Annotated in this window: 54 protein-coding genes, 1 tRNA gene and 2 riboswitches (2 of these 57 cut by a window edge); of the genes, 41 read left to right on the top strand and 14 right to left on the bottom strand. The window is 66.4% G+C overall.

The window, feature by feature from the left end:
• Together ACR65K_RS14095 and ACR65K_RS14090 are read right to left on the bottom strand one after the other, a co-directional pair.
• Positions 1-300 carry the 5' portion of a response regulator transcription factor gene (locus ACR65K_RS14095; RefSeq protein WP_056331118.1) on the bottom strand. The gene continues 411 nt to the left of window position 1, outside the view, so only the first 300 of its 711 coding nucleotides appear in the window; the start codon lies at positions 298-300; the stop codon falls past the left edge of the window.
• A 73-nt stretch (positions 301-373) separates the two neighbouring features.
• The gene (locus tag ACR65K_RS14090) at positions 374-874 is read right to left on the bottom strand and encodes a DUF427 domain-containing protein (RefSeq protein WP_056331121.1); all 501 of its coding nucleotides are present in this window, start codon (positions 872-874) and stop codon (positions 374-376) included.
• 252 nt (positions 875-1126) lie between these two features.
• Between ACR65K_RS14090 and ACR65K_RS14085 the strand changes: the two genes are divergently transcribed.
• Entirely contained in the window at positions 1127-1384 is a 258-nt protein-coding gene (locus tag ACR65K_RS14085; protein ID WP_056331124.1) for a hypothetical protein, read from the top strand.
• A gap of 5 nt (positions 1385-1389) precedes the next feature.
• A complete protein-coding gene (locus ACR65K_RS14080; RefSeq protein ID WP_440153490.1) occupies positions 1390-2259 on the top strand; it encodes an FHA domain-containing protein in 870 nt (289 codons plus the stop codon).
• Between the two features lie 16 nt (positions 2260-2275).
• Here the strand turns inward: ACR65K_RS14080 and ACR65K_RS14075 are convergent, their stop codons facing one another.
• Genes ACR65K_RS14075 through ACR65K_RS14065 form a run of 3 tightly spaced genes read right to left on the bottom strand, consistent with a single transcriptional unit; the run spans position 2276 to position 6649 of the window.
• Positions 2276-3922 carry a DNA repair helicase XPB gene (locus tag ACR65K_RS14075; protein WP_440153488.1) on the bottom strand — a complete coding sequence of 549 codons (1647 nt, stop codon included), beginning with the start codon at positions 3920-3922 and terminating at the stop codon, positions 2276-2278.
• 11 nt (positions 3923-3933) lie between these two features.
• A complete protein-coding gene (locus ACR65K_RS14070) occupies positions 3934-6405 on the bottom strand; it encodes a helicase-associated domain-containing protein (protein ID WP_440153487.1) in 2472 nt (823 codons plus the stop codon).
• A 10-nt stretch (positions 6406-6415) separates the two neighbouring features.
• On the bottom strand, positions 6416-6649 hold the full coding sequence (locus ACR65K_RS14065; RefSeq protein WP_440153486.1) for a hypothetical protein: 234 nt from the start codon (positions 6647-6649) through the stop codon (positions 6416-6418).
• 239 nt (positions 6650-6888) lie between these two features.
• Between ACR65K_RS14065 and ACR65K_RS14060 the strand changes: the two genes are divergently transcribed.
• Both ACR65K_RS14060 and ACR65K_RS14055 read left to right on the top strand, forming a co-directional pair.
• A complete protein-coding gene (locus ACR65K_RS14060; RefSeq protein WP_018762148.1) occupies positions 6889-7272 on the top strand; it encodes a cold-shock protein in 384 nt (127 codons plus the stop codon).
• Positions 7273-7278: 6 nt separating this feature from the next.
• Entirely contained in the window at positions 7279-7830 is a 552-nt protein-coding gene (locus ACR65K_RS14055; protein ID WP_440153484.1) for a DUF3027 domain-containing protein, read from the top strand.
• Positions 7831-7892: 62 nt separating this feature from the next.
• Here the strand turns inward: ACR65K_RS14055 and serC are convergent, their stop codons facing one another.
• Complete coding sequence (gene serC, locus ACR65K_RS14050; protein WP_440153483.1) at positions 7893-9023, bottom strand: phosphoserine transaminase; 1131 nt, start codon at positions 9021-9023, stop codon at positions 7893-7895.
• Positions 9024-9316: 293 nt separating this feature from the next.
• Here serC and ACR65K_RS14045 point away from each other — a divergent pair, with 293 nt between their 5' ends.
• The 10 genes from ACR65K_RS14045 to ACR65K_RS14000 all read left to right on the top strand — a co-directional run bounded on the left by ACR65K_RS14045 (position 9317) and on the right by ACR65K_RS14000 (position 20745).
• The gene (locus ACR65K_RS14045) at positions 9317-10012 is read left to right on the top strand and encodes an iron-dependent transcriptional repressor DtxR (protein ID WP_440153482.1); all 696 of its coding nucleotides are present in this window, start codon (positions 9317-9319) and stop codon (positions 10010-10012) included.
• Between the two features lie 146 nt (positions 10013-10158).
• Positions 10159-10370: riboswitch (cyclic di-AMP (ydaO/yuaA leader) on the top strand.
• Between the two features lie 12 nt (positions 10371-10382).
• Positions 10383-11204, top strand: a complete 822-nt coding sequence (locus ACR65K_RS14040) for a M23 family metallopeptidase (protein ID WP_440153512.1) — start codon at positions 10383-10385, stop codon at positions 11202-11204.
• Positions 11205-11332: 128 nt separating this feature from the next.
• Positions 11333-11513: riboswitch (cyclic di-AMP (ydaO/yuaA leader) on the top strand.
• A 70-nt stretch (positions 11514-11583) separates the two neighbouring features.
• Positions 11584-12270 carry a C40 family peptidase gene (locus ACR65K_RS14035; protein ID WP_056331144.1) on the top strand — a complete coding sequence of 229 codons (687 nt, stop codon included), beginning with the start codon at positions 11584-11586 and terminating at the stop codon, positions 12268-12270.
• A gap of 163 nt (positions 12271-12433) precedes the next feature.
• Complete coding sequence (locus ACR65K_RS14030) at positions 12434-13207, top strand: NlpC/P60 family protein (protein ID WP_440153481.1); 774 nt, start codon at positions 12434-12436, stop codon at positions 13205-13207.
• A gap of 267 nt (positions 13208-13474) precedes the next feature.
• Positions 13475-13975 carry an HNH endonuclease gene (locus ACR65K_RS14025; RefSeq protein ID WP_440153479.1) on the top strand — a complete coding sequence of 167 codons (501 nt, stop codon included), beginning with the start codon at positions 13475-13477 and terminating at the stop codon, positions 13973-13975.
• 122 nt (positions 13976-14097) lie between these two features.
• On the top strand, positions 14098-14817 hold the full coding sequence (mobA, locus tag ACR65K_RS14020; RefSeq protein WP_440153478.1) for a molybdenum cofactor guanylyltransferase: 720 nt from the start codon (positions 14098-14100) through the stop codon (positions 14815-14817).
• Entirely contained in the window at positions 14814-15110 is a 297-nt protein-coding gene (locus ACR65K_RS14015; RefSeq protein ID WP_056331155.1) for a DUF6457 domain-containing protein, read from the top strand. Before mobA ends, ACR65K_RS14015 begins: the two co-directional genes overlap by 4 nt.
• On the top strand, positions 15107-16660 hold the full coding sequence (locus ACR65K_RS14010; RefSeq protein WP_440153476.1) for a molybdopterin molybdotransferase MoeA: 1554 nt from the start codon (positions 15107-15109) through the stop codon (positions 16658-16660). Before ACR65K_RS14015 ends, ACR65K_RS14010 begins: the two co-directional genes overlap by 4 nt.
• Before the next feature lie 50 nt (positions 16661-16710).
• Entirely contained in the window at positions 16711-17589 is an 879-nt protein-coding gene (gene fdhD, locus ACR65K_RS14005; RefSeq protein ID WP_440153474.1) for a formate dehydrogenase accessory sulfurtransferase FdhD, read from the top strand.
• 123 nt (positions 17590-17712) lie between these two features.
• The gene (locus ACR65K_RS14000; RefSeq protein ID WP_440153472.1) at positions 17713-20745 is read left to right on the top strand and encodes an alpha-mannosidase; all 3033 of its coding nucleotides are present in this window, start codon (positions 17713-17715) and stop codon (positions 20743-20745) included.
• Positions 20746-20956: 211 nt separating this feature from the next.
• Here ACR65K_RS14000 and ACR65K_RS13995 read toward each other — a convergent pair whose 3' ends face one another.
• Entirely contained in the window at positions 20957-21694 is a 738-nt protein-coding gene (locus ACR65K_RS13995) for a hypothetical protein (RefSeq protein WP_440153471.1), read from the bottom strand.
• Complete coding sequence (locus ACR65K_RS13990) at positions 21691-22422, bottom strand: hypothetical protein (protein ID WP_440153470.1); 732 nt, start codon at positions 22420-22422, stop codon at positions 21691-21693. The genes ACR65K_RS13995 and ACR65K_RS13990 overlap by 4 nt, the downstream gene beginning before the upstream one ends.
• Positions 22423-22672: 250 nt before the next feature.
• On the opposite strand from ACR65K_RS13990, the gene ACR65K_RS13985 reads away from it, so the two are divergent.
• A complete protein-coding gene (locus ACR65K_RS13985) occupies positions 22673-24334 on the top strand; it encodes an ABC-F family ATP-binding cassette domain-containing protein (RefSeq protein ID WP_440153469.1) in 1662 nt (553 codons plus the stop codon).
• 2 nt (positions 24335-24336) lie between these two features.
• On the top strand, positions 24337-26250 hold the full coding sequence (locus ACR65K_RS13980) for an ABC transporter ATP-binding protein (RefSeq protein ID WP_440153467.1): 1914 nt from the start codon (positions 24337-24339) through the stop codon (positions 26248-26250).
• On the opposite strand, the gene ACR65K_RS13975 is transcribed toward ACR65K_RS13980, so the two are convergent.
• The 3 genes from ACR65K_RS13975 to ACR65K_RS13965 form a co-directional block, all read right to left on the bottom strand.
• Positions 26247-26696, bottom strand: a complete 450-nt coding sequence (locus ACR65K_RS13975; RefSeq protein WP_440153466.1) for an NUDIX hydrolase — start codon at positions 26694-26696, stop codon at positions 26247-26249. The two genes, ACR65K_RS13980 and ACR65K_RS13975, sit on opposite strands and share 4 nt — an antisense overlap.
• Positions 26693-27172: a DUF6314 family protein gene (locus tag ACR65K_RS13970; protein ID WP_440153464.1), complete on the bottom strand. Its 480-nt coding sequence runs from the start codon at positions 27170-27172 to the stop codon at positions 26693-26695. Before ACR65K_RS13970 ends, ACR65K_RS13975 begins: the two co-directional genes overlap by 4 nt.
• Position 27173: 1 nt before the next feature.
• Positions 27174-27246, bottom strand: a tRNA-Arg gene (locus ACR65K_RS13965).
• A gap of 83 nt (positions 27247-27329) precedes the next feature.
• Here ACR65K_RS13965 and ACR65K_RS13960 point away from each other — a divergent pair.
• Positions 27330-28097 (top strand): DUF998 domain-containing protein, encoded by a 768-nt coding sequence (locus tag ACR65K_RS13960; protein WP_440153462.1) that lies wholly within the window; start codon positions 27330-27332, stop codon positions 28095-28097.
• Here ACR65K_RS13960 and ACR65K_RS13955 read toward each other — a convergent pair.
• Complete coding sequence (locus ACR65K_RS13955; RefSeq protein ID WP_440153461.1) at positions 28094-28720, bottom strand: hypothetical protein; 627 nt, start codon at positions 28718-28720, stop codon at positions 28094-28096. The two genes, ACR65K_RS13960 and ACR65K_RS13955, sit on opposite strands and share 4 nt — an antisense overlap.
• A 32-nt stretch (positions 28721-28752) precedes the next feature.
• Here ACR65K_RS13955 and ACR65K_RS13950 point away from each other — a divergent pair, with 32 nt between their 5' ends.
• From ACR65K_RS13950 to ACR65K_RS13875, 16 genes are all read left to right on the top strand, one after another.
• On the top strand, positions 28753-29583 hold the full coding sequence (locus ACR65K_RS13950; protein ID WP_440153460.1) for an inositol monophosphatase family protein: 831 nt from the start codon (positions 28753-28755) through the stop codon (positions 29581-29583).
• 83 nt (positions 29584-29666) lie between these two features.
• Entirely contained in the window at positions 29667-32213 is a 2547-nt protein-coding gene (gene pcrA, locus ACR65K_RS13945) for a DNA helicase PcrA (RefSeq protein WP_440153510.1), read from the top strand.
• A gap of 19 nt (positions 32214-32232) precedes the next feature.
• Positions 32233-32949 (top strand): hypothetical protein, encoded by a 717-nt coding sequence (locus tag ACR65K_RS13940; RefSeq protein ID WP_440153459.1) that lies wholly within the window; start codon positions 32233-32235, stop codon positions 32947-32949.
• Between the two features lie 224 nt (positions 32950-33173).
• Positions 33174-34343 carry an ADP-forming succinate--CoA ligase subunit beta gene (gene sucC / locus ACR65K_RS13935; protein WP_440153457.1) on the top strand — a complete coding sequence of 390 codons (1170 nt, stop codon included), beginning with the start codon at positions 33174-33176 and terminating at the stop codon, positions 34341-34343.
• Between the two features lie 11 nt (positions 34344-34354).
• Entirely contained in the window at positions 34355-35257 is a 903-nt protein-coding gene (gene sucD, locus ACR65K_RS13930; RefSeq protein WP_440153455.1) for a succinate--CoA ligase subunit alpha, read from the top strand.
• A 194-nt stretch (positions 35258-35451) separates the two neighbouring features.
• Positions 35452-36183 (top strand): FadR/GntR family transcriptional regulator, encoded by a 732-nt coding sequence (locus ACR65K_RS13925; protein ID WP_440153454.1) that lies wholly within the window; start codon positions 35452-35454, stop codon positions 36181-36183.
• A gap of 221 nt (positions 36184-36404) precedes the next feature.
• Entirely contained in the window at positions 36405-37754 is a 1350-nt protein-coding gene (locus ACR65K_RS13920) for an MFS transporter (protein WP_440153452.1), read from the top strand.
• Between the two features lie 9 nt (positions 37755-37763).
• The gene (locus ACR65K_RS13915) at positions 37764-38540 is read left to right on the top strand and encodes an SDR family NAD(P)-dependent oxidoreductase (protein WP_056331206.1); all 777 of its coding nucleotides are present in this window, start codon (positions 37764-37766) and stop codon (positions 38538-38540) included.
• Between the two features lie 113 nt (positions 38541-38653).
• Positions 38654-39343 (top strand): GntR family transcriptional regulator, encoded by a 690-nt coding sequence (locus ACR65K_RS13910; protein ID WP_440153451.1) that lies wholly within the window; start codon positions 38654-38656, stop codon positions 39341-39343.
• Positions 39344-39476: 133 nt separating this feature from the next.
• Complete coding sequence (locus tag ACR65K_RS13905) at positions 39477-40475, top strand: sugar phosphate isomerase/epimerase family protein (RefSeq protein ID WP_440153449.1); 999 nt, start codon at positions 39477-39479, stop codon at positions 40473-40475.
• 44 nt (positions 40476-40519) lie between these two features.
• Entirely contained in the window at positions 40520-42241 is a 1722-nt protein-coding gene (locus ACR65K_RS13900) for a dihydroxyacetone kinase family protein (protein WP_440153448.1), read from the top strand.
• Between the two features lie 9 nt (positions 42242-42250).
• Positions 42251-42745: a ribose-5-phosphate isomerase gene (locus ACR65K_RS13895; RefSeq protein WP_440153446.1), complete on the top strand. Its 495-nt coding sequence runs from the start codon at positions 42251-42253 to the stop codon at positions 42743-42745.
• Complete coding sequence (locus ACR65K_RS13890; RefSeq protein WP_440153445.1) at positions 42742-43695, top strand: 3-hydroxyacyl-CoA dehydrogenase family protein; 954 nt, start codon at positions 42742-42744, stop codon at positions 43693-43695. The genes ACR65K_RS13895 and ACR65K_RS13890 overlap by 4 nt, the downstream gene beginning before the upstream one ends.
• 32 nt (positions 43696-43727) lie before the next feature.
• A complete protein-coding gene (locus ACR65K_RS13885) occupies positions 43728-44495 on the top strand; it encodes an SDR family NAD(P)-dependent oxidoreductase (RefSeq protein ID WP_056331223.1) in 768 nt (255 codons plus the stop codon).
• A 90-nt stretch (positions 44496-44585) separates the two neighbouring features.
• A complete protein-coding gene (locus ACR65K_RS13880) occupies positions 44586-45932 on the top strand; it encodes an MFS transporter (RefSeq protein WP_056331228.1) in 1347 nt (448 codons plus the stop codon).
• A gap of 24 nt (positions 45933-45956) precedes the next feature.
• Positions 45957-46763: a triose-phosphate isomerase family protein gene (locus tag ACR65K_RS13875; protein WP_440153443.1), complete on the top strand. Its 807-nt coding sequence runs from the start codon at positions 45957-45959 to the stop codon at positions 46761-46763.
• Here ACR65K_RS13875 and ACR65K_RS13870 read toward each other — a convergent pair.
• Both ACR65K_RS13870 and ACR65K_RS13865 read right to left on the bottom strand, forming a co-directional pair.
• Positions 46721-47203: an SRPBCC family protein gene (locus ACR65K_RS13870; protein ID WP_440153441.1), complete on the bottom strand. Its 483-nt coding sequence runs from the start codon at positions 47201-47203 to the stop codon at positions 46721-46723. The two genes, ACR65K_RS13875 and ACR65K_RS13870, sit on opposite strands and share 43 nt — an antisense overlap.
• Positions 47203-47562 (bottom strand): ArsR/SmtB family transcription factor, encoded by a 360-nt coding sequence (locus ACR65K_RS13865; RefSeq protein WP_056331239.1) that lies wholly within the window; start codon positions 47560-47562, stop codon positions 47203-47205. Before ACR65K_RS13865 ends, ACR65K_RS13870 begins: the two co-directional genes overlap by 1 nt.
• A 153-nt stretch (positions 47563-47715) precedes the next feature.
• On the opposite strand from ACR65K_RS13865, the gene ACR65K_RS13860 reads away from it, so the two are divergent.
• The 8 genes from ACR65K_RS13860 to ACR65K_RS13825 all read left to right on the top strand — a co-directional run.
• Positions 47716-48120 (top strand): tautomerase family protein, encoded by a 405-nt coding sequence (locus ACR65K_RS13860; RefSeq protein ID WP_056331242.1) that lies wholly within the window; start codon positions 47716-47718, stop codon positions 48118-48120.
• A 188-nt stretch (positions 48121-48308) separates the two neighbouring features.
• A complete protein-coding gene (gene iolC / locus ACR65K_RS13855; RefSeq protein ID WP_440153440.1) occupies positions 48309-49313 on the top strand; it encodes a 5-dehydro-2-deoxygluconokinase in 1005 nt (334 codons plus the stop codon).
• Positions 49310-50248, top strand: a complete 939-nt coding sequence (locus ACR65K_RS13850; protein ID WP_440153438.1) for a Cgl0159 family (beta/alpha)8-fold protein — start codon at positions 49310-49312, stop codon at positions 50246-50248. The genes iolC and ACR65K_RS13850 overlap by 4 nt, the downstream gene beginning before the upstream one ends.
• 29 nt (positions 50249-50277) lie before the next feature.
• A complete protein-coding gene (gene iolD / locus ACR65K_RS13845) occupies positions 50278-52230 on the top strand; it encodes a 3D-(3,5/4)-trihydroxycyclohexane-1,2-dione acylhydrolase (decyclizing) (RefSeq protein WP_440153508.1) in 1953 nt (650 codons plus the stop codon).
• 41 nt (positions 52231-52271) lie between these two features.
• Entirely contained in the window at positions 52272-53783 is a 1512-nt protein-coding gene (locus tag ACR65K_RS13840) for a CoA-acylating methylmalonate-semialdehyde dehydrogenase (protein WP_056331255.1), read from the top strand.
• Between the two features lie 142 nt (positions 53784-53925).
• The gene (locus ACR65K_RS13835; protein ID WP_440153436.1) at positions 53926-54837 is read left to right on the top strand and encodes a sugar phosphate isomerase/epimerase family protein; all 912 of its coding nucleotides are present in this window, start codon (positions 53926-53928) and stop codon (positions 54835-54837) included.
• Between the two features lie 28 nt (positions 54838-54865).
• A complete protein-coding gene (locus tag ACR65K_RS13830) occupies positions 54866-55879 on the top strand; it encodes a Gfo/Idh/MocA family protein (protein ID WP_440153434.1) in 1014 nt (337 codons plus the stop codon).
• 74 nt (positions 55880-55953) lie between these two features.
• A protein-coding gene (locus tag ACR65K_RS13825; RefSeq protein WP_440153433.1) for a sugar phosphate isomerase/epimerase family protein crosses the window boundary here: on the top strand, positions 55954-56261 show its 5' end (the start). It continues 568 nt past the right edge of the window; the window shows 308 of its 876 coding nt (coding positions 1-308); it begins with the start codon at positions 55954-55956; its stop codon lies beyond the right edge, outside the window.

Raw genomic sequence — 56261 nt, 5'->3', positions numbered from 1 at the left:
TACCGTAAGGCCGGTGACTTTGTCCTCAGTGTCGTCCTTCGCCGTGAGGAAGAGGACCGGGAAGTGCTTTCCGGAGGCACGGAGCCGGCGGGTCACGGTGAATCCGTCCATGTCCGGGAGCATGACGTCCAGTACGGCCAGGTCAGGGGCGTGGGTGTCCGCTGCGGCCAGGGCGTCGCGCCCGTTGGCGGCGGAGACCACTTCAAAGCCGGCGAACCGCAATGAGGTGGAGAGGAGCTCTCGGATGTTGGGTTCATCATCGACGACGAGCAGCCTGGCTTCTGGACCGTTCTTGTTCATGCTCCCATCATGCTCCCAGTGTCTGGGAGTTGTCTGGATATTCGTTGTGAGCATGATGAGGGCAGGCTTGCACCTACCAGTCCATGGTTCCGGGCTCCCCTTTGAAGGGCCCCACCACCCGGCTGGTGATCCAGCCGCCATAGAAGCGGCCGGGCTGCGCACGCACCCGTTCCCCGTCCACTTCGCAGTAATCCATCCTTCCCGGGTAAACGGCAACCCGGTCAGCGAGCACCTCAAACCCGGACGCGGGCTCGGGATAGGACCAGGCGGCGCCCTCCGCCTCCTTCCCGCCGCCGCGCACGGTCAGGTAATCCGCCGCGCCCTTGAACTCGCAGAAGCTGCTGCCCGCAGCGGGTTCCAGCGCGCCGGGGACAAATGCCGACTGCAGCACGTAATACACCGGTGGATGGCTGGTCTCAAGAACGCGGAGGGAATCGGTGGTGTCAAGGATGACCTCGCCGCCCAGGACGATGCGTACCCGTTCGGTGCTCGGTTCGATCCGCGGTGGACGGGGATAGTCCCAGACGGACTCCTGGCCGGGCCCTGGCACGTCGGGAATGATTCGTGGACTCATGCTTCCAGTGTGCGTCCGGGACCGCTGCTCCGCACGCCTCCGCATGCGGGAACCCAATTCACGGCAAGAACGTTCACCGCCCCGCGTCTTCCGCAGCACTGCACCCGGGAATACAGTGATGCTTGCCGGGCGGCCAAGCCCGGCACCAGCGTTCCAACGGATCACCTGTCGCTGCCTCCACCGCTGCCGGTGACCTGCACCAACACGGTAGTTACCCCATAATTCCTGGCCCATCGAAGGGGATAGACCATCATGACTGACCTGAGTGCTTCTGAAAACGCAACAGCCAACGACCGCAGCATCCGTGACTGGGCCGACCTTGCCGAGGAGATGTGGTCTTATCTCACCGGCAAAGGCGCCGCCATAAATTACCAGTTCATCGATATGACGGTGGAAGTTCCACGCGACATCGGCCCCGATGCCCCGCGTGCCACGTGGAAGCTCAACGGCAGCCTGCGCGTCACCACCAGTGACAGGGATGCCGCGGGGTCGGACGCGAACCGCGGTTGACGGACATGCCGGAGTACCGCCTGGACCTTAATCTGGACTTCTCCTACACGGATGCGGCGGGGGCTGTCACAACGGGCAGCGCTAAGGCTGCGGGAACGGAAGTAACGGTGTCCCTGGCGGGTTTGGCACCGTTGACCGGCGGTGGACTGCCCTCACTTGAGGAGATCAAACCACTGGCAGAGCTGCTGGCCGGCAAGGGTGTCAGCATCACGGTGGCCGGCCCTGATGGAAACATCCTCAGCCTGGGCAAGGTGGACAGCCCTGCCTCACAGCGGCTGATTACGCGTTCGCCCCACATCAAGATCGGGAAGCTCGGCTCCCTGCTGCCGCTGGTCCGCCAGGGCAGGCGGAAGCCCAAAGGCCTGCCGCTGCTGCCGCCGTCCACACCCCTGCCGCTGGTGCCTACCGTCCAGCGGAAGATCAAGCGCCGCATCACCACCACCCACTACGTCAGGGGCGGTGGGCGGCCGCGGCTGATCTTTGTCCAGGACGCCGCGACCTGGACCGGGCAGATCCCGCGGGAGGTGACCCTCACCGCAGACGTGACAACGATCGGCAGCGGTGCGGGGGCGGATGTCCGGCTGGACGGCCTGGAGGAGCTGCACGCCGAAATCAGGCACGACGGGCAGGACGAATACGTCCTGGTGCCGAACGGCCCCGTGAGCGGCAGCGTCTCCCGGACCGGACCATCTGTCCTGCGGACCGGGGCAAGGATCCAGATGGGGCAGTGGTGCCTGGCCTTCTTCCGGGAGGAGTTTGCGGACCACGGCCGCCCCTACGGCGGCCGCAGCGGCGGGGAGCTGGCCTACGAACGTCCGCAGCTCGATCCCAGGACAGGGACCATGGAGCGGGACAGCTCCGAGGGCGTGACGTGAGTGGCGTGCACGCTGGCTACTCCGCCGCGTGCACGTCCTTGGCGTCCATGATCCGGTAGGCATACCCCTGCTCGGCCAGGAACCGTTGGCGCTTGGCGGCGAAGTCCTGGTCCAGGGTGTCCCGTGCCACCAGTGAGTAGAAGCGCGCCGCCCGGCCGTCCTTCTTGGGCCGTAGCAGCCGCCCCAGCCTTTGCGCCTCCTCCTGCCGGGAGCCAAAGGAGCCGGAGATCTGGATGGCCACCGAGGCCTCCGGCAGGTCAATGGAAAAGTTGGCCACCTTGGACACCACAAGGGTCTGCAGTTCCCCGGCGCGGAACGCGTCAAAGAGTTTCTGCCGTACCTTGACGGAGGTATCGCCCTTGATCACCGGTGCCTGCAGGCGCTCGCCGAGGTCGTCCAGCTGGTCGATGTACTGGCCGATCACCAGCAGCTGCTCTCCGGCGTGCCGGGTTACCAGCTGTTCCACCACCTGCGTCTTGGATTCGGAGGTGGCGCACAGCCGGTACTTGTCGGTGTCGTCGGCCATGGCGTAGGCAACGCGTTCGTCTTTCGGCAGGTCGACGCGGACCTCCACGCAGTCCGCCGGCGCGATGTAGCCCTGGGACTCGATGTCCTTCCAGGGCGCGTCGTACCGCTTGGGTCCGATCAGGCTGAACACCTCGCCCTCGCGCCCGTCCTCGCGCACCAGCGTTGCGGTCAGCCCAAGCCGGCGGCGGGCCTGCAGATCCGCCGTCATCCTGAAGATCGGTGCCGGCAGCAGGTGGACTTCGTCGTAGATGATCAGTCCCCAGTCGTGCCCGTCCACCAGTTCCAGGTGGGGGTAGATGCCGCCGCGCTTGGTGGTCAGTACCTGGTAGGTGGCGATGGTCACCGGCCGGACTTCTTTGAGGGCCCCGGAGTATTCGCCCACTTCCTCCTCCGTGAGGGAGGTGCGCCGCAGCAGTTCGTCCTTCCACTGCCGGGCGGCGACGGTGTTGGTGACCAGGATCAGCGTGGTGGTGGACCCGGTGGCCATGGCGGCGGCCCCCACCAGCGTCTTGCCGGCGCCGCAGGGCAGCACCACTACGCCGCTGCCGCCCGCCCAGAAGTTTTCGCTGGCCAGGCGCTGGTAGGGCCGCAGTTCCCAGCCGTCCTCGTTGAGCGAGATCAGGTGCGGGGTGCCGTCCACGTACCCGGCGAGGTCCTCTGCCGGCCAGCCGATTTTCAGCAGCAGCTGCTTGAGCTGCCCGCGCTGGGAGGCGTGCACCACCACCGTCTCGCCGTCGATCCTCGGGCCCAGCAGCGGCGCGATCTTCTTGGCCCGGATCACTTCCTCCAGGACCGGGTAGTCATCCGTCCGCATGACCAGTCCGTGGCGCGGGTCCTTTTCGAGGCGCAGCCGGCCGTACCGGGACATGGTTTCCTCGACGTCGATCAGCAGCGAGTGCGGAACCGGAAAGCGCGAGTACTTCAGGAGCGCGTCCAGCACCTTTTCAGCGTCCAGTCCGGCGGCACGTGCGTTCCACAGTCCCAGCGGGGTCAGCCGGTAGCTGTGCATGTGCTCCGGCGCCCGCTCCAGCTCCGCGAACGGCGCGATGGCGTGCCGGGCCTCGGTGGCCAGCTCGTGGTCCACCTCGAGGAGGATGGTTTTGTCGCTTTGGACGATCAGGGGTCCGTCGGTCACGCGGGGATCCTTTACTGGCGCAGTTCCTCTGCGGCCTCGATGTCGATGATGCGGTGGACGGACAGGACCCGTTCGGTGTCCTTGGCAGGATCGAACACGCGGACCCGGCCCCCGCTTACAGAGAGCGGAACAACAACTTCCAGGCTGGCATTCCCCAGGTTGTCCACCACGTTCATGTTGATCCGCTGCTTCAGCCGGATGGCCCGCTGCAGCGCTTCAAGCCCCAGCTGGGTGGCTGCCTCGCCGTCCGTGGCGCCGGGGTGGTGTCCGACGGCGGGGCCCGCCTGCCGCAGGACGTCCAGCTGGGCTTCGACCTCCTCGGCCGGTGGCGCGATTCCCGGAGCGGTGTACACAGGGCGGGGGCTTTCCTGCGCGGCGGCAGGCCGCCGCAGGTGCCCGGCGGGTTCGGCGCCGTCGACGGACGGGGACAGGCCCAGGTTGCGGAGTGCGGCGGCCAGTTCGCGCGGTGGTGCCGATGACGTCAGGACCGTGGGGGACAGCCTGGCCAGGCCAAGCGGCGCCGCCTTAGGTCCCGCCAGCAACTCCCGGAGCGCTGCTTCATCATCGCTCTGGATGAAGCTTGCGGCCTGGCCCACCCGAAGGCTGCCGTGCCGGGAAGCGGTGTCCTCCACCAGGTACTCCAGCGGCTGGGGAACAGCGGTGGCGGAGTGTTCCCGCAGGAACGCCAGCAGGCCGGCGGCGTCGTAGCCCTGGTCAAGTGCCCGTTTAATGGACGCCGCCGAAAACCGGTAGATGGTGGCGGGGCCCTGCCCCTCGGCATCGGCCATGACCAGGAGCTGCTCTGTCAGGGCGGGAGCAAGGTAGCCGGGGGCAACAGCGGTGAGGTCGGCCTGCAGCAGCACGTGGTTCAGGGCGGCCGGCAGGTGCTCGCCCAGGATGGCCAGGGCGGCGTCGGGATTGTCTTCGGCGAAAGCGCTCCCTAATTGGCTCAGGGCACCCGACCCCACCAGGCCCAGCAGTTCCGCCTCGGCGAGGACCCCGCGGATGAGGGAACTGAACCGCCGGGCCATCCGCGGCTGTGACCATTCCGCACGCTCCAGGACCGCAGCGGCATCAAGGACGGGCACGGCACCGTCCGGCCCTTCGGCTTCCAGCGTGAGGTCGTGCAGGATCTCCAGGATGCGCTTGCGGACCACGGGCGCGTCCGGCCGTTGCGCCCCGGCGGACAATGCCGCGATGGTGGTTCCCGATGCGCCCCGGGACGGGCCCCCGGGCACCGTGTTCACGGGCTGGCCCACCATGGACGGCACGCGCTCGCTGGCGAGCCAGGCGTTCACCAGCCACAGCCATTGTTCCTGCCGCGGCAGCACGAGCCACTCCAGCTGCGGCGGCTGCACCCATGAGGACGAGTCGACGTCGAGGCGGATCAGCCCTGCCAGCCCGCACAGCTCCAGCAACCGGCCAGCCGCGTCCTGGTCGATGCGCAGCTGGTCGGACAGGCGGCGCATCTCCCGGACCCCCACCCCGCCGCTGCGCAGCGTGCCCAGCGGGGTTTCCTTCACGGCATGCAGCAGTTCGGAGACCAGCCGCAGGGTTTCCGAGATGGCGCTGAGCGCTGCGTTCCTGCGCAGTGCCGCGGTGGTCCTGCCCAACTCGGGAACCGGCGGTGAGAGGGTGAAATCGTTAATGATCGCGCCATCGCGCAGGGCCAGCCCCACGCTGTGCGGCAGTTCCACGTGGGCGGCGTCCAGCGGAACCAGGAGCCCGCGCGCAAGGAGCCAGTCAACGGGCCCGACGTCGGCGCCTTCCGTGGTGACCGATGCCTTCCGTTGCGCCTGGGGGACGGCACCCATGGCCCAGTTGCGGAACTTGGCGAGCAGCGCCGTCGTCCGTTCCGGAGCCTTGGCGAGGATGTCCCGCAGTGCCTCGGGGGAGGAGGTCCAGTGCTGGAGCGCAAGGGCCGCCTCCATGGGCGTGGTGGCATCGTGGATGGCAAATCCGCTGCGGTGCAGCTCGGAGACCAGCTGGACCACCCGTTGGGCGAAGGCCGGCTGCAGGCGGACCAGTTCCGTGTAGCTGCGGCCCAACCCGGCGGGATAGATTCCCACCACGTCCTTGAGGGAGCCGACAGGGAGATAGAAGTGTTGACCGTCAGCCGGGGGAGGGGTGCCGTGCGGGGGAACGGCAGGATGCGCCAGGGCAAGTTCCTGCAGGGTGCCCATGATTTGTTCGATGACGGCCAGCGATGCACCCCGGATCAGCTGGTGCAGGCCCTCCGCCGAGGCGCTGTGGCCGGTATCTGTATTGGTGCATAGGTGGAGGGTCTCAAGGACCTGCATCTGCGGCCGGTTGAGGCGCTCCAGGGCGCGCTGCACGCTGACCCGCGAACAGGCCCGGGCTGCCAGTGCCGCGAAGTCAGGAACAGGCGGGGAAATGAGGTCCGGCCGCGCGGCGAACAACGCGCGCAACGAGTCGTTGCTGCGCGCCTCCAGGTCCTTGCCGAGCGCACGAATGAGGGACATCAGTTCAACGTTACCGCGGCTCCCGCTTCCCCGCCCGCCGCCGGGCGGCAACGCCGTCCAGGACCAGCAGGAGCATCAGGATGAAGGCCACCGGCAGGCCATAGAGGGCCGAGTAGGTGACCCATGCGGGGGCAACGGAGTCCGCGAAGGCCAGGGATATGACTGCTCCCACAGCGACGAGGGAAAGTACGGCAATAACTGCGGCGAGGACCATCAACGGCCGCCGGTAACGCGATGGAGTCATGGACGTAACGGTACAGCGGCCGGACTGCCGCCCGTGAAAGCCGGGGAGCTTGCGCCTGGGGCGGAACGGTGCGGCCGGAACGGTGCGGCCGGAAGCGTGATTAGGGCATGCGGCAGGATAACCTTGAAGGATACAGACCAACACGGTTTGCGCTGGCCATACCCTGAACCCGCACAACAATGCGGACGCGGTGGCAGCGGGCCGTGTCTCATGACAGCAGAACGAAGAAGGTTGATTACGTGCCTACCGGCAAGGTCAAGTGGTATGACAAGGACAAGGGCTTTGGCTTCCTCGCGGGCGAAGACGGCCAGGAGGTCTTCCTGCCCAAGTCGTCACTGCCTGAGGGAGTGACGGAACTGAAAGCGGGCACCCGGGTGGAATTCGGGGTGGCGGACGGCCGCAAGGGTGCCCAGGCCCTGGGCCTGCGGGTGCTGGATAAGACACCGTCGATCGCCAAGGCCAAGCGCCCCAGCGCGAAGGATCTCGCCCCGCTGGTGCAGGACCTGGTGACCGTCCTGGACAACCTGTCCGGAACCCTGTCCAAGGGAAAGTACCCGGACGGCAACAAGGGCAAGGCCATTGCTGCCGCCCTGCGCAAGGTCGCCGACGAGCTGGACGTTTAGGCGCCCATGGACCCCCAATCTGAACAGCCGGGCACGCCAGTGCAGGAGCAGGCTGCCAAGACTCCGCCCAAGCGCAAGGCAGGCGTGCCCGTGTGGCGTACGGGCAAGCCCGACGCGTTCCTGGCCGCGGCGGTGGACACTGCCCGGACCGCAGTGGAAGGCATCACACCGGCGGGCACCATCGGGGCGCACCTGGCAGCCAAAAGCGAGGGCGACCGGCTGGTCACGCACCTGTTCGAGTCGCGGCTGCCCGGCTACATGGGCTGGCAGTGGTACGCGGTGCTGACCCGCAACTCGCGCTCCAAGGCGGTGACTGTCAACGAGTTGGGCCTGCTGCCGTCCGAGGAATCCATCCTGGCCCCGGAATGGGTGCCGTGGGCAGAACGCGTCCGTCCCGAGGACGAGCAGCAGCAGGAGCCCGAACAGCAGGAGTCAGGGCAAGGGACTCCGGAAGAGCTGCCGGCAGGGCAGGGGGAACCTGGCGGCCAAGAGCCTGACGACGACGGCGGCGAGCCTGGGGACGTCGGGGAGCCTGGCGACGAGGCAAAGACTTCCTAAACCACAAGCAAACGGCGCCGCCCGGGAAAACCCGGGGCGGCGCCGTCGTGCATTAACCTTGGTTACTTGCGCAGCTCGCCCACCACGAAGTCGATGCTGGCCAGCAGCGCCGAGACGTCGCTGGGCTCGATGGCCACGAAGGTGGCGATGCGCAGCTGGTTGCGGCCCAGCTTCCGGTACGGCTCGGTGTCCACAATGCCGTTGGCGCGCAGGACCTTGGCCACGGCGGCCGCGTCAACCGACTCGTCGAAGTCGATGGTGGCAATGACGTTGGAGCGTTCCTCCGGGTTGGTGACGAACGGGGTGGCGAACTCCGAGGCCTCGGCCCAGCTGTAGATGCGGCCGGCGGAATCGGCGGTCCGCTTGGAGGCGAAGTCCAGGCCGCCGTTGGAGTTCAGCCACTGGACCTGCGAATCCAGGGTTACCAGCGTGGACAGCGACGGCGTGTTGTATGTCTGGTTCAGGCGGGAGTTCTCGATGGCGGTCTGGAGGTCCAGGAAGTCCGGGATCCAGCGGCCGCCGGCCTTGATGGCGGCAGCACGTTCCAGCGCTGCGGGGGAGAACAGGCCCAGCCAGAGGCCGCCGTCGGAGGCAAAGTTCTTCTGGGGGGCAAAGTAGTAGACATCGCTTTGTGCAACGTCCACGTCCAGGCCGCCGGCCGCGGATGTGGCGTCCACCAGGACCAGTGATCCCTCGTCGGCCCCGGATACCCGCTGGACAGGGGCTGCGACGCCTGTGGAGGTTTCGTTCTGCGGCCAGGCATAGACGTCCACGCCGGCCTCGGCCTGGGCTGCGGGCCGGGTGCCGGGCTCGGACTTGATGATCGAGGAGGCTTCGAGGAAGGGCGCCTTATTGGTGGCGGCGGCGAACTTGGACCCGAACTCACCGAAGGACAGGTGCTGGGCTTTCTTCTCTACGAGACCGAAGCTGGCAACGTCCCAGAAAGCGGTGGAGCCGCCGACGCCGAGGACCACCTCATAGCCGTCCGGGGCGCGGAAGAACTGGCTCAGCCCTTCCCGGACCGACCCGACCAGGTTCTTGACGGGGGCCTGCCGGTGCGAGGTGCCAAGGATCGTTCTTGAAGCCGCTGCCAGCGCGTCGATCTGTTCCTGCCGGACCTTTGACGGGCCGGCCCCGAACCGCCCGTCCTGGGGCAGGAGGTCGGCGGGGATCGTGATGCTGGTGTCGCTCACAGGTGCTCCAATTCGGCGGGGACGAAAGCTATGGTCCGGAAGGGCGGGCAGTGGTGGCCGGCAGGGCGCGGTGGCTGGGCTGCAGGCCACTCCCATTCTGCCTGAACCGCCGCCGGGGGCGGGAGCCGGGCACGTCATAGTCCGGACAGTGAGACGTGCCCGTACGGCCCAGCCCTTTGGCCGCAGCTATTCGGACAAAGTCAAAATAGGCTAAGCTTTCCCCCGGACTACTTCGCGGGAAGAGGCGATACGGTGGGACAACGCAAGGTACTGCGCTCGAGGAGCTGAGCTGGATGACGGATCTGATCGACACTACGGAGATGTACCTCAGGACCATTCTGGAGCTTGAGGAAGAAAACATCGTTGCCCTCAGGGCCCGTATCGCCGAACGTCTGCGCCACTCGGGGCCCACCGTCTCCCAGACCATCGGCCGCATGGAGCGGGACGGACTTGTCGTCGTCTCCGGTGACCGCCATCTGGAACTCACGGATACGGGCCGCAAGCGCGCCACAGAGGTCATGCGCAAGCACCGGCTGGCCGAACGCCTTCTGGCAGATGTCATCGGCCTGGACTGGGCCTACGTCCATGACGAAGCCTGCCGCTGGGAACACGTCATGAGCGAGCGGGTGGAGCGGCGCATCTACGAGATGCTGGGCCACCCCACCGAATCGCCCTACGGCAACCCCATTCCCGGCCTCGCTGCGCTGGGAGGCCAGGCGGGCCGCGGCTTTGCCGATGGAGCCATCAGCCTGGTGGAAGCAATGAAGAACTACGCGCCCGCCTCGGGCGTGACCATCAGCCGTTTGGCGGAGCCAATCCAGGTGGAACCGGAACTGCTGGCCCAGCTGGACGAGGGCGGGATCCGGCCTGGTGCTGCCGTGACGCTGGAACGCGTGGGCGAGTACATTTCCGTTCGGGTCGCGGGGATCGAAGGGGCGCTGGAGCTGCCGCCCGAGGTTGCTGCGCACGTCTTCGTTGCCCTCGACTAGGGCTGATCCGGCACCTTCCATACCCCAGGCAGGGGTTTCCACGCAAAGGTAACGGAATTGTTACCTAGGGACTTAAGCCCCTATAGTGGAACCAAGCGTTGATACATAAGCGTTACCTGACCCGGAGCCGAGCTCTGCCAGCGGGCCAGGTGAACGAGTTCGTTACTGGCAGAGGCGGGGGAACCACAAGCGGCAGCGGGGGACTGCCTTGGGGTGAAGTCCGTCAGCAGCAAGCCTCTCCAGTGAAGGATTCTTCCGGGAATACCCCTGTGCAGAAGCTTGCCTACGGCGGACCGGGTCTTTGAACTCTCTGACCCGAATCCGACAGCTAACTCCGCAGGCTTCTTCCAGAGAGGAACCCTTCTTGACCATGCAGACCCCACGGGGCCGCCGACGCGCGGCCGGCCCCCCTTCGGCACCCCGGGTTGCCGAAGTCGTCGCAGCGGAGCGCCCCCGCGACCTGCATCGCGACGCGCGCCGCCGCCGGGGTCCCTTCCGGCAGATGACGGAGTTTGCCGCCGCCAGCGGCATCGGCCAAAAAGCCGGCATGGCCCTTGCCGCCACAGGCCTGGTGCTGACGGTCACGGTGCCCGCCACAAGTCCCGTCATGGCAACCGACTCCGCCGGCAATGCCCCCCTGGCTGCCTCGGCTGTCAGCCCGCAGCCGCAGATTTCCGCTGATGTTGGAGCCCAGGTTGACTTCAGCCGCTCCGCCGTGGTCACGCAGGCGGACCCGGACGGAAAGCTGAAGCAGCTCCTGAGCGCACAGTCCGCCGGCTCCGTCACCCGTGCCGCTTCGGCCGGCACCCTGGCCGCACCCCTGTCGTCCCTCGCCACCGCTTCCCCTTTCGGTTACCGGGTCAGCCCCATCACCGGAGGCTCCGGAGACTTCCACAGGGGCCAGGACTTCGTGGCGCAGTGCGGCACCTCGGTCCTGGCGGCCGCAACAGGAACCGTCACCTTCGCGGGCTGGCACCAGTTCGGTGGCGGAAACCGGGTGGTCATCGACCACGGCAACGGGCTGGAAACCACCTACAACCACCTCTCGTCCTTCAACGTCAAGGTGGGCCAGACCGTCTCCCGCGGTGAGGTCGTGGCACTGAGCGGCACCACCGGCGCGTCCACCGGATGCCACCTGCACTTCGAGGTCCAGGTCAATGGCGAAGTGGTCGATCCGATGGGCTGGCTGTAACCGAATGATTGCTCACTCTCAGATCGCCGTGACCCGCCGTGACCTGAATGTGACATTGAAGCAAAACTGCTGTACCGTCTAACTCGCGTCAACTTTTCCGAAGTTGACGCTCTTGAGTGGATTGCCTAACTCTGCCACCGCTCAAGGTCCGTTCGCATTTCATCGTCTGGCAGGGGCGGGGGAACCAATTTTGGCCTTCATTTCCGGAAGGCCTTGGGGTTAAGTCACAAAGCTTCCCAGGAAGCAGCGTGGCCGGGTGACTCCCATCCGAATCCGACAGCTCACCTCGCAGGCATTGGGAGAGGCTACCTTCGTGTCTTCACGCCATCATTCTGCGCGCCACCGTGCGCAAACGGTTCGCACCAACCCCCTGGACGCCGTGTCCAAGGCTGTCAGTGCAAATGCCGGGACCGTAGGCCGCCAGGCTGCCGTTGTGGCAGCCGCTTCGGGCCTCATCCTGAGCATGGGCCTGCCCGCCACGGCAGCTGACACCACTGCCGGTGTCTCTGCCTCCACCGAGTCCGGTTCGGCCCAGACGGCACTCGCCGTCACCGCTGCCCCCACGGCCACGGTGTCCTTCGAGCGTCCGGTCGTCAAGACCACCGCCGCTCCCAAGGTTGAAGCGGTACGTACCCAGTCCACGGCAGCAGCGAACCGCGCCGCCAACACCGCCACTGCGGGCCAGGAGGCTTCCCCGGCCGCCAAAGCGGAAGAGTCTGTATCCACTGCGGCAACCTCGGGCATTGCCGCCATCGCCTACACCGGCATCGGCCACTCCTACGTATGGGGCGGCACCAGCCCCGTCACAGGCTGGGACTGCTCCGGTTTCGTGCAGTGGGTTTACGCCCAGGCCGGAATCAGCATCCCCCGCACCAACGCGTGGAACATCATGACCCCCACCTCGGCACCGCAGCCGGGTGACCTGGTTGTCCAGAACGGTGGCGCGCACGTCGGCATCTACGTCGGCAACGGCATGATGATCAGCGCACTCAACCCCTCGCAGGGCACGCTGCTCCACTCGCCGGCAGCCACCGGTTCCTCCACGTACTACCACTACAGCAAATAGTTCTTGGGCAACGCGTTCCAAGGGCTTTTTCTTTGCCCAAAGCTTCTTCGCTAAAAACCACATCCCCGTTCGGGATGCGCCGGCGTACCCCCAAGATGCCGGCGCGTCCATCACCCTTCGCCTGCCTACCTGCGGCTCGAGGGAAAAACGAAAGAGAGAACTGATGACGACTCGTGCCACCGCACGGCATCGCGCCGAGGTCACCAAAACCAACTCGATCGCTGTCATTGCCAAGGCTGTCAGCGACAACGCAGGCGGCATGGGCCGCCAGGCTGCGGTTATTGCCGCAGCGTCCGGCCTGGTCCTGACCAGCGGCATCGCTGCCAACGCTGCCGACGCCAACGTCAAGCGCGATTCCGCTCCTGCTTCCGCGCTGGAAGTTGAATCCGCCGTGGACGCCCCGATCTCGGCGGCTTCCACCATCTCCATCAGCTACGAGAAGCCTGCCGTGACCACCACGCCGGCTCCCGTCGTCGAGCCTGAGCCCGAGGTTGAGGTGCGGGAAGCCGCTCCCGCTCCTGCGGCCCAGCCCGCTGCTGCTCCCAAGGTCACGGCCAAGGTTGCCACCGCCGCTGCTCCTGCCGCTCCCGCAGCCCAGGCATCCGCCAGCGGCAAGGGTGCGGCCATCCTCTCTGCCGCGTACGCCCAGCTCGGCGTGATGCAGGACTGCACCATGCTGGTCACCAACTCGCTGGCCGCTGTCGGAATCCACTTCCACGACTGGCCCGCCGGCTACCTGTCCCTGGGCCGCACCGTGAGTGCAGCCGAAGCACAGCCGGGCGACCTGATCTACTACGCTGACGGTGGCGCGGGCATGGCCCACATCGCTGTCTACGCAGGAAACGGCATGGCTGTCCACGGCGGCTACAACGGAAACCAGACCGTGGTCTTCAGCGCGAACGTTGGATCCGGCCCCGTCTTCATCCGCGTCAACTAGGCATTCCGGTGCTGGCGTGAACGGCCGCCAGCCTCAAAATGTCCCGAGGACCCCCGCCATCGAGGCAGGGGTCCTCGGCGTTTAAGGGGTGCCGCGACGGGGGCGGCACCCTTTTTTGGCGTATCGGCGGTGGAAGGACTCCCGGGCGGAAATTACCTGATTCTGCACTTCTTTGTTTACTCTTGTGATGTCGATCCATAGCCCGGACATGCCGAGGGCAGCCGGCCCTCGTGCCCCTGACGGGTGCGGCCGTGAAGAGGTAAGTGCATGCGCACTCTCGTTCTGAATGCTGGATATGAACCGCTGGCGGTTATTACTTTCCGCCGGGCGCTGGTGCTTGTGCTTACAGGCAAGGCCAGTGTGGTGGCCGAAGGGGACGACCCCGTGGTGGGCCCCACCGACGTCCTGGGGCGCCCGTCCGTGATCCTCCTCAACCGCTACATCCGCCCCCGGTACAACCACTCCACGGCCGTCAGCCGCAGGGGAGTGCTCCGACGCGACGGGCATAAATGTGCCTACTGCGGGAAAGCGGCGCACACCATTGACCATGTGCACCCGAAATCCAGGGGCGGGGCTGATTCGTGGGAGAACCTGGTGGCCGCCTGCCTGCGGTGCAACAACGTCAAGGGCGATCACACTCCCGTCGAGATGGGATGGACCCTGCGCTTCGTCCCGGAACCTCCGCACGGGACCATCTGGCAGATCAAGGAGCTGGAGAAGCCCACCCCGGCCTGGGATCCGTTCCTGCTTCCGGAACGGGCTGCCTGACCGCCTGCCCCCGGCATCGACCTGTCTGTGGCGTGACCTGTCGTTTCGCCCTGACCTCTCAGGCCGCCCTTAACCTCCGTGCTGCCGTCCAGTGAGCCGGTGACTAGGCTGGGGGAGTGGAAGTGAGCAGCCTTGCCTTTGACGCCGTGGTCCTGGCCGGCGGGAAGTCATCGCGGCTGGGCGGCACGCCCAAGCAGTCGCTGGTCTTCCAGGGCCAAACCCTCCTGGAGCGCGCTGTGGCTGCTGCCGCGGGGGCCGGGCTTACTGTCGTTGTTGGTGACACGGATTTCCTGCCAAACCGGCCACCCGTCGCGCAGCCCCTGCCGGCCTGGCCTGCCACCCTTTTGACCTGCCGGGAGGAACCGCGCTTCGCCGGCCCCGCGGCCGCGATCGCAGCCGGACTGGAGGCGCTGGCGGCACACCATGCACGGACGGGCAACGGTGGCGGGGCGCCCTATACCCTGGTGCTGGCCTGTGACATGCCGTCGGCCTCCCAAGCGGTGGCGGCGCTGCTCGACGCATTGGGCCCCTCCATGGAACGGGCGTCCGGAGGTGTCATGGCCTGTGCCGAAGACGGCAGGGCCCAGCCGTTGTCAGGTTTTTACCGCACGTCTGAGTTAAGTAAAGCCTGCAAGGCCCTTGCGGCCCGCGACGCATTGGTCAACGGCTCTGTCAGGGCTCTCCTTGCTAGTCTGGACGTGCAGCTTGTCACAGTCCCCGCCGGATCCACAGCCGATGTGGATACCTGGGATGACGTTGCCGCGCTGGGGATTGCCGCCGGGAACCAGCATGAAGGCCAGGACCGGCATTCGGGCGGAACAAACGTGGGAGGCAATTCGTGAAGAGCCAGGACGAAACGCTGGAAGAGTGGTGCAGGGCCCTTCTCCAGGCGTACAAGCTTGAGGATGTCCAGGTGGACGTCAATGCGGTGCTGGCGCTTGCAGGTGTAGCCGCCCACGCTGTTGTCCGGCCGGCGGCTCCGCTCACCACTTTTATTGCCGGCTTCGCTGCAGGCCTGGCTGCCGCTCCCGGCAGGGAAATGGATGCCGAATCAATGGACGCGGCCCTGGCCGTTGCCCGCACACTGGCAAAGGACTACGAGGCCGAGGCCGCCGCCGGGACTCCCGGCGAATGACTGCAGAACCCCAGAGCGATTCGGAGGCACCACCTGGCAGTGATGTGGTGCCCCCGGCCGGCATAACGGAACCCGGAGTCACTGAATCCGGTACCCCTGAACCGGGTATGACTGAACCCGGTATGACCGAACCAGGTATCGCTGACCCTGGCACCTCTGAATCCAGTACAGGAGAATCGGGTGCTCCCGATGCCCAGTCGGCTGAAGAAGGGCATGCAGCCCATCACCATCTGGCGCATACCTGGGAAGAGGCCAGGCAAGCTGCGTTCGACGCCGCAACACCGATTCCCCCGGGGCCTGTGCCCCTGCGGATCGCCTTGGGCCGCAAACTCGACAGGGACATCATTGCCCTCCAGGACATGCCCCATTACGCCTCGTCGGCCATGGACGGCTGGGTGGTCAACGGAAGCGGCCCCTGGATACCGGTGGAGCCCAGCACCCGGCTGGCGCCGCACCAAGCCAGCCCCATTGCCACCGGCGGGATGATCCCCGCCGGTGGCAAGGCAGTTCTCCGCACCGAGAGTGCAGTCCTTGGCCGGGACGATGAGGGACTTCCTGTCGTGATGACCGGAGGCAAGGCCCGCCCGGGCGAACCCCGCGCGGGGGAGCACATCCGGAAGGCCGGGGAAGAAGCCCTGGAGGGGGACATCCTGGTCAAAGCGGGGGTGGAACTCAACCCGGCCCACCTGGCACTGGCCGCTTTGGCCGGCTACGACGAACTGCAGGTCCAGGGGAAGCCCGTGGTGCGCCTGGTGCTGACCGGGTCCGAAGTGGTGGAACACGGCACGCCGGCACCGGGCCAGGTGCGCGACACCTTCGGTCCGCAAATGCCGGACGTTGTGGCAATGCTGGGCGGCATCCCGGGCGGGCAGCAGCGGATCGGCGACTCGTACGACGAATGGCTGGCTGCGCTCGAGGACGTGCTGCCGGAGGTGCCGGGCGCGCCGGACCTGCCGGCCGACGTCGTTATCACGACGGGGGGCACCGGGCGCTCGGGGACGGACCACCTCCGGCGGGCGGTGGCTGAACTGGGCGGCCGCCTCATCATCGATGGGGTGGCCATGCGGCCTGGCCACCCCGCGGTCCTCGCCGAACTGCCGGACGGACGCTTTGTCCTGGGACTTCCCGGAAATCCGCTGGCGGCCATGATGGCCCTTTCCACCGTGGGCGCCCCGCTGCTGGCCGCATTGGGGCACCGCGCCATGCCGGCAGTGGAGGAAGTGCCCTGCGGGACGATGATCGAACCGGACCCCGGCCGTACCCGGCTGATGCCGTTCCGTTTGCTGTATGGCATGGCCTCCCCGGCACAACATACAGGCCCGGGAATGATGAGGGGACTGGCCGCTGCCGACGGTGTGCTGGTAGTGCCCCCGCATGGCGTGCAGCTTGGGGAGTCGGTGCCCGCATTCGCGCTGCCATGGGGTCCGCCCATACCCCGCCGGCAGGAGGACCCGGCCAAAACCAAACCGCGCAGCAACGCCCGGGGCGCCCAGCCCAAAAGCAAACCAGCAGCGAGTGGACCGGTGGACTGGAGCGCGCTCCTGGGCTGAGGCGGGCCCCGTTGGTGCCATGATGGAGTAATGAACAGGCAGGGTGGAACATGGGACGAGTAACCCAGCGCCGCAAAGTGCACAAGTATGTTTTGGACGGTTCGCCGGGGGCCCTGGAATACCCCGTCCGGCATCGCGAGGACGTCCTCGCCGTCGAGGAACCGCTGGAAATCCGGCTGGGGAGCCTTTCCTATTCGGTCACCATGCGGACTCCGGGGAACGACTTTGACCTGGTGGCCGGATTCCTGGTGTCGGAGGGCGTCATCTGGGCTCCGGAGCAGCTGGTCTCGCTCCGTTTTTGTGCCGGGGAGGACGAAAACGGCGTCCAGACATTCAATGTGGTGGAAGCCCAGCTGCGGCCGGACGTCCCGCTTCCCCACACTGGCCGCAAGGTCTACACTTCCAGCTCCTGCGGCATCTGTGGAACCGACTCGATCGAAGCCGTGCAGAAGTCCTCCCACTTCAGCCCGCGGGCGGACCCGTTGACTGTGGATGCCAAAGTCCTGGCCGCCCTCCCCGGGCTGCTGCGGAAGTCCCAGCGTGTCTTCGAGGACACTGGGGGCGTGCACGCGGCGGGCCTGTTCAGGATTGGGGACGACGGCGAACCGCAGCTCCTGTGCCTGCGCGAGGACGTTGGGCGGCACAACGCCGTGGACAAAGTGGTGGGCTGGGCACTGCGCGAGGGTCTCCTGCCGCTGACCGGAACCGTGCTCCAGGTGTCTGGCAGGGCATCCTTCGAACTGGTCCAGAAAGCTTCCCTTGCGGGAATTCCCGTCCTGGCGGCTGTTAGCGCCCCTTCCAGCCTTGCGGTGGAGCTGGCGGAGGCGAACGGGCTGACCCTGGCGGGTTTCAGCCGGGAAACAAGTTTCAACGTCTACGCCGGGGATGCGCGGATCCTGCGCCCCACGCCCGCCGTGCCCATTGCTTAGGCCACCTCTGCCGCGATGGCCAAAGCCTGCCCTGGAAGGGGGTTGGTTGAGGTGCTGCCAGCGGGTAGATTTGTCCATCGAATGGACGCGATGATCCAGCCACGAGCCTAAAGAGGATTCATATTGCATGACGACCGCAGGATCACGGAAGTCCGCCTGGCCAGGTTTGTGCGCGAGCGCATCGCCCCTGCCGTCTACAGCCGGACGGTTCCCCTTGCCCTGAGCAGTTGGGAAGCTCCCGGCGAACCGGTCCCCTCGCTCGAAGCAATGCGCCAGGAGTTCCAGCCGCAGGAGCACGGCGCAGCATGGGGCCGGCCCTGGGGCACCACCTGGCTGCGGCTGCAAGGAGAAGTGCCCGAATCCTGGGGCGACGGCCCGGACACCACCGTTGAGGTGGTGGTGGATCTTGGGTTCACCACGGAGGCGCCCGGGTTCCAGTGCGAGGGCATTGCCTGGCGGCCGGACGGGACCATCATCAAGGCCATCTCACCCCGTAACCAGTACATTCCGCTGAAGCTGCTGGGCGGCGGCATGGCGGTGGACTTCTACGTCGAGGCAGCCGCAAACCCGGACATGGCGCAGGGCTGGACCTTTGCCGCCACCCCGCTGGGGGACAAGGCGACGGCCGGGGGAGCGCCGCAGTACCGGCTGGGGAGCATCGCCATCGCTGAACTCAACCAGTGTGTCTGGGAACTCCAACAGGACGTATGGACACTGGCAGGCCTCATGGAGCAACTCCCGCTGGAGCTTCCCCGCCGCCATGAGATCCTCCGGGCCCTTGAACGCATGATGGACGTGATGGACCCGGACGACGTTGCCGGCACCGCCGCGGCAGGCAGGGAAGCTCTAGCCAAAGTCCTGGCCCGGCCCGCGTACGCGTCCTCGCATCAACTGGTTGCCACGGGGCATGCGCACATCGACTCGGCATGGCTCTGGCCAGTCCGCGAAACCATGCGCAAATGCGCCCGTACATTCTCAAATGTTGTGGCCCTGATGGATGAAGACCCGAATTTCGTCTTCTCCTGCTCCTCTGCCCAGCAGCTGGCGTGGATCAAGGAGCTGTACCCGGAGCTGTTCAGCAGGATCCGGGAAAAGGTGCGGGCTGGCCAGTTCGTCCCCGTGGGCGGCATGTGGGTGGAATCCGATACCAACATGCCCGGCGGCGAAGCCATGGCGCGCCAGTTCGTCGAGGGCAAGGGCTTTTTCCTGGCCGAATTCGGCATTGAATGCAGGGAGGCCTGGCTGCCGGACTCCTTCGGATACAGCGCCGCCCTGCCGCAGATCGTTAAAGCCGCCGGCAGCCGGTGGTTCCTCACCCAGAAGATCTCCTGGAACCAGACAAACAGGATGCCGCACCACACCTTTAACTGGGAAGGGATCGATGGCACCCGGCTGTTCACCCACTTTCCCCCGGTGGACACCTACAACTCTGACCTGAGCGCCAGGGACCTGGCCCACGCCGAGCGCAACTACCGGGACCACGGCCGCGGAAGCGTGTCACTGGTGCCGTTCGGTTATGGCGACGGCGGAGGCGGACCCACCCGCGAAATGCTTGCGGCGGCTGCCCGGACTGCGGACCTGGAGGGATCACCCAAAGTCAGGATCGGCTCAGCGGAGAGTTTCTTCCGGCAGGCCGAGGAAGACTACCCGGCCCTGCCCGTATGGGTGGGGGAGATGTACCTGGAGCTGCACCGGGGCACCTACACCAGCCAGGCCCGGACCAAGAAAGGCAACCGGCACAGTGAGCACCTGCTGCGTGAAGCGGAACTGTGGTGCGCCACGGCTGCGGTCCGGGCGGGCGGCGCTTTCGACTACCCGGAGGCAGAGCTCAAGCGCCTCTGGCAACTGGTGCTGCTGCAGCAGTTCCACGACATCCTTCCCGGCAGCTCCATCGCGTGGGTCCACCAGGACGCCGAGCGGAACTACCAGGCCATCGAAACCGCGCTCGAGGCAATCATCAGCCGGGCTGCTGCCGCGATGTTGGGCCCGGGTGACCGGCAGTTCCTCCTCAACGCGGCACCGCATGAACGGAACGGGGTAAGGGCGCTGGCTGCAGGTGAGGCTTTGGCGGCCACGGACCCGGTGCAGGCCACAGCCCACAACGGCGGCTACATCCTGGACAACGGAATAATCCGGGCCGTGGTGGACGCGGACGGACTCCTCGCCTCCCTGTGCGACCATGCCAGTGGCCGTGAGGCCATCGCTCCCGGCCAGCGCGGCAACCTGCTGGAGCTTCACCGCGACACCCCCAACGAGTGGGACGCCTGGGACATTGATGAGTTCTACCGGCGCAACGTCACACCGCTGGTCCACGCGGAGTCGGTCCGGCTGGCCAGTGAAGGCGGCAGCGCCGTGGTGGTGGTGGAACGGCTGGCCGGCAGCTCTCCGCTGACCCAGCGCATCACGCTGGCCCCCGGAAGCCCTTCACTGGAAATTGCCACCGCCGTGGACTGGCAGGAGCGCGAAAAGCTGCTGAAGCTTGGCTTTGCCCTCGACGTGCGTGCGGACCGGTCGGCCGCCGAAACCCAGTTCGGCCACGTCTTCCGGCCCACCCACACCAACACCTCATGGGAGGCCGCGAAGTTCGAAATCTGTGCCCACCGTTGGATCCACGTAGGTGAACCGGGGTACGGCGTGGCGGTGGCAAACGCATCAACGTACGGCCATGACGTGGGCAGGACCATCAGGGAATCCGACGGCGGGACCACCACTACCGTGCGCCTGTCCCTGCTGCGCGCTCCGAAGTTCCCCGACCCCGACGCGGACCGCGGCCAGCACGAATTGACGATCACCGTCCGCCCCGGTGCCGACATTGCCGCCGCCGTCCAGGAAGGGTACCGGACCAACCTTGCGCCGCGGCTGGCCAGGGGTGGCTCCGCGGCGGAGCCGCTCTTCTCCGTCAGCAACCCCGCCATGGTCATTGAAGCCGTGAAGCTGGCCCAGGACGGATCGGGCGATGTGGTGGTCAGGCTTTATGAGTCGCTTGGACAACGATCTGCCGGAACCCTCACGGCCAACTTCCCGATGAAGGGCGCGGTGCCGACGGACCTCTTGGAACGCCCCACCGACGCGCCCGGAATTGTTCCTGCGGAGAATGGCGCCCAGCTCACGCTCCGGCCGTTCCAGCTGGTGACGATGAGGTTTACGCGGAAATAGCGAGTGCGCGACGGCAGTTCAGGTGCCTTAAATAGGCTGAGTGGGGGCGGTCCCCAACGATCCGCCACCACTCATCCCCCCAATGTGTGCAAAGGCCCCCGGGGCGGCCAGCGCCTTGAATTTATCCCCGTTCGAAAACGCTTGGGCGGCCCCGCCTTCACACATTCATGATTGTTTCACATTCTAATGAATTTGTGAAAGCAGCTGAACGTTACATTTCGCTGGATGTCCTCCGGCGTCCCGAGCTGCGCGCATTAACCAACCGGGCCACCCAGATCAAGGCCAGCCCAACGACGAAGCACAGCACGGCCGTGTAGTTGATGATGAACTCTACTTGGCCAAGTTCGGGTGGGATTACCGGGAACAACAGCGTGAGGGCTACCGCCACTCCGCCCAGAGCAAGCAGTGCGGCGGCAATGCGGACCAGGATGGGGAGCCGGTCCCGCACTGCGCGCACCATGGCCGGTACCAGGGCGAGGACAACGAATGCGGGGTACGCCCGTCCGGCGGCGCCGTAGTACTCTACGAGCGCGAAATGGCGGGCGTCCTTACCAGAGACGGTGCTCAATCCCGCAGAGGATCCGGCGGTGTCCATGGAGAAAAACAGTGCAATCATGACCGCCGAGACAACGAGCAGGACCAATATGCCGGTCCGGCCGGTGATGAGACGATATGCGTTGTCTGCGCCAAAGCCCCTGGAAATCCGGATGCCCATGAAGAAAATGGCGCCAAAGATGACGAAGCGCAGCAGCAGGTTGGCCAGGTTGATTCCGCCCAAGGCTTGGTCGATGACGATGTAGGGCGCCTGGATGCTCAACAGGATGGCCAGGGTCATCAAAGCGAAAATGCCGAAGAGGGAGCGGTTCTCGCCCCGGAGGGTGCTGGGGATGCGGGCCGCCGCAGTAAGGGCGCATATCGCCAGCGTGGTCCATTGAAGGGTCTCGATCATCCCAGGTTCTCCCATATTTTTTCTGTCTGCGCTTGGTCCTGCTCCTGGCGGCGCAGCACTTTGCCCATTGCCTGAAGCCGGTCTCCGGCAAGGGCTGTAAGTTCTCCATCGGAGAGGCTGTCCAGCGCCGCCTGCCGGGAGCCGGGAGGCCAGCCGGCCTCCTCCTCCGTAATGATTCCGGTGGCCACCAGCCCGCCTGCCGGCCCCACTCCGGCTGCCAGCGCAGTGGCGACAGCAAGCTCGGGGGACAGCCGGTTGGCGGTCAACTGGGCGGAATAGTTTTGTGGGGCCACTCCTGTGGAGGCCGAAACGCGGTGCCGCACCTCGCCGTCGTCTATTGCATCCACCCAGTTCTTCACAGAGGTGGCGTGCGGGGTAGCGCTCAGGGCCGGAGCGGCTGCACCCAAAGCCGCGTCCATGGCAGGACGGGCCAGCAGCGCCCGGAGAAGGTCCGGGGTGGAAACCTGGCTGACCAGCTCATTCCTGGTGGGTGGACGCTGCGGGCCCGCCAAGGCGGTGTAGGCGTCAAATCCGGCCAGCGCGGCGACGGGATTGATCTTGTACGCGCGACTGATGCTGACCACTGTGCTCACGGAAACCTTGCCCCGGACCAGCTGCTGTGCCAGCGTGGTCCGCTTGATCCCGGAGACCCTGCAGATGTCTGCAGTGCTGGCATCGGGCGCGATGCCTTGCAGCCAGCGCTGGAACGCCTTGGCGGAAAGGGTCATGGAGGGCTCTCTGCAGAACGGGTGGTGCGGATGATTTTACCGTGCCCCCGGGGGCCCACCGTGACGGACGATTTTGCCCATTGTGCCGGTTCGTCTATAGTTGATGGTCGAGCCCGCTGGTCCGTACACCCCCCAAGTCCGGACCAGCGGGTTCTTCTATGTCCTGCAGCCCCAGCGGCGTCGCGGCCCGGTTTGCGCCGCATTTTCCGGCCGCCGATGGCTGTCCGGGCAGCGGCGAAAGGACGAATCCATGACTGCAACCCTTGTTGCCAAAAACATCTCCGGTGGCCATGGCCACCGGGTGCTCTTTTCCAACCTCTCGCTGACGGTGGCCCCCGGCGACGTTGTGGGCGTCGTGGGCGCCAACGGCGCCGGGAAATCGACGCTGCTCCGCCTCCTTGCCGGCGTCGACCAGCCACAGCAGGGCACCGTGAGCCTCGCCCCGTCCGACGCCTTCGTGGGCTGGCTGCCGCAGGAGCACGAGCGGCTTGCCGGGGAAACGGTGGCGGCCTACATTTCCCGCCGGACCGGCTGCGCGGAAGCAACCGTGGACATGGAGTCCACGGCGGAAGCACTGGGTTCCGGCGCTCCGGGCGCTGACGATGCCTACGCCCATGCCTTCGACCGGTGGATGGCCTCGGGCGCCGCCGACCTGGACGACCGCATTCCTGCCGTGCTGGCAGAACTGGGGCTGGACGCCGGCCCCGAAGCGCTGATGACGGGTCTTTCCGGCGGCCAGGCCGCCCGGGTGGCCCTGGCTGCCCTCCTGCTGAGCCGCTTCGACGTGGTGTTGCTGGACGAGCCGACCAACGATCTTGACCTTGCAGGCCTGGCAACCCTTGAAGGCTTCGTGAAGGGGCTGCGCGGCGGGGTGGTGCTGGTCAGCCATGACCGCGAGTTCCTGGCCCGCTGCGTGACCCGCGTGGTTGAGCTTGACCTGGCGCAGAACAGTGTGGCCGTTTACGACGGCGGCTACGACGCCTTCCTCGAGGAACGCGCGGTGGCGCGGCGGCACGCACGCGAAAAGTACGAGGATTTCGCCGCCACCAAGGCGGACCTGGTGTCCCGGGCACGGACCCAGCGTGAGTGGAGCTCACAGGGTGTCCGGAATGCCATGAAGAAGAACCCCGACAATGACAAGATCCGGCGCGCCGCCAGTACCGAGTCCTCGGAAAAGCAGGCGCAGAAGGTCCGGCAGATGGAGTCCCGGATCGCCCGGCTGGACGTCGTGGAGGAGCCCCGGAAGGAATGGCAGCTCCAGTTCAGCATCGGCCAGGCACCGCGCTCCAGCGCCGTCGTCGCCACTTTGCGCAACGCCGTGGCACGTCAGGGTGACTTCACGCTGGGACCTGTCAACCTCCAGCTCAACGGTGGTGAACGCGTGGGCATCACGGGCCCGAACGGAGCCGGAAAGTCCACCCTGCTGCGGCTGCTGCTGGGCACCCAGGCGCCGGACGACGGCGATGCCTCCATGGGTGCGAACGTGGCCGTCGGCGAGATAGACCAGGCCCGCGGGCTGTTGGATGGCGGCCTGCCGTTGGGCGACGCGGTGGAAGCCGTGCTGTCGGATTGGAACAGCGCCGACGTCCGCACACTCCTGGCCAAGTTCGGCCTCAAGGCGGACCATACGTCCCGGGCCGTGGATTCCCTGTCGCCGGGGGAGCGGACGCGGGCGGCCCTGGCGCTGCTCCAGGCGCGCGGCGTGAACCTCCTGGTGCTGGACGAACCCACCAACCACCTCGACCTGCCGGCCATTGAGCAGCTGGAAGAGGCCCTTGAAAGCTACGACGGAGCGCTGCTGCTGGTGACGCACGACCGCCGGCTGCTGGAGAACGTTCGACTCGACTACCGGTGGCACCTGGAAAACGGCACGGTCCAGGAACTCCACCAAACTGCAAGCCAGGAGAAGTAACCATGAGCATGGACCGCGTGGCCTGGAGTTCGCTCTACAACATCAGCACCGCTAAGAGCGCTTCCAAGCCGTTTTCCAAGGAAACCCTGAAACGGGTACTGGCCTTTGCCGCCCCGCATAAGGGCAAGCTCATCGCCTTCGTGCTGTCCTCCATCGCTGCCGCCTTCCTGGCAGTCGCCACGCCGGTGCTGGCCGGGCAGGTGGTTGACGCCATCATCGCCAAGGCCGCAACTGGAACCGTTATTTGGCTGGCTGTGCTGATCGCCATCGTGGCTGTGGGGGAGGCCGGGGTGGGACTCCTGACCCGCTGGTTGTCCTCCACCATCGGCGAAGGCGTGATCGTGGACCTGCGGACGCGGGTGTTCGACCACGTCCAGCGGATGCCCATCGCCTTCTTCACCCGGACACGCACGGGCGCGCTGGTCAGCCGCCTCAACAATGACGTCATTGGGGCGCAGTCCGCCTTCGCCGGAACGCTGTCCGGGGTGGTGAGCAACTCCGTGGCGCTGGTCCTGACGCTGGCCGTGATGCTCAATACGTCCTGGCTGGTGACGGTGCTCGCCATGGTCCTGCTGCCGATCTTCCTGATTCCCGCCCGCCGTATGGGCTCAAGGCTGGCCGACCTGCGCCGGGAAGCTGCCGCGCACAACGCCGCCATGGGCACCCAGATGACGGAGCGGTTCTCCGCCCCGGGTGCCACACTGGTCAAGCTTTTCGGCCGGCCGGACGAAGAATCCCGCGAATTTGCTGCACGTGCGGGACGGGTCCGTGACATCGGGGTCCGCATGGCGATGCTGCAGTTCACGTTCGTGACCGCGCTGACCCTGGTGTCCGCGCTCGCACTGGCGCTGGTCTACGGACTGGGCGGCTGGCTCGCCCTGGGCGGCCAGCTGGCGCCAGGGGACGTGGTGGTCCTGGCACTGCTGCTGACCCGGCTCTACGCTCCGCTCACGGCGCTGTCCAACGCCCGGGTGGAAGTCATGAGTGCCCTGGTCAGCTTTGAACGCGTTTTTGAAATCCTTGACCTGCAGCCGCTGATCCAGCAGAAGCCGGACGCAGTGCCGGTACCGGCCGGTCCGGTGTCCGTGGAATTCGACGACGTCCGGTTTGCCTACCCTTCCGCGGACAAGGTGTCCCTGGCCTCACTGGAGGAAGTGTCCACCCTGGACACCCGCGGCGGCGAGGAGGTGCTGCACGGCGTCAGTTTCCGGGTGGAGCCTGGCCAGACGGTTGCCCTGGTTGGTTCCTCCGGCGCCGGCAAGTCCACCATCGCCCAGCTTCTGTCGAGGCTGTACGACGTCGACTCGGGCGCCGTGCGGCTCGGCGGCACTGCGCCGGGGACGGGGCTGGACGTCCGCGATGCCACGTTTGATTCACTGCGCGACACGCTGGGCATGGTGACCCAGGACGGCCACCTGTTCCACGAAACCATCGCGTCCAACCTTCGGCTGGCCAAACCCGGGGCGAGCGAAGACGACATGTGGGACGTCCTGCGCCAGGCCCGGCTGGAGACGATGATCAGGTCGCTGCCCGACGGGCTGGAAACGGTGGTGGGGGAGCGCGGCTACCGGCTGTCCGGCGGCGAACGCCAGCGGCTGACCATCGCCCGGCTCCTCATCGCCCAGCCCCGCGTCGTCATCCTCGATGAGGCCACCGCCGCGCTGGACTCAACGAACGAAGCCGCCGTGCAGGCAGCCCTGGGCGCCGCACTCGAGGGGCGGACCGCCGTCGTGATTGCCCACCGGCTGTCCACCGTCCGTGCGGCCGACGCCATCCTGGTGGTGGAAGGCGGCCGGATCGTGGAACGCGGCACCCACACCCAACTCCTGGCCGCCGGGGGCCGCTACGCCGAGCTCTACCGGACGCAGTTTGCGGAGGCCACCGCCGTGGCCCAGGAGGCCGTGCCCGAGTTCTAGCGGCGCGGCGGCGGAGCCTGCGCCGCTCCCGGCATGCCACGGGCCGCCAGCAGGGGCAGGATGTGGTCCGTCAGCAGCGGGGCCAGGTCCCGGGGGAGGGCCACATCGGCCGTTTCGCGGATGTCCAGCCAGCGGATCTCGGCGATTTCGGCCGCCGGGCTTGCCTGCCAGGTGCCCGGAGCCACGAACACGGTGGCTTCGATGTCGGTGGCTGCCTCGTTCGCGGCGTCCGCGATCCAGACGCCCATCAGTTCAAGCTCCTGCGTGGGCACCACGATCCCCACCTCTTCGGCGAGCTCCCGGGCTGCAGCCTCAACCGCCGTCTCACCCGGTTCGGGCTTGCCGCCCGGGTGCATGAACATACCGGTTCCGCGTTTGCGCACGGTCAGCAGCCGGCCTGCGTCGTCGAACACGCAGACGGCGGAGACCACGATCCGGTCCTTCACGCGGGAATCCTTTCCAGGTGTGAGACCAGCAGCAGGTCCTTGCGGGGGCCGGTCACATCCCAGCTGAAGCTGAACTGGTCAGGGCCCTGGCGGGTGTAGGACACGCGGTAGGTATCCGGATCGCACCAGTGGGTGTCCAGGCTGGCGTCCGGGGTGAAGCTCATCCGGTGGAACGGCCTGCCGTCGGGAAAAAACACGTCCAGTGCATCGGGCAGCGGCGCGCGTTTCAGGACGTACTCACGTGAGGCGGGGCCGGTGAAAGAAGGCCAGCGCATGGTTCCTTCCTCGCGAAGGGCCAGGCCGCCGTCGTCCGCGGGAGTGAAAAGGACGACGCCGGAAAAGGTTCCGCGGGTGCCGTCCGACCTGTCCAGGAGGTCCCGCTCAAGCCGCCAGCGCCCCGGCTGCCCGCGGTGGCCTGTTGGGCCGCCGCCCAGGAGGTAGGCGCGGAGGCTTGGCTCCGGGGAAGGAGATTTCAAGTGCCCTCGATTGGAATCGAACCAACGACACCGGCTTTAGGAGAGCCGTGCTCTATCCACTGAGCTACGAGGGCGGGTGTCCGGTGGTTCGGCGGGGCCGGTCCGTCCGGACACGGTTACAAGCATACAAGGTGCGGGGCCGTACTACGCTCAAGGCATGAGTCCAGCCCCCACTGCCGCTCCCGCCGCCGCCTTCATCCCGAATGTTGCCTCCACCCGCCAGTACATCGGGGCCTGGGCCATCCTGAGCGTGCTGCAGTATTTCGCCGCGGAGGCCGCCGTGGCCATGGCATGGGCCGGACCCCGCCCCTACGATCTGCGCACCGGGTACATCAGCGACCTGGGCGCCCTCCACTGCGGCACCTTCTCCGGCCGGGACGTCTGCTCACCGTTGAACTGGCTGATGAATGCCTCGTTCGTGGTCCAGGGGCTCGGCATGCTGGTGGGGGCGTTGCTGCTGACGTCGGGGCTGCTGCGCGTGGCAGCCCGGCCCGGTATCCGGATCGATTGGGGCCGGAAGGAGCCGTGGCTCGCGGCCGCCGCCGTCCGGCTGCTCACGGGTGCCGCGGGTGCCGGGACGGTGGTGGTGGGCCTGGTGCCCGAGGACGTTGGCTCCCCATGGCACTACTGGGGTGCGGTCACGTACTTCCTGGCCGGCGGCGCTGCCCTGCTGGTGCTCGGCCTGCTCTGGCTCCGCAAAACGGGCATGGCGTGGTTCATCCTGGCATGCGGCGCCGTCTCCCTGGCCGCGGTGGCGACGGGCGGCCTGACACACATGATGGTTCCGGAGCCCGGCACACTGGAACGGCTGATGGGATATCCCGTGACCGTCGGCATGGCCGCCTCCGGGCTGGTCATTGCCCAGCGGGTGCACCGGCACCGGAAGGAACGGCGGGCTGCTGCCGCCCGGGTAACCGCGGCCTAGGCCTGGTTCCGTGTCCGCCTGTTCAGGAACACCGCTGCGGCCCCGGCCAGCAGGCTCAACACCAAAAGCACCCAGCCGGCAACGGTGAGGCTGGACGCCAGGGCAACCTGGCCGGCGTCGGGACCTTCCGACGCCATCATGGCGTCAATGGCAACGTTTCCCCACAACCGGACCACCACGAACAGCATGGGCACGGCCCACAGAGCCCAGCGCAGCGCCTTCCGCGCCACATTGGTCCCAATGAGCAGCAGCCAGGTGAACCCGAAGATCAGCGGGAAGAGGGTTCCGGCGGTCTTGTGGACGTAGTTCAGCTGGCCCAGGGCGTCGCCGTTCATCTCCCCCTGCAGGCGGCCGATGTAGGCGGGATCGAACCCGCCGACGAGTGAGTCCGGCATGGCCAGGCCTTTGGTGAGTTGCGTGAGCTGGTCCAGGGTCAGCAGGTGCAGGTACCAGAAGAGGAACAGGCTGGCCACCACGCCGGCAATGACGATCAGGGTGCTGTTGCCCTGCGCCTTCTCCGGCGTCCGGTTGGTGGTGGGGTTGAGCACCGGTGGCAGTTGGTGCTGCGGTACAACCGCTTTGGCGCCGTGCTTCTTGATCCGCTGGGCAGGGGTTTTGGCCATGGCACCATTATCCCGCCCCATAAACTGAAGCCATGACCACTGGCCGACACAGCGCAGCTGTTCTTGACCCCTCACTGGACGACTACGAGCTGGCGGCGGCGCTGGTCCGTGAAGCCGGGCAGCTGGCGCTCCTCATGCGCATGGCCGGCCTGCAGTCGGAACAAAAAACCTCCGTCTCGGACGTTGTGACAGCAGCGGACCACGCAGCCGAGGCCTATGTTCTGGAGCAGCTGCAGCGCTGCCGGCCGGAGGACGGCATCCTGGGGGAGGAAGGCGCCTCCGTCCAGGGCACCAGCGGCCGCACCTGGGTGATCGACCCCGTGGACGGCACCTACAACTTCCTGCACGGCTCCACGTACTGGTGCTCCGCCATCGCCCTCAAGGACCGCGGCGACGCAGTGCTGGGCGCCATCTTCCAGCCGGAGGAGGACAAGCTGTGGCTGGGCGGCCGCGACCGGCCCGCCACACTGAACGGTGACCTCCTCACCGTTTTCAGCGACGACGGCGGCAAACGCAACGCCACCAGTGTCGCCGAACTTGGGGCGGCCACCTATATCCACCCCACCTGGCTGATGGACCCGATGTGCGCCATGCCCTGGCACGCCGCCGCCACCTCAGCGGCGTCCCTCCGTATGCTGGGCTCCGGGTCCTGCGACCTGGGCCGCGTGGCGGACGGGCAGCTGGGATGCTGGTTCCAGCACAGCTGCCCGGAATGGGACTGGTTGCCGGGCAAGGCGATCGTCCGTGCCGCCGGTGGCGCCGTGGACACCGTCCGCGTCAACGGCCTGGAGTGGTTCCTGGCAGGAGGAACGACGGCGGTGCATCAGTTGCGTGCGGCGCTCCAGTCAGGCTCGGTCAGCTGAGGCGGCTGCCGGCGCTGGGGGAGTAATCCACAGGCTGGAAGGCGTTGTCGGTCCCACCGCCTAGACTTGTATGCACCATGGATATGTTGTTTGACCCGTACTCTGACGGACCGTTCAAGGCCGCTCCCGCCGCCGCCGCCCGCACCAGGACGGGGCCGGAGGGTGTTGCCACCACGGCCGGGCCCGGTGGAATACCGGCCAGTCATGGCGGCCTGCAGCAAGACAACGGAGCCCGGAACGATGGCGCCTGGAACCATGGGGACAGGCACGACGACGGCCGGCACCACAGCCGCCGCCCGGACGCCGCACAGCTCCTGGAGGGACTGAACCCGCAGCAGGAGGAGGCGGTCAAGCATGCCGGGTCGGCACTGCTGATCGTCGCCGGTGCCGGGTCCGGCAAGACCCGCGTGCTCAGCAACAGGATCGCGTACCTGATCGCCACCGGCCGTGCACACCACGGCGAAATCCTGGCCATCACCTTCACTAACAAGGCGGCCGCGGAGATGCGGGAGCGCATCGAAGCCCTAGTGGGCGGGCGCGCCAAAATCATGTGGATCTCCACGTTCCACTCCTCCTGCGTACGGATCCTGCGGCAGGAAGCGGCCAACGTCGGCCTGAAATCCAACTTCTCCATCTACGACTCCGCGGACTCCCTGCGGCTGGTCACCCAGGTGTCCAAGGCCCTGGACCTGGACCCCAAGAAGTTCGCCCCCAAGGCCATCCAGCACAAGATCTCGGCCTTGAAGAACGAACTCATTGACGCGGATTCCTTTGCCTCGGCGGCCAATTACAACGACCCCTTTGAACATGCGGTGGCGGACGTCTACAAGGGCTACACCCAGCGGCTCCGGCAGGCCAACGCCATGGACTTCGACGACCTCATCGCCGAGACCGTCTACATGTTCCGTGCCTTCCCCGCGCTGGCCGATTCCTACCGCCGCCGGTTCCGCCACGTCCTGGTGGACGAATACCAGGACACCAACCACGCCCAGTACGCCCTGGTGCGGGAAATCGTGGGGGAGGGCCCTGCCGCGTCGGAGCTCACCGTGGTGGGTGACTCCGACCAGTCCATCTACGCCTTCCGCGGCGCGGACATCCGGAACATCGTGGAGTTCGAAAAGGACTACCCGGAAGCCCGCACCATCAAGCTGGAGCAGAACTACCGCTCCACCCAGAACATCCTGAGCGCCGCCAACTCGGTCATTTCGCGGAACCCCAACCGGCCGGAGAAACGGCTGTGGACCGCCGAGGGCGAAGGCCACAAGATCATCGGCTACGTCGGCGAAAACGAACATGACGAAGCGCAGTTCATCGCCAAGGAAATCGACCGGCTCCAGGACGAGGAAAACCTGCGCCCGGGCGATGTCGCCATCTTTTACCGGACCAACGCCCAGTCCCGCTCCATCGAAGACGTCCTGGTTCGCGTGGGCCTGCCGTACAAGGTGGTGGGCGGCACCCGCTTCTACGAGCGGAAGGAAATCAAGGACGCCCTGGCGTACCTGCGCGTCCTGGTGAACCCGGATGACGACGTCAACCTCCGCCGCGTGCTGAATGAACCTAAACGCGGCATCGGCGACCGTGCCGAAGGCGCCGTCGCAGCCCTGGCCCAGCGTGAGCGGACGTCGTTCATGGAAGCTGCCCGCCGCGCTGACCAGGCGCCCGGCATGGCCACCCGGTCCGTCAACGCAGTCCTGGGTTTCGTGAAGATGCTGGACGACCTCGCCGAGGTAGCCGCCGGATCCGGAGCGGCCGCCGCGCTGGAGGCCGTCCTGGAACAGACCGGCTACCTTGCCGCACTGCGCTCCAGCACCGATCCGCAGGACGAATCCCGCGTGGAGAACCTGGCCGAACTCGTGGCGGTGGTGCGCGAGTACGAGCAGGAGAACCCGGAAGGCAGCCTCGGCGCATTCCTGGAACAGGTCTCCCTTGTAGCCGACGCCGACCAGATCCCGGACGCCCCCGGCGCGGACATTGACGCCGCCGTGGCCGAAGCCAAGCGGCTAGGCGTGGTCACCCTCATGACCCTGCACACCGCCAAGGGCCTGGAATTCCCCGTGGTCTTCCTGACCGGCATGGAGCACGGGCTCTTCCCGCACCAGCGCTCCGCCACCGATCCCAAGGAACTGGCCGAGGAACGGCGCCTGGCCTATGTGGGGCTGACCCGTGCCCGCAAGCGGCTGTACGTAACCCGTTCCGAAGTACGCAGCATGTGGGGCCAGAGCCAATACAACCCCGCCAGCCAGTTCCTGGAGGAAATCCCGGCCGAGCTCCTGGAATGGAAACGGGAAGGAACCAGCAGGCAGGCCGGCGGCTGGGGCGGCGGCTCCATTGGGTCGGGCCGTTACAGCGGCTCCTTCTGGGGCGCCGGCACTGCCCGCGGCGCAGCGGCGGACTCCTCCGCCGGGTTCAATGCCGACGTTCCGGCGTTCATCGCCAAGAACCGGGTGCAGCCGCAGAAGGAAGTCATTGCCGTCAGCGTGGGGGACAAAGTCAACCACACCAGCTTCGGCAACGGAACCGTGCTGGCGCTTGAAGGGGCGGGGGACAAGACCGTAGCCAAGGTGAAGTTCGATGTTGGCGAGAAGCGCCTCCTCCTGCGGTACGCACCGCTGACCAAGCTGGACGCCTAAGCCGTCCGCGGCGGGCATAATGGAGCCCATGCGACGCACTGTATGGGGGATGCTCGCCGCCCTTTTCCTGGTCACCGCCGCCGCCACCTCGGGGTGCAGCGTGACCACCGAGGACCCTTCGTACGTTCCACCGGCGCCGCTGCCTCCCATGGAGCAGCTGGAAAAGGCGCCCCTGGCTGACGCGAAGGCCTTCTCCAGCGGAGGCGACGTCCTGTCCTTCATCACCGCGGACCGGACCATTGCCTGTTCCCTGACGTCCGCGCGCGGGGACCACGTGAACCTGCCGTACGAGCAGAACAGCTACAGCGATGCTGCCAACAACAAGCTGCCCATTGTCCCGGTGGCCCACTGCGGGCTTGCCACCTATCAGCCTCCCCAACCCGGCGACGTCAAGGATGACTGCGCCGGAACCCACCTTGGCTACCTGGGTGGCGTGGCCCTGCTGTCGCCGGACACCGCACGCTACGGGGAATGCCGTTCCGGCGTCACGCCGATGGAAGCGGCCTACGGGCCCGCGGGCACCAAGGCCGGACCGCTGACCCAACTGCCTGTGCTGGCCGACGGGCAGAACCTCGAACGCAATGGCTTGCGCTGTTCGGCCTACAACGGCGGCGTGGCGTGCGGAAATGTCTCCGCCGGCGTCGGATTCTTCATTTCCCCAGAACGTTACGAACTGCTCCCGGGCCCGGCCAAAAGCAGCGCATCCCCGCAGGCGGAAGGCCTAAAAACCCCGTAAATCCGCGGTTTTTCTACGCTCCATAGAATAGTGTGCTTACTCACATAAGAGGTAGTCTGGGACGGCCCGGTCCCTCCAAAGGACTAGAGTTCCCCATGGAGCATCACGCCGCGTGGCTCGTTTCCAACAGGCCGCCGGTGCGTGCAATCCGCAGCCCGGTCATCGTCCTATTCGATGGTGTCCGACTGTACAGAAACTACTTCGACGTAGAAGGACACTAAACCGTGGACCTGTTTGAATACCAGGCGCGCGATATGTTCGAGGCGCACGGTGTACCCGTGCTTGCCGGCATCGTGGCGTACACCCCAGAAGAAGCAAAGGCAGCTGCCGAGAAGATCGGCGGCGTAACCGTTGTCAAGGCACAGGTCAAGGTAGGCGGCCGCGGCAAGGCCGGCGGCGTCAAGGTGGCAAAGTCCGCCGACGAGGCGCTTGAGCACGCCACCAACATCCTGGGCATGGACATCAAGGGCCACACCGTCAACAAGGTGATGATCGCCCAGGGTGCCGACATTGCCGAGGAGTACTACTTTTCCGTCCTGCTGGACCGGGCCAACCGAAACTACCTGGCCATGTGCTCGGTTGAAGGCGGCATGGAAATCGAACAGCTCGCCGTCGAACGCCCCGAAGCGCTGGCAAAGATCGCCATCGACCCCGCCGTGGGCATCGACCAGGCCAAGGCCGACGAAATCGTCGCAGCCGCCGGCTTCGCCGAGGAACTCCGCGGCCAGGTGGCAGGCGTCATCCTGAAGCTCTGGGACGTCTTCAAGAAGGAAGACGCCACCCTGGTGGAGGTCAACCCGCTGGTCAAGACCGGCAACGGTGACATCCTGGCCCTCGACGGCAAGGTCTCCCTCGACGAGAACGCCGACTTCCGGCACCCGAAGCACGCGCAGCTCGAGGACAAGGACGCTGCAGACCCGCTTGAGGCCAAGGCAAAGGCGCAGGACCTCAACTACGTCAAGCTCGACGGCGAAGTAGGCATCATCGGCAATGGCGCCGGCCTGGTCATGTCCACGCTCGACGTCGTCGCCTACGCCGGCGAAAACCACGGCAACGTCAAGCCTGCCAACTTCCTGGACATCGGCGGCGGAGCCTCGGCAGAGGTCATGGCCGCAGGCCTGGACGTCATCCTGGGCGACGAGCAGGTCAAGTCCGTGTTCGTCAACGTCTTCGGCGGCATCACCGCCTGTGACGCTGTTGCCAAGGGCATCGTGGGTGCACTGGCCGAACTCGGCAGCTCCGCCAACAAGCCGCTGGTAGTCCGCCTCGACGGCAACAACGTCGAGGAAGGCCGCCGCATCCTCACCGAGGCCAACCACCCGCTGGTTACCCTGGCCGCCACCATGGACGAGGGCGCCGACAAGGCCGCCGAGCTCGCCAACGCAGCGAAGTAAAGGGACGCACCATGTCTATTTATCTGAACAAGGACTCCAAGGTCATCGTCCAGGGCATCACCGGCGGTGAAGGCACCAAGCACACCGCCCTGATGCTCAAGGCCGGCACCAACATCGTCGGCGGCGTCAACGCCCGCAAGGCCGGCACCACGGTCCTGCACGGGGACAAGGAAATCAACGTCTACGGCACCGTCAAGGAAGCCATGGCGGAAACCGGCGCCGACGTCTCCATCGTCTTCGTACCGCCGGCATTCACCAAGAACGCCGTTGTTGAAGCCATCGAGGCCGGCATCGGCCTGGTCGTTGTGATCACCGAAGGCGTTCCCGTCCAGGACTCCGCCGAATTCTGGGCCCTGGCCCAGTCCAAGGTGGACGCCAACGGCAACCAGGTCACCCGCATCATCGGCCCGAACTGCCCCGGCATCATCACCCCCGGCGAAGCACTGGTGGGCATCACCCCGGCCAACATCACCGGCAAGGGCCCCATCGGCCTTGTCTCCAAGTCAGGCACCCTGACCTACCAGATGATGTACGAACTGCGCGACCTGGGCTTCTCCACCGCCATCGGCATCGGCGGCGACCCCATCATCGGCACCACCCACATCGACGCCCTGGCCGCGTTCGAAGCTGACCCCGAGACCAAGGCCATCGTCATGATCGGTGAAATCGGCGGTGACGCCGAAGAGCGTGCAGCCGACTTCATCAAGGCCAACGTGACCAAGCCGGTCGTCGGCTACGTCGCCGGCTTCACGGCTCCCGAAGGCAAGACCATGGGCCACGCAGGCGCCATCGTTTCCGGTTCCGCCGGTACCGCCCAGGCCAAGAAGGAAGCGCTCGAGGCCGCCGGCGTCAAGGTCGGCAAGACGCCGTCCGAGACCGCCAAGCTGCTCCGCGAGGTCTACTCAGCCCTCTAGCAGTACCGCACAGCGCGGGGCCATTCCCGGCCCGGTCCGCCCTGGACCGGCAAGGGATGGCCCCGCGTTTGCTGTTTAACGAACTTTGCTGTTTGACGAACGACGGCGGCCCGGAAGCGGGTGCCCCAGCGCGTCGAGTAATGTTGAGGAAGGAAAATCGGGGCGCCCGGGGCGCGCAGGCAGGGGAATGACGGATGGCAGAGAAGCGACCCACCCTGGTCGACGCCGTCGTGGACAAGGTCCTTGAGCACATCCTCAGTGGCGAGATCAAGGCCGACGACGCCCTGCCGCCGGAGGCTGACATCGCCAAGGAGTCCGGTGTCAGCAGGCTGACAGCCCGCGAAGCCATGAAAGTGCTGAAGGCGCAGGACGTCGTGTACGTAAAGCGCGGCCTGGGCACCTTCGTCAACCCGCCCGAGCGCTGGACGGGACTGGACGCCATTATGCGCTCAGCCTCCCGGGGAGTGGCCTCGGACCAGGTGGCGCTTCGTTTGCTCGAAGTCCGCCGCATGGTGGAAACCGGCGCGGCGGAACTCGCTGCCTCCCGCCACCGGCCGGCTGACCTCGCCGCACTGCAGGACAGCGTGGAGCAGATGGAAGCGGCGCATCACGCCGGCGACGTGGACGCGCTGACCGTGGCCGACATCGCCTTCCACGACACCGTCCTGCGGGCGTCCGGCAACCCGTTTGTGCCGGCCCTGCTTGGCCAGCTGTCCACCCTGCTGTACGCGATGAGGCGCGAAACCTCCGCCTTCCCGGACGTTCAGCGCCACGCCATCCACCATCACAAGATGGTCCTGGCCGCTATCGCCGCCGGGGACCCGGCCACCGCGCGCTCCACCATGGACGCGCACATCACCCAGACCTTCGAGGACTATGAGCGCTACCTCGCCGTGTCCAGCCCCTCCGGAGCCGGTGCCCGCTAGGCCTGTCTGAGCCACCTCCCAACTGGGTATTTGCCTCCTATCGGCATGCGCGCCGGCACCGTCGGCACTCGTGTTTGACGCTCCCGGTACCTGTGATTAGAATCTCATACAGACATCAGACATCTGATATCAACTTCCCCAAAAATGCCGCCAGCCAAAGGAGCCGTTATGCGCGCGCATTCCCCTTTCGAGGGTTCCCCCATCACACTGGGAGGCCAGCGATGACCTCCCGCGCTGCCGCCCCCGCCCTCAGCGAGCTGGGCGAGACCACCCTCCGCAAGGTCCGCCGGAGGCTTATGCCCCTGATCGTCCTTCTCTACTTCATTGCTTACCTGGACCGGAACAATGTCGGCTTCGCCAAGCTCGGAATGCAGGGGGACATCGGCCTGACCGAGGCCGCCTACGGCCTGGGCGCCGGAATCTTCTTCCTCGGCTATGCGCTGCTCGAGATCCCATCCAACGGCGGCATGTACCGCTATGGCGCCCGCAAGTGGATTGCCCGCATCCTCATCAGTTGGGGCATTTTTGCCACGGCCATGTTCCTGGTGAACGGTGAAACCACCTTCTACATCATCCGTTTCCTGCTCGGCGCCGCCGAGGCCGGTTTCTTCCCTGCCATCCTCTTCTACCTGACCCTGTGGTTCCCCGCAGCGCAGCGGGTAACGGTGCTGGGTATCTTCATCCTGGCCCAGCCCATCTCCAACGCCCTCGGCGCACCGGTGTCCGGCTTGCTCCTGAACCTGGAAGGCGTGGCAGGCCTGCACGGCTGGCAGTGGCTCTACATCATTGAAGGCATTCCCGCCATCATCCTGGGCATCATCACGCCCTTCGTTATGACTGACCGGCCCGAACACGCCAAGTGGCTCAAGCCGGAAGAACGCGAATGGCTTTCCACCACCATGGCTGAGGAACTGGCGCACAAGCAGAAGTCAGGCAACCACAACTTCCTGGCCGGCCTGAAGGACCCCCGCACCATCGCCTACTCGGCTCTGTACTTCGGCCTGGTCTGCGGCATCTACGGACTGGGCCTGTGGCTGCCAACCATCGTCAAGGCGCTGGGCAAGTTCGACTCCACCCAGGTGGGCTTCATCGTCTTCATCCCGTACGCCATCGCAGCGGTGTTCGTTTACTTCTGGAGCAAGCGCTCGGACCGAACCGGCAACCGCGTGTGGCATGCCAGCATCAGCATGGTGCTCGCCGCCGTCGGCCTCCTGGGCGCAGGCTTCCTGCTGCCGGTCAACGCCGTGCTGGCCATGGTGTTCCTGACCCTCGCCGCCATGGGCATCTACTCCGCCATCGCACCGTTCCTCGCCATGCCCTCCGCAGCCCTCACCGGTGCCGCTGCCGCTGCCGGGCTTGCCATGGTCAACTCCCTGGGCAACCTGGGTGGCTTCGTAGCGCCCTACATCGTGGGCATCCTCAAGGACGCCACCGGAAACAGCCAGAGCGGGCTGGTGTTCCTGGCCGCCTGCCTCGCCATCACCGCTGCAGCCACTTACCTTTACGCACGCAAACGGCCGGAAGGTGTCTCCGCCCCCGGGGCCACGATTCCTGCCGCCGAAACACACTAGGACGCACCAATGACTACACAGCACACTTTTCCCGCAGAGCGCACCGCGGTCCTGACCGGGGCCGCATCGGCCCGCGGGATCGGCCGGGCAACCGCAGACCGCCTGGCCAGCGAAGGCTGGTCCATCGCCATCCTGGACATCAACGCAGAGGATGCGAAGGCCGCGGCGGCGGAAATCGGCTCCAGCCGTGCCGTCAAGGCTATCGGCGTGGGCGCCGACGTCTCGGACGAGGCATCGGTTGACCGTGCCATCACCGAGATCGAGCAGACGCTTCCGCCCATCGTCGGTCTGGTCAACCTTGCGGGAATCAGTTCACCCACGCCCTTCATGGAAACCACGGTGGCGGAATGGGACAAGGTCTTCGCCATCAACATGCGCGGCACATTCGTTGTTTCCCAGCGCGTCCTTCGGGGCATGATCGAGCGCGAACTCGGGAGGATCGTCAGCATCTCCTCCATTTCGGCCCAGCGCGGCGGCGGCACCTACTCCAAGGTGGCCTACAGTGCGTCGAAAGCCGGCATCCTTGGCTTCACCCGTGCCCTGGCCCGCGAAGTGGGCGGGCACAACATCACCGTGAACGCCATTGCCCCCGGTCCGATCGACACGGACATCATGGGCGGCACCCTGACGGACGAGCGCAAGGCCCAGATGTCCGAGGGCATCATGATGGGCCGCGTGGGAACCCGCGAGGAAGTGGCAGCGCTGATCGCGTTCCTGCTTGGCGAGGACGCCGGTTACATCACCGCCGCCACCTACGACATCAACGGCGGCCTCCAGGTCTCCTGACCACCACTTCCTGCTGGTGCCCTGCGGCCGCCCGGCCGCAGGGCACCAGCAGGCGTGCCCGGGACCACCTCATCCACGCGCTCCGGCGCGCTTTCCGGCTATAGGATTTCTACATGGCAACCAAGAACCAAGCTTCCGGCGGCGTGAGCAGGCAGGTCCTCGCCGACCACGTTTACGAAGCGCTTCTTGTTGCCCTGATGGACGGCCGGCTCGAAGCAGGAACGCCCGTCAGCATCGACGGGATGGCCAGGGAGCTGGACGTTTCCCCGACGCCGGTACGCGAGGCGCTCGCCCGGCTGGAAGCGACCGGGATGGTACGGAGAGCGGCCCTGCGCGGCTACCGCGTGGCCCCGCTGTTTTCCCCGGAGGAACTTGCCGACCTGATGGACGCCCGCCTGGTCATCGAACCGGCCAATGCGTTCATGGCCTGCAGGCATGCAGACCCGCAGCTGACGGGGCAGCTGGAGCAGGCGATCGAGGACCTGAAGGCAGCGCCCCGCGGGCCGTCCTTCGCGGAGTTCCGCGCCTACTGGGAAGCCGACGAACGCTTCCACCGGCTCATCGCCGAGTCTGCGGACAACCAGTTCCTGCTGTCCGCCTACAACGCGCTGGGCGGCCAAGTGCAGCGCTTCCGCTTCTTCGGCGGCCTGGGCGTGACGGATGCCGACTATGCCATCTCCGAGCACACCGAAATCCTTAAGGCCTTCGTAGCCGGCAACGCCGAGCTGGCCCGGCAAAAAATGATCGACCACATTGAAGGCGTCAAGCAGCGCTCGCAGCACGACAGCGAAGTGCGCAGCTAGCACGTCCCCTCAGGGCCACCGTAACGGCCCTTCCTTCACCAGCTTCCGAGAGGGAGCACCAAACAACCCCTTGACAGGATCCAAGCCAAGCGTAGATCCTATAGGAAATGCGATTCTGAAATCTGGAGTGACAATGCCGTACACCGCTGAAAACTGGCCCATCGCCGCTGCCCTGCTGCAGTTCCCCGGAACCAAACCGGACGGAACCTCCGTCCAGGACGCCCCCGCCAGCGACTGGCAGCAGGTCTTCGAAGAAGTGGCGGACGCCGGCTTCACCAACGCCGACCTCACCGACAGCTGGGTGCGCCCCGGCGATCTCTCAAGCGCCCGGCTGGACGAACTGAAGGCCGCCGCCACCGCCGCCGGCCTGGGGCTTCCCTCCATCTCCGCCATCCGCCGCAGCGTGATCGAAGAAGGCAAGTGGGAGGAAAACCTGGCCTACACGCACCGGACCCTCGAAGCCGCCGCCCAGCTCGGTTGCGAGGTGGTCTCGATCGGCCTGCACCAGGCCATTACCGCGGAGCAGCAGAAGCAGCTTTGGTTCTGGACCGTTGAAGGCCACAAGGACCCGGCAGGGGATAAGGAAACCTGGAACAACGCGGTCACCCGCATCCGCGAAGTGGGCAAGCACGCCGCGGAACTGGGGCTCCTGGTCTCCCTGGAAATGTACGAGGACACGTACCTCGGCACCGCAGACTCCTCGGTCCAGCTGGTCCAGGACATCGACCTGCCCAACGTTGGCCTGAACCCGGACCTGGGGAACCTGATCCGCCTGCACCGCCCCATCGAGGACTGGCGTGAGCTGGTCCACAAGACGCTGCCCTACTCCAACTACTGGCACGTCAAGAACTACATCCGGGACGAGGACCAGGCCCGGGACCACTACGTTGCCATGCCGGCGCCCATGGAATCCGGCCTCATCAGCTACCGCGAAGCCTTCCAGTTCGCCATCTCGGTGGGCTTCCAGGGCATCATCTGCACCGAGCACTACGGCGGCGACGGCCTCAGCGTCACGGCCGCGAACCAGGACTACCTGCGCCGGCAGGTCCTCCCGAAGCGGGACAGCTACGCACTGGGCACCAGCCTGGTGGCCCAGGGCCGGCAAACACCTGCCGCGGTCCCTGCACGCTAGTCCCGCAGGCATCCCAACCGACCCAACCGGTTCAACGAGGAATCATGACAAAGATATTTGACGATCCCGCGCAGTTCGCCGACGACGCCCTCGACGGCTTCGTTGCAGCCAACCGCCAGTACGTGGCCCGCGTGGACGGCGGCGTTGTCCGCTCCACCGAATCACCTGAGGGCCAGGTGGCAGTCGTCATTGGCGGCGGTTCCGGCCACTACCCGGCCTTCGCCGGCCTGGTGGGCGCCGGGCTTGCCGCCGGAAGCGCCTGCGGCAACATGTTTGCTTCCCCCTCCGCCGGGCAGGTGTACCGGGTGGCCAAAGCCTCCCAGACCGGCGGCGGTGTCCTCCTCAGCTACGGCAACTATGCCGGCGACGTGCTCCACTTCGGGCAGGCGCAGGAGAAGCTGAACGCTGAAGGCATCGAAACCCGCACGGTGCTGGTGACCGATGACATCGCCAGTGCGTCCCTTGACGAGATCGGCAAGCGCCGCGGCATCGCCGGTGACCTTACCGTCTTCAAGGTGGCCGGCGCAGCGGCAGAGGCCGGGCTGGACCTGGACGAGGTGGAACGGCTCGCCATCAAGGCCAACCACCACACCCGTTCGCTGGGCGTGGCCTTCGCCGGCTGCACCCTCCCCGGTGCGACCGAGCCCCTCTTCACCGTGCCCGAAGGCATGATGTCGGTGGGACTGGGCATCCACGGCGAACCGGGGATCTCCGAACAGCCCCTGCCCAGCGCCAGCGAACTGGCCAGGCTGCTGGTGGACGGGCTGCTGAAGGACAAGCCGGACGCCGCAGGCCGGCGGGTGGTCCCCATCCTCAACGGCCTGGGAACGGTCAAGTACGACGAACTCTTCCTGCTGTTCGGCAGGATCGAGACGCTGCTCACCGATGCCGGACTCGAGATCGTTGAGCCGGAGTGCGGTGAACTGGTGACCAGCCTGGACATGTCCGGCCTGTCCCTGACGCTGTTCTGGCTGGATGAGGAACTGGAGAAGTTCTGGGCCGCGCCGGCTGACACCCCTGCCTTCCGCAAGGGCAACCTGGCCCCGCGCCGGGCACGGTCCGTCGACGCCCTGGCTGAGGCTGCCACAGCGCCCGCGCTGTCAGCCACGGCAGCCTCCACTGCCCTGGCCGCCAAGGCGGTGGGTGCGCTGAAGGAGGCGCGCGCCGTCGTCGTCGAACACGAGGAGGCGCTCGGAAAGCTGGACGCCATCGCCGGGGACGGCGACCACGGCATCGGCATGCGGCGCGGCGTGGACGCGGCCGTTGCTGCTGCGGAAAAGTCCCATGCCGGCGGCGCCGGCCTGGAGGAAGTCCTCGCGGCGGCGGGGGAGCAGTGGGCCGAGCGCGCCGGCGGTACCTCCGGGGCCCTGTGGGGCGCGGCCGTTACCGCCGTCGGCAGGACCCTTGGCAGCAAGGATGCCTATACCGCAGCAGACGCAGCGGCGGCCGTCAATGCCCTTCGCGACGCCATCATCACCCTGGGCAAGGCCGAAGCCGGAGACAAGACCATGGTGGACGCGCTGCTTCCGTTCGCTGACACCTTCGCCAAGGCAATTTACGACGGCGGCAGCCTGGCCGGCAGCCTTCGTGCGGCAGCGGAGGCGGCGGCAGAGGCCGCTGACGCGACTGCCGGGCTCAGCCCGAAGAAAGGCCGCGCCCGGCCTTTGGCGGAAAAGAGCCTGGGCCACCCTGATCCCGGGGCAGTGTCCTTCGGCCTCATCGCCCGCCGGGTGGCCGACTACGCCGCTTCGATTGAAAGCAACTAAGGAGACCCCATGACCGAGAACACCCAGCCAGGCTGGCGCATCGTCGTCGGCAACGACGAAGCCGGCGTGGAATACAAGAATGCCCTGCGCGAACTGCTGGAGGCGGACCCGCGCGTTGCGTCGGTGGAGGACGTAGGAGTCGGCGCCGACGACTCCACGGCCTATCCGCACCTGGCCGTCGCCGCAGCCCGCAAGGTGGCCGCCGGCGAAGCGGACCGCGCGCTGCTGATCTGCGGCACCGGCCTGGGCGTGGCCATTTCGGCCAACAAGGTACCGGGCATCCGGGCCGTCACCGCACACGACAGCTATTCCGTGGAACGCTCCGTGCTGTCCAACAACGCGCAGGTGCTGACCCTGGGCCAGCGCGTCATCGGCCTGGAACTTGCCAAGAAGCTGGTGGGCGAGTGGCTCAACTACCGCTTCGATGAAAACTCCGCATCCGCGGCAAAAGTAGACGCCATCTGCTCCTATGAGGGCGCGTCGGAAGGACTTGAAACCAAATGAGCACCCGTAACATTGCCGTCGTCGGCTCCGGCTACATGGGCGGCGGAATCGCCCAGGTCCTGGCGCTCGCCGGAGCCCGCGTGGCACTGGCCGACGTCTCCGCAGAAATCGCGCAAGGCAACTACGAGCGGCTGCTGAAGGAATCCGACGAGTTCGTGGCGGCCGGCCTGTTCCCGGCCAACGCCACGGACCTCCTCAAGGAGAACCTCTGGGCCGCCAAGGACATCGAGGAAGCAGTAGCTGACGCCGAGTACATCGAGGAAGCAGTGCCCGAGGTCCTGGAGATCAAGCACGCCACCCTGGGCAGGATCAGCGCCGCCGCCCGCCCCGACGCCATCATCGGCTCCAACACCTCCACCATCTCCATCGCCAAGCTGGCCGAGGTGGTGGACAACCCGGAGCGCTTCCTGGGCGTCCACTTCTCCAACCCTGCCCCGTTCATCCCCGGCGTGGAAGTCATCCCGCACGAAGGAACTTCCGAGGCAACGGTCCAGGCCGCCCGCACCATCGTGGGGGAGACCGGCAAGGAAACAGCCACGGTCAAGGACGTCACCGGCTTCGTGCTGAACCGGCTCCAGTACGCCCTCTTCCACGAAGCCGCCCAGGTAGTGGAGGAAGGCATCGCCAGCGCCGAGGACGTGGACACCCTGGTCCGCACCACCTTCGGCTTCCGGCTGCCGTTCTTCGGCCCCTTCGCCATCGCCGACATGGCCGGGCTGGACGTCTACGCCTTCTGCTACAAGTCGCTGCAGACCGGCTTCCCGGAGCGGTTCGCCACCCCGAAGATCCTGCAGGACAAGGTCGACGCCGGCCAGCTGGGCACCAAGACCGGCTCCGGGTTCCTCGACGTCCCCGCTGACCGCACCGCAGCCCTGGTTGCCTACCGGAACAAGGCGTACGTCGCCATGCAGAAGCTCATCGAGGAACTGGGCCCGGCCCCGCTGTCCTGAGCGCGCCGGCCCTCCACACAAAGGAACACTTCATGACAGCATTCCCCGCAGACCGCACCGTTATCGTTACCGGTGCGGTCTCCGAACGCGGCATCGGCCGCGCAACAGCCGACTACCTCGCCGAGCGCGGCTGGAACATCGGTGTGGTCGACCTCGATGATGCCGCCTGCAAGGCGGTGGCCAAGGAGCTGGCGGAAAAGCACGGCGTCAAAGCCCACGGTGCCGGCGCCAACATCGCCGACGAAGCATCGGTCCGGGCTGCCATCGACGAAATCGAGGCCGAACTTCCGCAGCTGGTGGCCCTGGCCAACATTGCGGGCGTCAGTTCCCCGGTGCCGTACCTGGACCTGGACGCCGCCGAATGGGACCGCGTCCTCAGCATCAACATGAACGGGGTCCACTACGCCACCCGCCGGGCCGCCGAATCGATGGCCAGGAACCGGCTGGGGCGGATCGTGAACATCTCCTCCGTCTCCGCCCAGCGCGGCGGCGGGACCTTCAGCAAGACGCCGTACTCCGTGGCCAAGGCGGGCGTCATCGGCCTGACCCGCGCCACCGCCCGCGAACTGGGGGAGTACGACATCACCGTCAACGCCATCTCTCCTGGCCCCATCGACACCGACATCATGGGCGGCACGCTGAGCGAGGAACGCAAGGATGAGCTGGTCAAGGACCTGGTGGTGAACCGCGTGGGCAGCCCCCGCGATGTGGCGGCCGCCATCCATTTCCTGATTGGCGAAGACGCCGGCTACATCTCGGGCCAGACGCTCAACGTCGACGGCGGACTGTACATGCACTGACTGGCACCCCGCCGGGGAGCCACCACTCAAAGCCTGCGGGCCGCCGGCCCGCAGGGAAATCATCAATGTCACCACTCGAAGGAGAGTGTTGTGTCCGAAACCACCGCAACATCCAAGGAACTTCTGGCCCGTCCGGTCCTGAAGTCCGCAATCTTCAAGGCGGCCCGCCGGCTCATGCCGATGCTGGTTATCCTGTACGTCGTTTCATTCCTGGACCGCACCAACGTCGGCTTTGCCGAGGCGGCACTGGGCGCGGACAAGGGGGTGTCCGCAGCGGCCTTCGCCCTCGGCGCAGGTATCTTCTTCATTGGCTACGCGATCTTCGAGATTCCCAGCAACCTGCTGCTCAAGAAGGTCGGCGCCAAGATCTGGCTGGCACGCATCGCCATCACCTGGGGCATCGTCTCCGCGTGCTTCGCCTTCGTCCAGGGCGAGACCTCGTTCGTGATCCTGCGGTTCCTCCTCGGCGTGACTGAGGCCGGCCTCTTCCCGGGCGTGATCATGTACCTGGCCGAATGGTTCCCGAACAAGGTGCGCGTCCAGATGTTCGCCATCTTCTACCTGGCCCAGCCGTTCTCGCAGATGATCGGCAACCCGCTGTCGGGCTGGCTGATCAACATCGGCGACCAGGTGCCGGGCCTGCGCGGCTGGCAGGTGATGTTCTTCGTTGAAGGCATGCTGGCCGTCCTGGCAGGCATCGCCGCGTTCTTCTTCCTCATCAACGGTCCTGAAAAGGCGAAGTTCCTCAACCGGGAGGAGAAGTACGCGCTGAAGGAAGTCATGGCACTTGAGGACAACATCAAGGACGAACACGGTCCCCGGGGCATCCTCGCCGCCATGCGCAACGGCCGCGTCTGGTATTTCACCGCCATCTACTTCTGCCTGCAGATCGCAGTCTACGGCGTGACGTTCTTCCTGCCGCAGCAGGTCTCCTCGCTGACAGGGCAGAAGGTGGGACTCGCCGTCGGCCTGCTGATCGCCGTGCCGTGGTTCTTCGGCATCTTCTCCTGCTACTTCATCGGCAAGGCCGCGGACACCGTGGCCAAGCGGCGGAAGTTCGGCACCATCCTGTTCCTCTCCACCGGCCTGTGCATCTTCGGCTCAGCCTGGGCGGGGACCAACCACCAGCCGGTCCTGGGGATGATCTTCATTACCCTGGCCGTGTGCAGCTTCCTGGCAGTGGGCCCTGTTGTCTGGTCCTATCCCACCGCTTTCCTGGCCGGCTCCGCGGCCGCGGCAGGTATCGGTTTGATCAACTCGCTGGGTAACCTGGGCGGATTTGTCGCACCCATCCTCCGGACGGCCGTCAACGAAGCCACACACTCACCCACCGGCTCCATGGGTGTTTACGCCCTGGGCGTCCTGCCCTTCGTGGCCGCAGCGATGATGTACGCCACCAAGCGGTTCAAGAACAAGGCCGACGACCTGCTCGACTGAGCACCAAAAGTAAGAGGAAACCCAATGCGCACCTCCGGCAGCAGCACAGGCAACGGCACCGTCTACGTCGGTGTCAGCACCAAAATGTACCTGGGATACCAGGCAAGCCTGCGCTGGCTGTCGGAGGTGCGCTCCGTTGTGGACGAAAGGCCCGGACTGGGCAAGGACTCCGCGGTCCGGGTCTTCGTCATCCCTTCCTTCCCGGTCCTGGAACCGGCCGGGCGGATCCTGGCCGGCTCGCCCGTCCTGCTGGGCGCACAAAACTGCGCCTGGGGAGACGGGCCCCTGACCGGCGAAGTGAGCCCCGGCATGCTGGCCGAGCTCGGCGTCACGCTGGTCGAAATCGGCCACGCGGAACGCAGGCGGCTGTTCGCCGAAGATGACGCCGTGGTGGCGCGCAAGGTGCGCGCCGCCGTCGGCCATTCCCTCACCCCGCTGCTGTGCATCGGTGAGCCGGACATGCTCGACGCCGGTGCTGCCGCGGATTTCTGCGCCGGACAGGTCCATGCAGCCACCGGCGGGGACCCCGCGCTGCTGGACCGCCTGGTGCTGGCCTACGAACCCGTGTGGGCCATCGGCGCAGAGGCGCCCGCCCCGCCGCACCACGTCAACTCCGTGCTGGACCTGCTCCGTGCTGAGCTGGGTCCGGACTGCCCCCTGATCTACGGCGGCAGCGCCGGGCCCGGGCTGCTGCCGCAGCTCCCCGCCGCGGACGGGCTCTTCCTGGGCCGCTTTGCCCACGACGCCGGAAACCTGGGCCGCGTACTGGACGAGGCCCTTGCCTTAACTCAGACCCGCGCCCCGGCCAGCAATTCCTCAAGCCGCTCGTAACCTTCGCTTATGCCGCCCTCCATGCCGGACTGCGCCATGCCGTCGCGCGCCTCCTGGCTGGGGTAGACGGAGTGGCCCCGCAGCCGGGTCCGCCCGTTGCCCAGGTCCTCAAACGTCATGAAATCCAGGCTGACCACATCCGGGTACCCGCCGAACTCGAACGTCTGGATGGCGAATTCGTTGTCCCGGACCGTGTGGAAGATGCCCTTGAACTCGTAGGCCAGCCCGTCCGGTCCCGTGTGCAGGTAGCTGTAGCTGCCGCCCGTGCGGAAGTCGTAGTGGCCGATTTCCATCTTCATGCCCCGCGGGCCCAGCCACTGGACAATGAGGTCCGGCTCTTTGTGCGCGCGGAACACGTCCGCGACCGGAAAATCGAACTCGCGCTCAAAATCGATGAAGGGGACGCCCTCGGGAACGCTGAGTTTCAGGGAATTGCTCATCATGACTCCTTGGAGGATTGATCGCCGCTGTCCGCGGTGTTTGATCTAAGCACGGCATCCAGGCTGCGGAACTGCCCTTCACGCACCAACCGGTAGCGGTCGATCCATGCGGTCAGCGCCTCAAGCCGCGCCGGGTTCAGGTGGACGGGCCTGCGCTGGGCGTCCCTGCTTCGGGTCACCAGTTCCGCCTGCTCGAGCACCTGGATATGTTTCGAAACCGCCTGCTTGGAGATTTCGAATGGTTCTGCCAATTCGTTCACTGTTGCCGGGCCCCGGCTGAGCCGGGCAATGATGCTCCTTCGCACGGGATCTGCCAAGGCCATGAAGGCCGAGTCCAAGGCCGCACTTTCCGAGTTCATTGTTATCCGTTTCTCTACAACCTTCCGGTTTATCAACCAGTTGGTTGTCTAAGCGTAGCCCCCTCCTCGTGCCGCTTCAAGGCCTGAAGCCCTTGCCTGCTGGATTCGCAGTTTGTTAGTATGTCAGTACAAACTATGTGAAGGAGAAGTTCCATGCCATTGGTCCGCATTGACGTAAATGAAGGGCGCACCGCCGAGGACCTGCAGCAGCTCAGCCGCGGAATCCACGATGCAATCCTTGCCGAGTACGGCATTCCGGAGCGGGACTACTTCCATATCCTGACCGAGCACCCGCAGGGCCAGATCTTCGCGCAGGATGCCGGACTGGGGTTCGAGCGCACCGGAGGTGTGGTCATGATCCAGATCTTCACCCAGGGCGGGCGCTCGCAGGAAGCCAAGCAGCGGCTCTTCGCGGCGGTGGCCGAAAAGCTCGCGGCAGTTGGCGTGGCAGGTGAGGACGTCTTCATTGGGTATGTCGAAAACACTGCCGGCGACTGGTCCTTCGGCTTTGGCCGCGCCCAGTACGTGACGGGCGAATTGGCCGTTCCCAAGAAGTAGGAGAAGCGCCCATTCATTGGGGGATGGGCGTATCGCAATACCCGTTGTAAGTATGTCAGTACAAACCTTTGACAGGACATTCGATCTAGGGCAAAGTAGTGCCTGTGGCCCACACCACGGCCTGCCAGTCCCGGAACTCCTGCCCCTCAAAGGATTCGAGTTCCACACCAGAAAGGTCCACGATTCACGTGACCCACGAGCTTCTTACGATCGGGCGCATCAGCGTTGATATCTACCCGAACGACATCGGGGTTGGCCTGGAGGACGTTGATTCCTTCGGCAAATACCTTGGCGGTTCGCCATCCAACGTCGCCGTTGCAGCAGCCCGCCACGGACGCCGCACCGGCGTCATCACCCGCACCGGGGATGATCCGTTCGGCACCTACCTGCACCGCGAACTGCACAAGTTCAACGTCGATGACACTTACGTCACGCCGGTCAAGGACTGGCCCACCGCGGTGACCTTCTGCGCCATCAAGCCGGCCACGGACGAGTTTCCGCTGTACTTCTACGGCCGGTTCCCCACCGCGCCGGACCTGCAGATCGAGGCCGGGGAACTGGACCTCGACGCCATCCGCGGAGCCGGGATTTTCTGGTCCACCGTCACGGGCCTGTGCCAGGAACCCTCCCGCAGCGCCCACATCGCCGCCCACCAGGCCCGTCCCCGCACCGGCCTGGCCGAGGGGCAGTACACCATCCTGGACCTGGACTACCGGCCCATGTTCTGGGCATCGGAAGAGGAGGCCCGTGCCGAGGTCGCCAAGATCCTGCCGCATGTCACTGTCGCCATCGGCAACGACAAGGAATGCGCCGTGGCCGTGGGTAAAGGCACCCCGGATGAGCAGGCAGACCGGCTCCTGGCCGCCGGCGTGGAAATCGCCGTCGTCAAGCTTGGCGCGGAAGGCGTGATGGCCAAGACCCGCACCGAACGCGTGGTCTCCGCTCCCGTCCCGGTGGAAACCCTCAACGGCCTGGGTGCCGGCGACTCCTTCGGCGGCGCGTTCTGCCACGGGCTGCTGTCGGGCTGGCCCCTGGGGCAGGTCCTGGACTACGCCAACGCCGCCGGCGCCATTGTTGCTTCCCGCCTTTCCTGCGCCGATGCCATGCCGACGCCGGACGAGGTCACCTCGCTGCTGGCCGAACGCGGCCGCGCGGTTCCGGGCGCCTCGATTCCCGAAGGAGCAGCATTGTGACCCTTACCCCGTTAGCCTCGAACAACGCAGTGGACGACGATCCGCGCCGCTATGAGCACCTGAGCACTATCCGGCTGGAAGACCCGGAGGCCGTGGCCCGCGCCGCCAAGTCCCGCCGACGCCATCCAGGCCTGAAATCCGGCCGGCAGAACTTCATCGTCGCCGCCGACCACCCGGCCCGCGGTGCCCTGGCCGTCGGATCCGATCCGGTGGCCATGGCTGACCGGCGGCAGCTGCTGGACCGGCTGCAGATCGCCCTGGCCAATCCCGCCGTCGACGGTGTCCTGGCGTCCCCGGACATCATGGATGACCTGCTGCTGCTGGGCGCCCTGGACGGCAAGCTGGTGTTCGGTTCCATGAACCGCGGCGGCCTGTCCGGGCTGGTCAATGAGTTCGACGACCGCTTCACCGGCCACACGGCCGCCGCCCTGGAGGCCCTGGGGGCCGACGGCGGCAAGATGCTCACCCGCATCTGCCTGGGAGATCCGGACACCGTCGCAACCCTGGAAGCCACCGCCAAGGCCATCGATTCGCTGGCGGAGCGGAAGCTGATCGCCATGGTGGAACCGTTCCTGTCTGTCCGCGAGAACGGGCGGGTCCGCAACGACCTGTCAACCAACGCCGTGATCAAGTCCATCGCCATCGCCGAGGGCCTGGGCTCCACCAGTGCCTACACCTGGATGAAGCTTCCCGTGGTGGCCGAAATGGAACGCGTCATGGCCGCCACCACCATGCCCACCGTCCTGCTGGGCGGGGACCCGGACGGGACCCAGGACGAGGTCTTTGCGTCCTGGCAGGCCGCACTGGCGCTTCCCGGCGTCCAGGGCCTCACGGTTGGCCGGACCCTGCTCTACCCGGCAGACGGGGATGTCGCGGGCGCCGTCGCCAGCGCCGCCTCGCTGCTGCACCACACCACTGAAATCCCGGAGAACTAGCCATGGGCACAACAACAGGAACGCGCAGGATGACGGTGGCGCAGGCCGTCGTCGAATACCTTTCCAAGCAGTACACGGTTGACTCGGTCAACGGCGTTGAGTACCGCGGGCGGCTCATTCCGGGCACGTTCGGTATTTTCGGGCACGGCAACGTGGCCGGTGTGGGCCAGGCCCTGAAGCAGTACCAGCAGCTGGACCCGGCCATCATGCCGTATTACCAGGGCCGGAACGAACAGGCCCAGGTCCACCAGGCCGTGGGATACGCCCGGCACACCCGCCGCCGCCAGACCTACGCGGTCAGCACCTCGATCGGCCCGGGTTCCTCGAACCTGCTGACCGGTGCCGCGCTGGCCACCACCAACCGGCTTCCGGTGCTGCTGCTGCCGTCTGACACGTTCGCCACCCGCGCGGCAGACCCTGTGCTGCAGCAGCTGGAACAGCCCTACGCGTACGACCTGACCGTCAACGACGCGTTCCGGCCGCTGTCCAAGTTCTTCGACCGCGTCACCCGCCCCGAGCAGCTGTTCTCCGCGTTCCACCACGGCCTGCGCGTGCTGACCGATCCCGCCGAGACCGGGGCCGTGACCATTTCGCTGCCGCAGGATGTCCAGGCCGAGGCCTTCGACGTGCCGGCGGAGTTCCTGGCCGAGCGGGAGTGGCGGATCCGCCGCCCGGAGGCCGACGACGACGACATCGCCCGCGCCGCGGCCGCTATCCGGGCTGCCAAGCGCCCGCTGATCATCGCCGGCGGCGGCGTCCTTTACGCCTACGCCAATGACGAACTCGCGAAGTTCGTGGAGCTGACCGGCATCCCGGTGGGCAACACCCAGGCCGGCGTCGGCGTCCTGCCCTGGGACCACCAGCACTCCCTGGGCGCCATCGGCTCCACCGGCACGACGGCGGCCAACACCATCGCTGCCGAGGCGGACCTGATCATCGGCATCGGCACGCGCTACGAGGATTTCACCACCGCGTCCCGGACCGCGTTCCAGAACCCGGACGTGCGCTTCATCAACATCAACGTGGCCCCGATCGATGCCTATAAGCACGGGACCACGCTCCCGATCGTGGCCGATGCCCGCAAGGCGCTGGTGAAGCTCAACGCGGCACTGGGCGGCTACCGGGTCGGCGCCGACCTGGAGCGACGCGTCGCGGCCGAGAAGAAGCGCTGGAATGCCACCGTGGACGAGGCCTTCGACACCCGCTACACCCCGCTGCCCGCCCAGAATGAGATCATCGGCGCCACCAACCGGGCCATGGATCCCCGAGACGTGGTCATCTGCGCGGCAGGGTCCCTGCCCGGGGACCTGCACAAGATGTGGCGCGTCCGGGACCCGTTCGGCTACCACGTCGAATATGCCTACTCCTGCATGGGCTACGAGATCCCGGGCGGCCTCGGCGTCAAGCGTGCAGCGCTTGCAGAAGCGGCGGAAAGTACGACGGCGGGCGGCGAGGGCCGCGCGGACGTCCGGGACGTCGTCGTCATGGTGGGGGACGGCTCTTACCTGATGATGCACACCGAACTGGTCACCGCCGTCGCCGAACGCATCAAACTGATCGTGGTCCTGATCCAGAACCACGGCTACGCCTCCATCGGCTCCCTCTCCGAATCCCTCGGCTCCCAGCGGTTCGGCACCCAGTACCGGGCACTGAACGAGGAACAGCACAGCTTCGACGAAGGCGAGACCCTGCCGGTGGACCTGGCCCTGAACGCCGAGTCCCTGGGCGTGAAGGTCATCCGGATCGAACCGGGGGAGAAGGTCATCGCCGAACTCGAGCAGGCCATCCGCGATGCCAAGGCCGCTCCGGAGCGCAGCGGACCCATCCTGATCCACGTCGAATCCGATCCTCTCCTGGACGCACCGTCCTCCGAGTCCTGGTGGGACGTCCCCGTCTCCCAGGTCTCCGAACTCGACTCCACCAAGCAGGCCTTCCAGACCTACGTCGACCACAAGTCACGCCAGCGCAAACTGCTCGGCTGACGCCTGCTCCCTCCAAGACCCACCACTCAAGGAAGAGTCCCATGACTGCCACCACCACTGAAACCGTCATTAACCACTTCATCAACGGCGCGGAGACCGCCGGCGAGGGTGACCGCACCACTCCGGTATACAACCCCGCCACCGGTGCCGTGTCCGCCACGCTGCGCCTGGCCAACCGCGCCGACCTGGAGGCCACTGTCGCGGCCGCCCGCAAGGCCGCCGATACTTGGGGGGACATCTCCCTGGCCAAGCGCACCGCGGTGCTGTTCAAATTCCGCGAGCTGGTCGCCTCCCACATCGAGGAGCTGGCTCAGCTGGTCACGGCCGAGCATGGCAAGGTCATCTCCGACGCCAAGGGCGAAATCGGCCGCGGCCTGGAAGTCATCGAGTACGCCTGCGGCATCCCAACGCTGCTCAAGGGCGACTACTCAGACCAGGTCTCCACCGGCATCGATGTGTTCAACTTCCGCGAACCCCTCGGCGTAGTCGCCGGCATCACCCCGTTCAACTTCCCGGTGATGGTGCCGCTGTGGATGGCGCCGATGGCCATCGCCACCGGGAACGCGTTCATCCTCAAGCCCTCCGAACGCGACCCCTCCGCCTCGCTGCTGCTGGCCAAGCTCTGGAAGGAAGCCGGCCTGCCCGACGGCGTGTTCCAGGTCCTGCACGGCGACAAGGAAACCGTGGACGGACTCCTGACCCACCCGGACGTGGATGGCATCTCCTTCGTCGGTTCCACCCCGATCGCCCAGTACGTCCACGAGACCGCCACCAAGCACGGCAAGCGGGTCCAGGCACTGGGCGGGGCGAAGAACCACGCCATCGTGATGCCCGACGCCGACCTGGACAACGCCGCCGACCACCTCGCCGCCGCCGCCTTCGGTTCCGCCGGTGAACGCTGCATGGCCATCTCCGTCGCCGTGGCCGTCGGGGACGCAGCCGACCTCATCGTTAAGAAGGTCGAAGAACGCGCCTTGGCCGTCAAGGTCAAGAACGGTACCGAACCCGACGCCGAAATGGGCCCGGTCATCACCCCGGCTTCCAAGGAACGCATCGTCCGGATCGTCACCGAAGCCGAGGCTGCCGGCGCCGCCATGGTGGTGGACGGCCGCGACCTGGTGGTCCCCGGCCACGAAGACGGCTTCTGGGTAGGCCCCACCGTGATCGACCACGTCAAGACCGAAATGACCGCCTACCAGGAGGAAATCTTCGGACCTGTCCTCGTGGTGGTCCGCGTGGACACCCTCGAAGACGGCATCGCACTGATCAACGCCAACCCGTACGGCAACGGCACCGCCATCTTCACCTCCTCCGGCGCCGCCGCCCGCAAGTTCCAGCGCTCCGTCACCGTCGGCATGATCGGCATCAACGTGCCCCTGCCTGTCCCGGTGGCCTACCACTCCTTTGGCGGCTGGAAGGCATCCCTCTTCGGCGACAAGCACATCTACGGCCCCGAAGGCGTATCCTTCTACACCCGCGGGAAGGTGGTCACCTCCCGCTGGCCCGAAACCCACCACGCCTCCGGCGCCTCCTACAACTTCCCCTCCAACTAGAACCCACAACCCCCATCGATTGCTCCGTACATGTCGTTATGAGCGTCCAAAACGACACCTGGGCCCACGCCGGCAGGGTTCCCTGGCCGAGCTTGCGAGGCGAGGGAGCCGGTGGGGAGCAATCGATGCAAAGGAACAGACCATGACTGAGAACAAGCTGATCATCGGCACGGCACCGGACTCCTGGGGCGTCTGGTTCGCGGACGATCCCAAGCAGACCCCCTGGGAACGGTTCCTCGACGAAGTGGCCGAGTCCGGCTACAAGTGGATCGAGCTGGGCCCGTACGGCTACCTTCCCACCGACCCCGCCCGCCTTGCGGAAGAACTCAAGCAGCGCGACCTCAAGGTCACAGCCGGCACTGTCTTCACCGCCTTCCACCGGGGCCTGGACCAGTGGGAAACCGCGTGGGAGCCGGCCCGCAAGGTGGCCGAACTCACCGCGGCCATGGGCGGCGAGCACATCGTAGTCATCCCGGCCATGTGGCGCGACGACGTCACCGGCGAAGCCGTGGAAAGCGGCACCCTGGGCGAGAAGGCCTGGAGCGACCTGTTTACCGGGCACAACCGCCTGGGCAAGACCCTGCTGGAGGACTTCGGCCTGAAGCAGCAGTTCCACTCGCACGCAGACTCCCACGTTGGCGCGCAGCAGGACATCGAAACGCTCCTGGGAGCCACTGACCCGCAGTACCTGAACCTCTGCCTGGACACGGGGCACGCCGAATACTGCGGCGCCTCCAGCCTGGACCTGATCAAGAACTACCCGGACCGGATCGGCTACCTGCACCTGAAGCAGATCAACCCGGACATCCTCAAGAAGGTCAACGAGGAAAACATGACGTGGGCGGCCGCCAACCTGGCCGGCGTCATGACCGAACCGCCCAACGGCCTGCCGGACCTGCGCGCGGTCATCGAAGCCGTGGAAGCCCTGAACCGGCCCATCTTCGGCATCGTGGAGCAGGACATGTACCCGGTGGCCTTCGACGTGCCGATGCCCATCGCCAAGCGCACCCGCAACTACCTGCTGTCCTGCGGCTCCCGCACCGCCGTCAGCTGACCTTCCCACACACCAAAGGACGAAAACAATGACTGAAACCCTCCGCGTCGCCGTCATCGGTGCAGGCCGCATGGGCGCCGACCACATCCAGCGACTCAACAAGCGCATCCACGGAGCTGAAGTTGCCGCCGTCGTCGACGTCGACCTCGCCCGCGCCCAGGCCGCCATCGAAGGCATCCCCGGCGCCGTGGCCCTGGCCGACGCCGAGAAAGCCCTCAACAACGGCGACGTCAACGCGGTCCTGATCGCCACCCCCGGCTTCCTGCACGAGGACATCCTGCTCAAGGCGATAGCCAAGGACATCCCGATCCTTTGCGAAAAGCCCCTCACTCCCGACGCCGAATCCTCCTGGAAGATCGTCCAGGCAGAGGTGGCGCTGGGCCACAAACGGATCCAGGTGGGCTTCATGCGCCGCTTCGACGCCGAATACGCCTCGCTGGGCAAGATCATCCGCGACCACGAACTGGGCGAACTGCTGATGCTGCACCACCAGCACCGCAACCCGAGCACGCCCGAGGGCTTCACGAACGAGATGCTCATCAACGACTCCGTGGTCCACGAGTTCGACGCCATCCGGTTCTTCACCGGCGAGGAAATCACCAGCATCCAGGTCCGCCTGGGCAAGGCCACCCGAAACGCTCCGAACGGCCAGCACGACCCCCAGCATGTCCTGCTGGAGACCGAATCCGGCGTCCTGGCCGACGTCGAAATCTACGTCAATGCCAAGTTCGGCTACGAAGTTGCCACCCAGGCCTCCTTCGAAGACGGCATCGTCAGCATCGGCGGCGACAAGGGGCCTTACACCCGCAGCTCCGGCCGCTGGGGCGGCAACGTCACCCCCGGCTTCGAAGAGCGCTTCGGGGCAGCGTACGACGTCGAAATCCAGTCATGGGTGGACGCTGCACTCAAGGGCGAAATCGGCGGCCCCTCCGCCTGGGACGGGTACGCCACCGCGGCGTGCTGCGAAGCAGGCGTCGAAGCCCAGAAGAACGGCGAAAAGGTCGCCGTGAAGCTGGCTGCGAAGCCCGACCTCTACAAGTAGGACAGGAGGAGGGGACGGAGCCATTTCCGTCCCCTTTTCCGTTCCCCTGACTGATCCACAATGGAGTGTTTTTCGTGAAAATCGCACTTGACCCCACCCCGTTCCACCACTCGCACGGCCTGCTGGAGTTCCCCAGGGTGGTGGCGGACCTCGGCTACAAGTACATGCAGATGACCCCGCACCCGGACTTCATCCCCTTCTTCAACCACCCAAAGGCGGACGACGAACTGGTGGGCCAGCTGAAGAAGGCCTGCCGCGACGCCGGAATTGAGATCGCCTCGGTCCTGCCGGTGCTCCGCTGGTCGGGCCCGGACGAGGACGCCCGTGAGGCAGCGGTCCGTTACTGGAAGCGGGCCATCCAGATCACCGTGGACCTGGGTGT

This window comes from Arthrobacter sp. SAFR-179 (assembly GCF_059414945.1).
Note: the sequence above shows the minus strand (reverse complement) of the source record. Positions and strands in the feature narration are given on the sequence as shown.

Coding starts and splice junctions, on each gene's coding strand:
- ACR65K_RS14040 (WP_440153512.1), top strand. CDS start 10,383: ATGCAGACCCCACGGGGCCGCCGACGCGCGGCCGGCCCCCCTTCGGCA.
- ACR65K_RS14080 (WP_440153490.1), top strand. CDS start 1,390: ATGCCGGAGTACCGCCTGGACCTTAATCTGGACTTCTCCTACACGGAT.
- ACR65K_RS13840 (WP_056331255.1), top strand. CDS start 52,272: ATGACTGCCACCACCACTGAAACCGTCATTAACCACTTCATCAACGGC.
- ACR65K_RS13910 (WP_440153451.1), top strand. CDS start 38,654: ATGGCAACCAAGAACCAAGCTTCCGGCGGCGTGAGCAGGCAGGTCCTC.
- ACR65K_RS14090 (WP_056331121.1), bottom strand. CDS start 874: ATGAGTCCACGAATCATTCCCGACGTGCCAGGGCCCGGCCAGGAGTCC.
- ACR65K_RS13925 (WP_440153454.1), top strand. CDS start 35,452: ATGGCAGAGAAGCGACCCACCCTGGTCGACGCCGTCGTGGACAAGGTC.
- ACR65K_RS13940 (WP_440153459.1), top strand. CDS start 32,233: ATGGAGCCCATGCGACGCACTGTATGGGGGATGCTCGCCGCCCTTTTC.
- ACR65K_RS14045 (WP_440153482.1), top strand. CDS start 9,317: ATGACGGATCTGATCGACACTACGGAGATGTACCTCAGGACCATTCTG.
- ACR65K_RS13900 (WP_440153448.1), top strand. CDS start 40,520: ATGACAAAGATATTTGACGATCCCGCGCAGTTCGCCGACGACGCCCTC.
- ACR65K_RS13920 (WP_440153452.1), top strand. CDS start 36,405: ATGACCTCCCGCGCTGCCGCCCCCGCCCTCAGCGAGCTGGGCGAGACC.
- ACR65K_RS14025 (WP_440153479.1), top strand. CDS start 13,475: ATGCGCACTCTCGTTCTGAATGCTGGATATGAACCGCTGGCGGTTATT.
- ACR65K_RS13995 (WP_440153471.1), bottom strand. CDS start 21,694: ATGATCGAGACCCTTCAATGGACCACGCTGGCGATATGCGCCCTTACT.
- ACR65K_RS13830 (WP_440153434.1), top strand. CDS start 54,866: ATGACTGAAACCCTCCGCGTCGCCGTCATCGGTGCAGGCCGCATGGGC.
- fdhD (WP_440153474.1), top strand. CDS start 16,711: ATGGGACGAGTAACCCAGCGCCGCAAAGTGCACAAGTATGTTTTGGAC.
- ACR65K_RS13990 (WP_440153470.1), bottom strand. CDS start 22,422: ATGACCCTTTCCGCCAAGGCGTTCCAGCGCTGGCTGCAAGGCATCGCG.
- ACR65K_RS14085 (WP_056331124.1), top strand. CDS start 1,127: ATGACTGACCTGAGTGCTTCTGAAAACGCAACAGCCAACGACCGCAGC.
- ACR65K_RS13915 (WP_056331206.1), top strand. CDS start 37,764: ATGACTACACAGCACACTTTTCCCGCAGAGCGCACCGCGGTCCTGACC.
- ACR65K_RS14070 (WP_440153487.1), bottom strand. CDS start 6,405: ATGTCCCTCATTCGTGCGCTCGGCAAGGACCTGGAGGCGCGCAGCAAC.
- ACR65K_RS14055 (WP_440153484.1), top strand. CDS start 7,279: ATGGACCCCCAATCTGAACAGCCGGGCACGCCAGTGCAGGAGCAGGCT.
- ACR65K_RS13985 (WP_440153469.1), top strand. CDS start 22,673: ATGACTGCAACCCTTGTTGCCAAAAACATCTCCGGTGGCCATGGCCAC.
- ACR65K_RS13835 (WP_440153436.1), top strand. CDS start 53,926: ATGACTGAGAACAAGCTGATCATCGGCACGGCACCGGACTCCTGGGGC.
- ACR65K_RS13875 (WP_440153443.1), top strand. CDS start 45,957: ATGCGCACCTCCGGCAGCAGCACAGGCAACGGCACCGTCTACGTCGGT.
- ACR65K_RS14030 (WP_440153481.1), top strand. CDS start 12,434: ATGACGACTCGTGCCACCGCACGGCATCGCGCCGAGGTCACCAAAACC.
- ACR65K_RS13865 (WP_056331239.1), bottom strand. CDS start 47,562: ATGAACTCGGAAAGTGCGGCCTTGGACTCGGCCTTCATGGCCTTGGCA.
- ACR65K_RS13890 (WP_440153445.1), top strand. CDS start 42,742: ATGAGCACCCGTAACATTGCCGTCGTCGGCTCCGGCTACATGGGCGGC.
- ACR65K_RS13885 (WP_056331223.1), top strand. CDS start 43,728: ATGACAGCATTCCCCGCAGACCGCACCGTTATCGTTACCGGTGCGGTC.
- ACR65K_RS13960 (WP_440153462.1), top strand. CDS start 27,330: ATGAGTCCAGCCCCCACTGCCGCTCCCGCCGCCGCCTTCATCCCGAAT.
- sucD (WP_440153455.1), top strand. CDS start 34,355: ATGTCTATTTATCTGAACAAGGACTCCAAGGTCATCGTCCAGGGCATC.
- ACR65K_RS13870 (WP_440153441.1), bottom strand. CDS start 47,203: ATGAGCAATTCCCTGAAACTCAGCGTTCCCGAGGGCGTCCCCTTCATC.
- ACR65K_RS13950 (WP_440153460.1), top strand. CDS start 28,753: ATGACCACTGGCCGACACAGCGCAGCTGTTCTTGACCCCTCACTGGAC.
- ACR65K_RS13905 (WP_440153449.1), top strand. CDS start 39,477: ATGCCGTACACCGCTGAAAACTGGCCCATCGCCGCTGCCCTGCTGCAG.
- ACR65K_RS14065 (WP_440153486.1), bottom strand. CDS start 6,649: ATGACTCCATCGCGTTACCGGCGGCCGTTGATGGTCCTCGCCGCAGTT.
- ACR65K_RS13955 (WP_440153461.1), bottom strand. CDS start 28,720: ATGGCCAAAACCCCTGCCCAGCGGATCAAGAAGCACGGCGCCAAAGCG.
- iolD (WP_440153508.1), top strand. CDS start 50,278: ATGACGGTGGCGCAGGCCGTCGTCGAATACCTTTCCAAGCAGTACACG.
- ACR65K_RS13895 (WP_440153446.1), top strand. CDS start 42,251: ATGACCGAGAACACCCAGCCAGGCTGGCGCATCGTCGTCGGCAACGAC.
- pcrA (WP_440153510.1), top strand. CDS start 29,667: ATGTTGTTTGACCCGTACTCTGACGGACCGTTCAAGGCCGCTCCCGCC.
- ACR65K_RS14010 (WP_440153476.1), top strand. CDS start 15,107: ATGACTGCAGAACCCCAGAGCGATTCGGAGGCACCACCTGGCAGTGAT.
- ACR65K_RS13980 (WP_440153467.1), top strand. CDS start 24,337: ATGAGCATGGACCGCGTGGCCTGGAGTTCGCTCTACAACATCAGCACC.
- ACR65K_RS13860 (WP_056331242.1), top strand. CDS start 47,716: ATGCCATTGGTCCGCATTGACGTAAATGAAGGGCGCACCGCCGAGGAC.